Annotated in this window: 52 protein-coding genes, 2 tRNA genes and 2 riboswitches (2 of these 56 only partly in view); of the genes, 24 read left to right on the plus strand and 30 right to left on the minus strand. The window is 67.6% G+C overall.

What is annotated here, in order from left to right; all coding sequences use genetic code 11:
- The 6 genes from C996_RS0107495 to C996_RS0107520 form a co-directional block, all read left to right on the plus strand.
- On the plus strand, window positions 1-136 hold the final stretch of the coding sequence (locus C996_RS0107495) for a hypothetical protein (RefSeq protein ID WP_018866837.1). It extends 356 nt beyond the left edge of the window; only the last 136 of its 492 coding nucleotides appear in the window; its start codon lies off the left edge, out of view; it ends in the stop codon at window positions 134-136.
- Between the two features lie 159 nt (window positions 137-295).
- On the plus strand, window positions 296-4,111 hold the full coding sequence (locus tag C996_RS0107500) for an AAA family ATPase (protein WP_018866838.1): 3,816 nt from the start codon (window positions 296-298) through the stop codon (window positions 4,109-4,111).
- Window positions 4,112-4,237: 126 nt separating this feature from the next.
- Window positions 4,238-5,320, plus strand: coding sequence for an ABC transporter ATP-binding protein (locus tag C996_RS0107505; protein WP_018866839.1), 1,083 nt, complete (start codon window positions 4,238-4,240; stop codon window positions 5,318-5,320).
- Window positions 5,320-6,363 (plus strand): extracellular solute-binding protein, encoded by a 1,044-nt coding sequence (locus tag C996_RS0107510; RefSeq protein WP_026279238.1) that lies wholly within the window; start codon window positions 5,320-5,322, stop codon window positions 6,361-6,363. The genes C996_RS0107505 and C996_RS0107510 overlap by 1 nt, the downstream gene beginning before the upstream one ends.
- Window positions 6,360-8,063: an iron ABC transporter permease gene (locus C996_RS0107515; RefSeq protein WP_018866840.1), complete on the plus strand. Its 1,704-nt coding sequence runs from the start codon at window positions 6,360-6,362 to the stop codon at window positions 8,061-8,063. Before C996_RS0107510 ends, C996_RS0107515 begins: the two co-directional genes overlap by 4 nt.
- 85 nt (window positions 8,064-8,148) lie before the next feature.
- Complete coding sequence (locus C996_RS0107520; RefSeq protein WP_018866841.1) at window positions 8,149-9,597, plus strand: OprO/OprP family phosphate-selective porin; 1,449 nt, start codon at window positions 8,149-8,151, stop codon at window positions 9,595-9,597.
- Window positions 9,598-9,706: 109 nt separating this feature from the next.
- Here C996_RS0107520 and C996_RS0107525 read toward each other — a convergent pair.
- The 4 genes from C996_RS0107525 to gltX all read right to left on the minus strand — a co-directional run bounded on the left by C996_RS0107525 (window position 9,707) and on the right by gltX (window position 11,576).
- Window positions 9,707-9,782 (minus strand) — tRNA-Glu (locus C996_RS0107525).
- A 20-nt stretch (window positions 9,783-9,802) separates the two neighbouring features.
- The gene (locus C996_RS0107530; protein ID WP_026279239.1) at window positions 9,803-10,027 is read right to left on the minus strand and encodes a hypothetical protein; all 225 of its coding nucleotides are present in this window, start codon (window positions 10,025-10,027) and stop codon (window positions 9,803-9,805) included.
- Between the two features lie 24 nt (window positions 10,028-10,051).
- Window positions 10,052-10,127 (minus strand) — tRNA-Ala (locus C996_RS0107535).
- 42 nt (window positions 10,128-10,169) lie between these two features.
- Entirely contained in the window at window positions 10,170-11,576 is a 1,407-nt protein-coding gene (gltX, locus tag C996_RS0107540) for a glutamate--tRNA ligase (protein WP_018866842.1), read from the minus strand.
- 138 nt (window positions 11,577-11,714) lie between these two features.
- On the opposite strand from gltX, the gene C996_RS0107545 reads away from it, so the two are divergent.
- Window positions 11,715-12,158: a DUF4399 domain-containing protein gene (locus C996_RS0107545; RefSeq protein ID WP_026279240.1), complete on the plus strand. Its 444-nt coding sequence runs from the start codon at window positions 11,715-11,717 to the stop codon at window positions 12,156-12,158.
- 75 nt (window positions 12,159-12,233) lie between these two features.
- Here the strand turns inward: C996_RS0107545 and C996_RS0107550 are convergent, their stop codons facing one another.
- A complete protein-coding gene (locus C996_RS0107550; RefSeq protein ID WP_018866844.1) occupies window positions 12,234-13,238 on the minus strand; it encodes a cytochrome-c peroxidase in 1,005 nt (334 codons plus the stop codon).
- Window positions 13,239-13,430: 192 nt separating this feature from the next.
- Window positions 13,431-13,653, plus strand: a riboswitch (cobalamin riboswitch).
- Window positions 13,654-13,763: 110 nt separating this feature from the next.
- On the opposite strand from C996_RS0107550, the gene C996_RS0107555 reads away from it, so the two are divergent.
- Window positions 13,764-14,894: a porin gene (locus C996_RS0107555; protein ID WP_018880466.1), complete on the plus strand. Its 1,131-nt coding sequence runs from the start codon at window positions 13,764-13,766 to the stop codon at window positions 14,892-14,894.
- Between the two features lie 20 nt (window positions 14,895-14,914).
- A complete protein-coding gene (locus tag C996_RS0107560) occupies window positions 14,915-15,472 on the plus strand; it encodes a cytochrome c (RefSeq protein WP_018866846.1) in 558 nt (185 codons plus the stop codon).
- A 194-nt stretch (window positions 15,473-15,666) separates the two neighbouring features.
- Here the strand turns inward: C996_RS0107560 and cobM are convergent, their stop codons facing one another.
- The 3 genes from cobM to C996_RS0107575 are packed head-to-tail and all read right to left on the minus strand — an operon-like array spanning window position 15,667 to window position 18,103.
- Entirely contained in the window at window positions 15,667-16,431 is a 765-nt protein-coding gene (gene cobM / locus C996_RS0107565) for a precorrin-4 C(11)-methyltransferase (RefSeq protein ID WP_018866847.1), read from the minus strand.
- Window positions 16,428-16,889: a cobalamin biosynthesis protein gene (locus C996_RS0107570; protein ID WP_018866848.1), complete on the minus strand. Its 462-nt coding sequence runs from the start codon at window positions 16,887-16,889 to the stop codon at window positions 16,428-16,430. The genes cobM and C996_RS0107570 overlap by 4 nt, the downstream gene beginning before the upstream one ends.
- A complete protein-coding gene (locus C996_RS0107575; RefSeq protein WP_018866849.1) occupies window positions 16,868-18,103 on the minus strand; it encodes a bifunctional cobalt-precorrin-7 (C(5))-methyltransferase/cobalt-precorrin-6B (C(15))-methyltransferase in 1,236 nt (411 codons plus the stop codon). The genes C996_RS0107570 and C996_RS0107575 overlap by 22 nt, the downstream gene beginning before the upstream one ends.
- A 4-nt stretch (window positions 18,104-18,107) precedes the next feature.
- On the opposite strand from C996_RS0107575, the gene C996_RS0107580 reads away from it, so the two are divergent.
- On the plus strand, window positions 18,108-18,926 hold the full coding sequence (locus C996_RS0107580; RefSeq protein ID WP_018866850.1) for a cobalt-precorrin-6A reductase: 819 nt from the start codon (window positions 18,108-18,110) through the stop codon (window positions 18,924-18,926).
- On the opposite strand, the gene cobJ is transcribed toward C996_RS0107580, so the two are convergent.
- From cobJ to C996_RS0107670, 18 genes are all read right to left on the minus strand, one after another.
- A complete protein-coding gene (gene cobJ, locus C996_RS0107585) occupies window positions 18,899-19,690 on the minus strand; it encodes a precorrin-3B C(17)-methyltransferase (protein WP_018866851.1) in 792 nt (263 codons plus the stop codon). The two genes, C996_RS0107580 and cobJ, sit on opposite strands and share 28 nt — an antisense overlap.
- Window positions 19,687-20,442 (minus strand): precorrin-2 C(20)-methyltransferase, encoded by a 756-nt coding sequence (locus tag C996_RS0107590; protein ID WP_018866852.1) that lies wholly within the window; start codon window positions 20,440-20,442, stop codon window positions 19,687-19,689. Before C996_RS0107590 ends, cobJ begins: the two co-directional genes overlap by 4 nt.
- Entirely contained in the window at window positions 20,439-21,092 is a 654-nt protein-coding gene (locus C996_RS0107595) for a precorrin-8X methylmutase (protein ID WP_018866853.1), read from the minus strand. The genes C996_RS0107590 and C996_RS0107595 overlap by 4 nt, the downstream gene beginning before the upstream one ends.
- Entirely contained in the window at window positions 21,089-22,483 is a 1,395-nt protein-coding gene (cobG, locus tag C996_RS0107600) for a precorrin-3B synthase (RefSeq protein WP_026279243.1), read from the minus strand. The genes C996_RS0107595 and cobG overlap by 4 nt, the downstream gene beginning before the upstream one ends.
- A gap of 19 nt (window positions 22,484-22,502) precedes the next feature.
- Window positions 22,503-23,276 (minus strand): ABC transporter permease, encoded by a 774-nt coding sequence (locus tag C996_RS0107605; protein ID WP_081623691.1) that lies wholly within the window; start codon window positions 23,274-23,276, stop codon window positions 22,503-22,505.
- The gene (locus C996_RS0107610; RefSeq protein WP_018866856.1) at window positions 23,273-24,217 is read right to left on the minus strand and encodes an ABC transporter ATP-binding protein; all 945 of its coding nucleotides are present in this window, start codon (window positions 24,215-24,217) and stop codon (window positions 23,273-23,275) included. The genes C996_RS0107605 and C996_RS0107610 overlap by 4 nt, the downstream gene beginning before the upstream one ends.
- Window positions 24,214-25,323 carry a cobalt-precorrin-5B (C(1))-methyltransferase gene (locus C996_RS0107615; RefSeq protein ID WP_018866857.1) on the minus strand — a complete coding sequence of 370 codons (1,110 nt, stop codon included), beginning with the start codon at window positions 25,321-25,323 and terminating at the stop codon, window positions 24,214-24,216. The genes C996_RS0107610 and C996_RS0107615 overlap by 4 nt, the downstream gene beginning before the upstream one ends.
- A gap of 22 nt (window positions 25,324-25,345) precedes the next feature.
- A complete protein-coding gene (gene cobA, locus C996_RS0107620; protein WP_026279244.1) occupies window positions 25,346-26,200 on the minus strand; it encodes a uroporphyrinogen-III C-methyltransferase in 855 nt (284 codons plus the stop codon).
- Window positions 26,197-27,489, minus strand: a complete 1,293-nt coding sequence (locus C996_RS0107625; protein ID WP_018866859.1) for a cobyrinate a,c-diamide synthase — start codon at window positions 27,487-27,489, stop codon at window positions 26,197-26,199. The genes cobA and C996_RS0107625 overlap by 4 nt, the downstream gene beginning before the upstream one ends.
- Window positions 27,486-28,100: a cob(I)yrinic acid a,c-diamide adenosyltransferase gene (gene cobO / locus C996_RS0107630; RefSeq protein ID WP_018866860.1), complete on the minus strand. Its 615-nt coding sequence runs from the start codon at window positions 28,098-28,100 to the stop codon at window positions 27,486-27,488. Before cobO ends, C996_RS0107625 begins: the two co-directional genes overlap by 4 nt.
- 57 nt (window positions 28,101-28,157) lie before the next feature.
- On the minus strand, window positions 28,158-29,030 hold the full coding sequence (locus C996_RS0107635; RefSeq protein WP_026279245.1) for an ABC transporter substrate-binding protein: 873 nt from the start codon (window positions 29,028-29,030) through the stop codon (window positions 28,158-28,160).
- A gap of 52 nt (window positions 29,031-29,082) precedes the next feature.
- Complete coding sequence (locus tag C996_RS0107640; protein WP_018866862.1) at window positions 29,083-29,373, minus strand: DUF2149 domain-containing protein; 291 nt, start codon at window positions 29,371-29,373, stop codon at window positions 29,083-29,085.
- Window positions 29,370-29,813, minus strand: a complete 444-nt coding sequence (locus tag C996_RS0107645) for a MotA/TolQ/ExbB proton channel family protein (protein WP_018866863.1) — start codon at window positions 29,811-29,813, stop codon at window positions 29,370-29,372. The genes C996_RS0107640 and C996_RS0107645 overlap by 4 nt, the downstream gene beginning before the upstream one ends.
- A 137-nt stretch (window positions 29,814-29,950) precedes the next feature.
- Window positions 29,951-34,672 (minus strand): cobaltochelatase subunit CobN, encoded by a 4,722-nt coding sequence (locus C996_RS0107650; protein WP_018866864.1) that lies wholly within the window; start codon window positions 34,670-34,672, stop codon window positions 29,951-29,953.
- 111 nt (window positions 34,673-34,783) lie between these two features.
- A complete protein-coding gene (locus C996_RS0107655; RefSeq protein WP_018866865.1) occupies window positions 34,784-35,338 on the minus strand; it encodes a cob(I)yrinic acid a,c-diamide adenosyltransferase in 555 nt (184 codons plus the stop codon).
- 3 nt (window positions 35,339-35,341) lie between these two features.
- Window positions 35,342-37,213: a TonB-dependent receptor domain-containing protein gene (locus C996_RS0107660; RefSeq protein ID WP_018866866.1), complete on the minus strand. Its 1,872-nt coding sequence runs from the start codon at window positions 37,211-37,213 to the stop codon at window positions 35,342-35,344.
- A gap of 142 nt (window positions 37,214-37,355) precedes the next feature.
- A riboswitch (cobalamin riboswitch) is annotated at window positions 37,356-37,602 on the minus strand.
- A gap of 87 nt (window positions 37,603-37,689) precedes the next feature.
- Window positions 37,690-39,588, minus strand: a complete 1,899-nt coding sequence (locus C996_RS0107665; protein WP_018866867.1) for a hypothetical protein — start codon at window positions 39,586-39,588, stop codon at window positions 37,690-37,692.
- A 131-nt stretch (window positions 39,589-39,719) separates the two neighbouring features.
- On the minus strand, window positions 39,720-40,958 hold the full coding sequence (locus C996_RS0107670) for a cyclopropane-fatty-acyl-phospholipid synthase family protein (RefSeq protein ID WP_018866868.1): 1,239 nt from the start codon (window positions 40,956-40,958) through the stop codon (window positions 39,720-39,722).
- Between the two features lie 279 nt (window positions 40,959-41,237).
- On the opposite strand from C996_RS0107670, the gene fnr reads away from it, so the two are divergent.
- The 3 genes from fnr to C996_RS0107685 all read left to right on the plus strand — a co-directional run bounded on the left by fnr (window position 41,238) and on the right by C996_RS0107685 (window position 43,123).
- Complete coding sequence (gene fnr / locus C996_RS0107675) at window positions 41,238-41,972, plus strand: fumarate/nitrate reduction transcriptional regulator Fnr (protein WP_018866869.1); 735 nt, start codon at window positions 41,238-41,240, stop codon at window positions 41,970-41,972.
- Window positions 41,965-42,456, plus strand: a complete 492-nt coding sequence (locus C996_RS0107680; protein WP_018866870.1) for a DUF2390 domain-containing protein — start codon at window positions 41,965-41,967, stop codon at window positions 42,454-42,456. The genes fnr and C996_RS0107680 overlap by 8 nt, the downstream gene beginning before the upstream one ends.
- A 97-nt stretch (window positions 42,457-42,553) precedes the next feature.
- Window positions 42,554-43,123 carry a DUF2058 domain-containing protein gene (locus C996_RS0107685; RefSeq protein WP_018866871.1) on the plus strand — a complete coding sequence of 190 codons (570 nt, stop codon included), beginning with the start codon at window positions 42,554-42,556 and terminating at the stop codon, window positions 43,121-43,123.
- A 40-nt stretch (window positions 43,124-43,163) separates the two neighbouring features.
- Here C996_RS0107685 and C996_RS0107690 read toward each other — a convergent pair whose 3' ends face one another.
- From C996_RS0107690 to apbC, 4 genes are all read right to left on the minus strand, one after another.
- Window positions 43,164-43,385, minus strand: coding sequence for a hypothetical protein (locus tag C996_RS0107690; RefSeq protein WP_018866872.1), 222 nt, complete (start codon window positions 43,383-43,385; stop codon window positions 43,164-43,166).
- 124 nt (window positions 43,386-43,509) lie between these two features.
- Complete coding sequence (locus tag C996_RS0107695; RefSeq protein WP_018866873.1) at window positions 43,510-44,415, minus strand: carbamate kinase; 906 nt, start codon at window positions 44,413-44,415, stop codon at window positions 43,510-43,512.
- A 28-nt stretch (window positions 44,416-44,443) separates the two neighbouring features.
- Window positions 44,444-45,010 (minus strand): dCTP deaminase, encoded by a 567-nt coding sequence (gene dcd / locus C996_RS0107700; protein WP_018866874.1) that lies wholly within the window; start codon window positions 45,008-45,010, stop codon window positions 44,444-44,446.
- A 31-nt stretch (window positions 45,011-45,041) separates the two neighbouring features.
- Complete coding sequence (gene apbC / locus C996_RS0107705; RefSeq protein ID WP_018866875.1) at window positions 45,042-46,133, minus strand: iron-sulfur cluster carrier protein ApbC; 1,092 nt, start codon at window positions 46,131-46,133, stop codon at window positions 45,042-45,044.
- 459 nt (window positions 46,134-46,592) lie between these two features.
- On the opposite strand from apbC, the gene metG reads away from it, so the two are divergent.
- From metG to nth, 11 genes are all read left to right on the plus strand, one after another.
- Window positions 46,593-48,641, plus strand: a complete 2,049-nt coding sequence (metG, locus tag C996_RS0107710) for a methionine--tRNA ligase (protein ID WP_018866876.1) — start codon at window positions 46,593-46,595, stop codon at window positions 48,639-48,641.
- A 103-nt stretch (window positions 48,642-48,744) separates the two neighbouring features.
- Window positions 48,745-49,365, plus strand: a complete 621-nt coding sequence (mtnB, locus tag C996_RS0107715) for a methylthioribulose 1-phosphate dehydratase (RefSeq protein ID WP_018866877.1) — start codon at window positions 48,745-48,747, stop codon at window positions 49,363-49,365.
- Window positions 49,362-50,069 (plus strand): hypothetical protein, encoded by a 708-nt coding sequence (locus C996_RS0107720; RefSeq protein WP_018866878.1) that lies wholly within the window; start codon window positions 49,362-49,364, stop codon window positions 50,067-50,069. Before mtnB ends, C996_RS0107720 begins: the two co-directional genes overlap by 4 nt.
- Window positions 50,070-50,513: 444 nt before the next feature.
- Complete coding sequence (rsxA, locus tag C996_RS0107725) at window positions 50,514-51,092, plus strand: electron transport complex subunit RsxA (RefSeq protein WP_018866879.1); 579 nt, start codon at window positions 50,514-50,516, stop codon at window positions 51,090-51,092.
- Window positions 51,089-51,685 carry an electron transport complex subunit RsxB gene (rsxB, locus tag C996_RS0107730; protein ID WP_018866880.1) on the plus strand — a complete coding sequence of 199 codons (597 nt, stop codon included), beginning with the start codon at window positions 51,089-51,091 and terminating at the stop codon, window positions 51,683-51,685. Before rsxA ends, rsxB begins: the two co-directional genes overlap by 4 nt.
- A 32-nt stretch (window positions 51,686-51,717) precedes the next feature.
- A complete protein-coding gene (gene rsxC / locus C996_RS0107735; protein ID WP_018866881.1) occupies window positions 51,718-53,367 on the plus strand; it encodes an electron transport complex subunit RsxC in 1,650 nt (549 codons plus the stop codon).
- A complete protein-coding gene (gene rsxD, locus C996_RS0107740; RefSeq protein WP_018866882.1) occupies window positions 53,367-54,428 on the plus strand; it encodes an electron transport complex subunit RsxD in 1,062 nt (353 codons plus the stop codon). The genes rsxC and rsxD overlap by 1 nt, the downstream gene beginning before the upstream one ends.
- Entirely contained in the window at window positions 54,421-55,116 is a 696-nt protein-coding gene (rsxG, locus tag C996_RS0107745) for an electron transport complex subunit RsxG (RefSeq protein ID WP_018866883.1), read from the plus strand. Before rsxD ends, rsxG begins: the two co-directional genes overlap by 8 nt.
- The gene (locus C996_RS0107750) at window positions 55,113-55,814 is read left to right on the plus strand and encodes an electron transport complex subunit E (protein WP_018866884.1); all 702 of its coding nucleotides are present in this window, start codon (window positions 55,113-55,115) and stop codon (window positions 55,812-55,814) included. The genes rsxG and C996_RS0107750 overlap by 4 nt, the downstream gene beginning before the upstream one ends.
- Before the next feature lie 108 nt (window positions 55,815-55,922).
- Window positions 55,923-56,360: a hypothetical protein gene (locus tag C996_RS0107755; protein ID WP_018866885.1), complete on the plus strand. Its 438-nt coding sequence runs from the start codon at window positions 55,923-55,925 to the stop codon at window positions 56,358-56,360.
- A gap of 66 nt (window positions 56,361-56,426) precedes the next feature.
- Window positions 56,427-56,870, plus strand: partial view of an endonuclease III gene (nth, locus tag C996_RS0107760; protein ID WP_018866886.1) — the 5' portion only. The gene runs 204 nt beyond the window's last position; the window shows 444 of its 648 coding nt (coding positions 1-444); the start codon lies at window positions 56,427-56,429; its stop codon lies off the right edge, out of view.

The following is a 56,870-nucleotide window of genomic DNA, read 5'->3' on the forward strand; positions in this document are numbered from 1 at the left end:
GGCCTGCAGCATTGCCACGCGGCGCTTCGACCTCGAACAGGACGACCTGCTGCCCGGGATTCACCTGGTCGGCAACACGTTCCTCTCGATCATGGGCTACGAAAACCAGGGCTATGCAACCATCCGCATTGACTGACCCCGGCCGCGGAATGCCGGTACAATCAACCCGGACGGAGATGGGGCCCGCCCCTGCACCGCAAATGCGGCGGCGGCCCGGTACACGAACGCCCTGACCGGATCGCGGAAGGCCACAAACGGCCGCTGACGAAGAAGACGGGAGACCTGCTTGGCGCATATGGAAATCACGACCTTCGGCACCGTCGGCGTGCGCGTGGAGGACCGTGACATACCCGCTCTCTCCGGGACGAAACTCGGCCTGCTCCTCACCTATGTGGCGGCCGAGAGCCCGCGGCGTATCCCGCGCGAGGAACTGGCCCGCCTGTTCTGGCCCGACCTGGACGCCGACAGCGCCCGGGTCAACCTGCGCCAGGGCCTGTTCCAGCTGCGTCGCCAGCTACCCGCCGGCGACCCGCCCCTGCTCGACACGACGCCCCGCTATGTGCGCTTCCAGCCGCAAGCGGACTCGCGCATCGACTTCCTCACCCTGCAGCGTGCGCGCTCCGAGCGCCGCACGACCGAGGGGCGGGAGACCACGGCACCCCCGCCGGACCTGGCCATTGTGTGCGAGTACCGCGGACACTTCCTCGAGGGCCTGCGCGCCCTGCAGGACCTGCCGGAACTATCCGCCTGGGCCCAGTCCCAGCGCGACCATCACTGGCAGAATCTTCTGGTCTTCATCGGCCACAATCTCCCCGAACTCGCCAAGCCCAACGAGGGCGAACCCCTGCTGGCCGAGCTCCACCGCCTGCTGGCCATGGAGCCCCACGACGAGACCCTGCACCACCTCCTGATGAAGGCCCTGGCGGCCAGCGGCCACCCCAAGCGCGCGCTCGAGCACTATGCCCACCTGGAGGCCGAGGCCGGCAAGCCCCCGGGCGAACTGCTGGCGCGCACGCGCGAGGAAATCCTGGGCGCCGAACGCGCCGAGGCCAGCCATCAGCACGCCAGCCCCGAGGATGCCGAGCCCGCCACCCTGCGCCCCGAACGCCGTCGGGTCACGGTCGTGGCCTGCCATGTACAGCCCGATGCCGACGCCGACATCGAGATCCAGCAGCAACAGGTCAACCGCACGCTGGAGCATGTCGACTTCGTCCTGTTGAGCCACCACGGCCATGTCGTGCCCTCGCCCGGCCATGGCCTGCTCGCCTATTTCGGCTATCCCGCCGGACGCGAAGAGGCGACGGTAGACGCCGTGCATGCCGCCTGGCAGGCGCTGGAGAGCGCCCCCGGTGACTGCCAACTGCGCCTCGCCGTGGATACCGACCTGATCGTCACCGGCGCCGACCCGGATCTGCCCGACCCCGCCGGCCAGCTCACCGCCCGCGTACACGAGTGCGCCCAGCGCGCCGACCCCGGCACCCTGCGCGTCAGCGCACCCACCCATGCCCGCGTGTCCGGCTACTTCAGCTTCCGCGAGGCGGAGGACGGCACGGGCGCCTACCGCGTCACCGGCGATCCCGGTCCGCTGGACCGCGTGGATGCCCAGACCCTGCGTGGCCTGACGCCGCTGACCGGCCGCAGCCCGGAACTGCAGGCACTGCGTAGCCACTGGGATCAGGTGCTCGACCGCGACGAGGTCCGCTTCGTGCTGGTTCAGGGCGAGGCCGGTCTGGGCAAGAGCCGCCTGGCCCGCGGGCTCGATCTCCAGGTCCGCGGCCAGGCCCGCTCACGCTACCTGCTCAAGTGCCGCGAAGACCGCGCCCGCCAGCTCCTGGCCCCGGTACGCCAGGCCTTCGCCACCTGGATGGGACACGACACCCTGCGCGATGCCCGGAAGCGCCGACTCGCCGGCGCCCTCAAGCATGCCGGGGTCGCCCCGGAGCTTGCGCCACGCCTGGCCCACTGGCTCACCCATCCGGACGCCGACGGTCCCGAAAGCCTCGCCCACGAAGGGCTGGACCGCGACCGCATCATCGACACCCTGGTCGAACTGGTGCAGCGGCGCGCCGCCCACGGTCCGACCCTCCTGATCTGCGACGATCTCCACTGGATGGACTCGGGCACGGCGGAGTTCCTGCGCCGGCTGTACCAGCGCCTGCAGCACCAGCCCCTGATGGCCATCCTGACCGCGCGCATGAGCTTCCGCTCCTCCTGGCGCGATCTCTCGCTGCAGCACATCCGCCTGCACGGCCTGGACGATGCCGCCGCCCGCGACCTGGTCGATCGCCTGGACCCCCACGGCCGCCTGGCCAGCGGCCTGCGCGACCAGCTGGTCGAACGCGGCGAAGGCGTGCCGCTGTTCCTCGAGGAACTCACGCGGTATGCCCTGGAGGCTGCCCGCAGCGGTCAGCTCCCGGACACCCTGCCACCCGGTCTCTCCAACCTGCTGGTCGCACGCCTGGAACAGCTGGGCAGCGCCCGGGAACTGGCCCACTCGGCCGCAGTCATCGGCCGCGACTTCGATACCCGCATCCTCAGCCGACTGCGTGGTCAACCCGCCGACACCATCCGGCGGCAGCTGACCCGGCTGACCGGAAAGGGATTCATCGAACCCGCCGGCATGGTGGATGGCGTGCGCTATCGCTTCCGCCACGCCCTGTTCCGTCAGGCGGCCTACGAGTCGATGCTGCTGAGTGAACGCACGCGCCTGCACGGCCAGCTGGCCGACCTGATGCAGGAAGACGGCGAGAACGGCATGCAGACCGCGGACTGGGGCCGCATCGCCAGCCACCTCTACCATGCCGCTCGCTACCCCGAGGCGGCCAGCGCCTGGCTGCATGCCGGCGAGGCGGCGTTCGCGCGCGGCCTCCTGCCCGAGGCCTCGCACTACTTCGAGGATGCCCTGGCCTGCCTGGAGCGCCATCCGGCAGCTCACAAGGAACATGAGCCGACGGATTTGGAACACAACACGCTGCGCGCCCTCGGCGGGCTCGGCGCGTCCAATCTGGCCCTGCTGGGCTATGGCTCACGCACGGTCAATGACATCTTCGAACGGGCCATGCACCTGACCGCGCCGGAGCAGGATCCGGTGCAGTACTTCCGCGTGCTGTGGGGTTTGTGGCACGGCGCCGGCTCCTGGCATGGCTTCACCGAGGCCCACCGTCTCGCCGGGGAGATGGAACAGCTCGCCGAGCGATCCGGCGACCGCCTGCTGCGGATCGCCGCCCATTACGTACAGGGCAACACCCACTTCTGGACCGGTCGCTTCGCCGAGGCCCTGGAACATCAGACCCGGGCGGTGGAGCTCTATCGCGAGGAAGACCACGCCGCCCTGGTAGCCCGGCACACCGAGAACCCGGCCATCAGCGCGCGCGGCTTCATGGCCTGGACGCTGCTCCACCTGGGGAACCACGCGCGCGCCTGGGCCGAGATGGACACCGCCTGCGAGCAGGCGGACGCACTCGGCCATCGGCCCACCGAGGCCTTCGTGCAGGCCTTCCGCGCCGTGCTCGGCTTCTACAGCGGGGATCCGGACTCCACCCTGCCGGCGGCACGCCGAACGCTCGCCATCGCGCGCGATTACGACTACCCGCTGTGGCGCGCCGCCGGCATCACCCTCGAGAGCTGGGCCCTCGCCCGCCAGGGACAAGCCGACGCCTGTCAGGCCATCGAGCAGCAGGTGGAGGCCATGCGTCACATCATGGACGGGGTCAACACCATCTTCCAGTACATCCTGCTGGACGCCCTGCAGGCCAGCGGCACCGCGGCCGACCAGCGCCTGAGCGTCGCCGACGTCGCCCTGGCCGGCTGCCGCAAGCGGGGCGACCTCGCGTTCGAAGCGCCGATCCGGCGCCTGCGCGCCGTGGCCCTGCTCGACCAGAGCCAGGGACGCGACGAAGAAGGCTGGCACGAACTCGAGCGCGCCCGCCGTATCGCCCACGAACAGGGCAACCCCAATATCGAGCGCCAGACCCTGCTGGATCATGCACGGTATGCGACGGATCCCCAGATAGAGTCCTGGGCCGAGCGCGAACTCCTGCGCATCAACCACTGCATCATCCCCCGCCCGCACCCGGACGAACCCCGCCAGCGCGACCCCCGCCTCGCCTGAACCGGTTCCGGTTCCACACTCGCGGGCAATGCAACGAAAGCTTCATTCGCGCGCAACAAAACCTCGATACCGCTGTAACGATACTGCCCTAGTCTGAGCGCTCGCTCTTTCCCCAAGGCATGTGTCATGCAAACGCCCAACAGCGACCCGCTGCTTGAGTGTCGGCAACTTCGCAAGACCTTCGGGTCGCATACCGCCCTTGATTCCATCGACCTTCAGGTTCATCCCGGCGAATGCCAGGTCCTGCTCGGGCCCTCCGGCTGCGGCAAGACCACACTCCTGAATCTGGTCGCGGGGTCGCTGGCGGCCGATGGCGGGACCCTCTCGATCGCGGGGACGGTCATGGATGACCCAGCGCGCTCTATTCACCAGCCGATGCAGACGCGCGGGCTGGCGATGGTCTTTCAGAATCACAGTCTGTGGCCGCACATGAATGTGGAACAGAACGTGGGCTTCGGCCTGAAACTGCGGGGGACCACATCCTCGCAGCGGCGCCGACAGGTCATGGAGATTCTCGAACGCCTCCAGATTGCCGAGTTTGCGGACCGGGCCATATCCACATTATCGGGCGGCCAGCAGCAGCGGGTGGCGATCGCCCGCGCGCTGGTCGTCCGTCCGCGCCTGCTGTTGATGGACGAACCTCTTTCGGCACTCGATGCCCGTCTGAAAGAAGAACTCAAGTCCGAGATCGCACTGCTCATCCGCGACACCGGACAGACCGTCGTGTATGTCACCCACGATCAGGGTGAGGCGTTCGCACTCGGCGACCGCATCGCCCTGATGGCGGATGGCCGCATCGCACAGAACAGTACCCCCGAGGCCATCTACCAGAGCCCCAGCAATCGCTTCGTCGCCGAGTTCATCGGCAGCGCGAACATCCTGGCATTCGAGCGTCGGGGTGACGAGATCGTCCTCGACAATGCCTTGCGCCTGGCGGCCACCAACGGGCTGCCCGCCAATGGGCACCTTGTGGTGCGCCGGGAGGATATTGATCTGTCGCCTGGCAAGGCACCCCCTCCGGATGCGCGCCCCAATGGGGTGCTGCCGGGTTCCGTACGCCACTCGCGCTTTCTCGGGGACCGCCACGAGATCCTCCTGGATCTGGACCAGGGCATGCGTCTGCGGGCCTTTCACCGTTCGGCACTCGCCTGCGGCGAAAGCGTCGGCATCGGCCTGGACCTCCAGCGCGCCCACGTCGTTCGCAGCTGATGGACATCCGCAGCCTCGTCTTGCTCGCCGGTCTGGCGGTCGCGCTCCCGAGTCTGACCGGGTGCGCGGGCCCATCCTCGAATGACGACACGCTGGTGGTCTATTCCGCGGGGCCCCGGCCCCTGATCGAACACATCGTGGAGGCGTTCGAAGCCCGCCACGACGTCCGCGTCGAACTCTTCGCCGCCACCACCGGACAGGTCATGGCGAAACTGGAGGCGGAACGCTATCGCAACCGCGCGGATGTGGTGATTTTCGCCTCGGAACTCGCGGCCGAGGCCCTGAAGCGAGACGGACGCCTGAGGCCCTACCGACCCGCTGGGGTCGAGCAAACTGACGCCGACTGGCACGACCCGGACGGCTATTTCCATGCGACGGCCGCCGCGCTTGTGGGCGTCGCCGTACGCAAGGATCGCCCGCTGGGCGATGCGGTATCGATCGACTGGCCGGATCTGATGCGGGCACCTCATGCCGAACGGACAGTCATGCCGTCGCCGTCACGATCGGGAGCCACCGGCGACTTCCTGGTGAATTTCGCCCAGGTCCAGGGAGACGAGCTGTGGCCCGCGTTCGTCGACGCCCGGACGGATGGACTCGACTTCGCGGCGGCCAACAGCCAGGCCATCGGCGGGCTCGTGACCGGCGCATACGACGCGATCCTGGGCGTGGTGGACTACCTTGTCCTGCGCCAACAGGTCCGCAATCCCGAAGTCGAGATGCGCTACCCGACCAGTGGCGCGGCCATGGTTCGGCGGCCGATCGTGATCCTCGACGAGGCGCACGCGCCCGGACTGGCCGAGGCATTTGTCGACTTTTACTTCTCCGAATTCGCCCAGGAGGCGGTGGCCGAACAGCACCTGATCCCGGCCCGGGAGGGTATCGGGAACAGTCCGGAACGGCAGGCAGCCTACGAAGGCATGCCTCCGATCCTGGCGCTGGACCGGAGCCAGGCACTCGCGGCTCAGAACCGACTGCTGCGCCAGTTTCAGCTCCGGGTTGAACGCGCGGAGATCCCGCGGGCGGTGCGGAGCCCGGCCCCATGATCACCGCGGCATCCGCGGCCACGCGCCCTTTCGTCCTGTCGTGGGCCAGCACCCGGCTCCCGGTGCTGCTGGTCGCGGCCCTCTTGCTGCTGGGAGCGGGCTATCCCCTGGCGCTGTTGTTCCTGACCAGCATCTTCCCCGAAATCATGGGAGGGCGCTTCGAGGGCTTTCTCGATGCCTATCGCCGGATCGGCGAAACCGAGGGCATCGGCTCCATGTTGTGGAACTCGTTTGCCTGGGCGGGCGCTACCACTGTTGTCAGCTGGATCCTCGGGGTGCCCTGCGGCTACCTGCTCGCACGGACCAATCTGCCCGGGAAACTGTGGGCCCGGCTTTCGCTGCTGGTTCCGATCATGACCCCGCCCTACATCGCGGCGCTGTCCTACATCCTGGTGATGCAGGACGGCGGGTTCTTCGACCAGCTACTGGGACCGATGCCCGAGGCGCTGCGCGCCTGGTTCTTTTCGTTCTGGGGCGTCACGCTCGTCATGGCGCTGGCCTCCTTTGGCTACGTCGCACTGGCCACCGAGGCCGCGCTGGCCTCCATACCGCGTCGCCTGGAAACCGCCGCGGCACAGCTGGGTGCCAGCTGGGGCCAGACCCTGCGCGCCATCATCATCCCGCTGATGCTGCCAGCGCTGTTCGACTCCGGTCTGCTGGTGTTCCTCGAGGCGCTGTCGAATTTTGGTGTTCCCGCGGTCCTGGGCACACGCGCCAACCTGCCGCTGTTGCCCGCCGAAATCTTCTACCTGGTGACCAGCTGGCCGCTCGACCTCGCGCTGGCCACCGCCCTGTCTTCCCTCCTGTGCCTGGTCGCCCTGATCGCGCTGTACGGGTCGCGCCTGCTGGCCAGCTTCATGGGCGGCGGCCGTTACGAACCCGAAACCCCGCATCAATTCCAGCTGGGGCCCGGGGCGCGCATCATCGGAGTGGCCTGGTTTGCGGGGCTGTTCGCTCTGTCCACGCTGCTGCCCTACTTCGCCATGCTGGTCACCAGCATCGCGGACCAGTGGCAAGGCGCACTCCCCAGCCTGACCCTCGACCATTACCGCGCCATCCTGATACCGGGTTCGCGGGGGTCGGAGGCGTTGTTCACCAGCCTGTGGCTGGCCTTCGCCGCCGCGACCATCAGCATCTTTCTCGGCGCGTGGATCGCCTATGTAATCTCGCGAACGCATGGCTGGCTGCGCCATGCGCTGGAGGGCCTGGCAACCCTGCCACGCGTCATCCCCAAGATTGTTCTGGCAGTCGGCCTGATCCTCGCCTGGAACGCATTCTGGGTGCCCGTCTCCCCCTACAACACGGTGTGGATGCTGCTGCTGGCCTATGTGGTGATCTACATCACCGACGCCCTGAACTACGCCAACAGCCGCCTGCAGTCGATGGATCCGGCGCTTGAACATGCGGCTTCGATCCTCGGCGCCAGCCGCTGGCGCGTGTTCTTCCAGGTCGTTCTGCCTCAGCTCAAGCCTGTGCTGCTGGCCGCCTGGCTGACCACATTCATCGTCACCATGCGCGAGCTCGTGGCCTCCATCTTGCTGCTTCCTCCGGGCGTAGACACCTCCGCCACCTTCATCTTCAACCAGTTCGAGCAGGGCGACCTCGCCGTCGCGATGGCCATGGCCAGCATCACCATCGCCTTGAGCTCGATCGTCCTGGTCGTGTTCCAGATTCGGAGCCGCCCCCGCGCTCCCACCTGATCACGCCTCAAGGCGTGTACCCATCACACCCGGTTCGCGGGACTCATGCCGGGTGTGCATACGCATACATTCACAGGAAAAGACCATGAAACCATTCAAGACTCCCGTACTCCTGGCCGCCCTGATCAGTGGTGGCATTCTGGCTGCACCGGCCCATGCCGAGAGCTCCACATCGGCCCTGATCGACAAATTGATCGAGCGCGGCGTGCTCACCGAACAGGATGTCCGCGACCTCCGCGAGGCGGAAGCCCGGGAATCCGAAGCCGTCGCCGACCAGATTAAGGCCGAGGATCGCTATCAGGGACTGGAGTACGAACCGACCCTTCCATTGCAAACCGTCGATGACCGCATCCAGGCACGCAAATTCCGTGTCGAAAGCCAGGACGGCAAGAACCGATTCGGGCTGCGCGGACGACTGATGGTGGACGCTGCGGCCGCCAACTGGGACGACAATCTTTCCGAAGCCGCCAATGAGGCCGATCCGATTCCCGAGTATGGAACGTTCCTGCGGCGCGCCCGACTGGGCGCCATCGGCGTCTATGACAACCTTTGGGAATGGCAGCTGGAGGTCGACTTCCGGGACAGCGAAGTCCGCTTTGCAAACGCCTACGTCGCTCGGCTCTTTGACAGCGGGCGACTTGCAGTCGGCAACTTCAAGGAGCCTTTCTCGCTGGAAAGCTCGACCAGCTCGCGGCGCCTGACCTTCATGGAACGTGCCACGCCCGTAGACGCCTATCGCCCCAGCCGACAGATCGGCCTGATGTACGAGACGCTGGTACCGGATTGGTATTTTGCAGCGGGTGTCTTTGGCGGGGACGGCACGGATCGCGACCGGGATGTTGAAGAAGGGTACAGCCTGGCAACCCGTGCATCGTTCGCCCCGTATATGTCCGAAGATACGTTCACCCACCTGGGTGCGTCCTTCAACCACCGGGTCAACGCGACGGACGAGGGCACGCTCGAAGATGTTCGCCTGCGCTCGCGTGAAGGCGCTCGAGCCATCGACGTCCGGCTGATTGGCCGCAATGACCTCGAGGGTGTGGACTCATACAGCCGATATGCTCTCGAAGCCGCTTGGGGCAAAGGGCCCTTTTCTCTGCAGGGTGAGTATCTGCGAGTGGACCTGGATCTCGACCGTGAACAAGTCCTGGATGCCCATGGAAGTAACGCCACGGACAAAAGCAGCCTCACGCTGGACGGCTACTATGTCCAGGCGAGCTACTTCCTGACCGGGGAACAACGCAATTATCGCGCCTTCAGCGGCGATTTTGGCGCCGTACGCCCGAATTCCGCCTTTGGTAACGGAGGCACGGGTGCGTGGGAGATCGCGGCTCGCTACGCCCATGCCGACTCGCTGGAACACACCCGTGTGGGGCGCGGCAACAAGATGGACCACTACACCCTTGGTCTGAACTGGTACCCGAACCAGGACATGGTGTTCAAGCTGAACTACATGTACTTCGACTACGAGGGCCGCGGTGGCGTGGCGAACGGCAACCACGTGCTGGCTGCCCGAGCACAGTTCGAATTCTAGTTTCGAACGCCAGGCGAGCACATGGACGTGCTCGTCAACTCGAGGGTTTCAAGCGAACGTTTGCATACAAAAAAGCCCGAACCATGAGGTTCGGGCTTTTTATTTGATATGGCGTCCCCACGGGGATTCGAACCCCGGTCGCCGCCGTGAAAGGGCGGTGTCCTAGGCCTCTAGACGATGGGGACGTAGAGGCAACGTCTTGTTGCTATTCCGGTGGGCCTTTGGGCCGGTCTTCTTCGCTACCCGGTGGCCGATGCAGAAGCGTCGTCACCAGACCGTTGAATACCAGCAAAAACCCGATCGGTACCAGCGCGATGAGGGGCTTGGACCAGGTCTGTTCCCCGGTGAGCATCAGCCCGAATCCGCCGATCAATCCGACTACTGCCAGCACCAATCCAACGTAGAGTGATATGACCCCGAAACGATGCATTGATGAACTCGCAAATCACCTGAGTGGTGGAGCCAGGCGGGATCGAACCGCCGACCTCCTGCATGCCATGCAGGCGCTCTCCCAGCTGAGCTATGGCCCCGTGTCAGGCGAGCGCGTACTGTAGCCAGCACCCCGAAATGTGTCAACCCGCTTCGGCGGAAATTTTCGCCAGCGCGCGGTCGATGCGGGCCAGGGCGCGCTCGCGCCCGATGAGCACCAGCGTATCATCGATGGGCGGGGAGACCGTACCCCCGGTGAGGGCCACGCGCAGCGGCTGCGCGACCTTGCCGAGCTTCAGCTCCAGGCGCTCGCCGGTATGCACCACCACCTCGTGCAGCGGCTCCTTCTCCCAGGCGCCCAGGGCACTAAACCCGTCGTGCAGGGTCTGCAGCACGGGCTTTGCCTCGGCGGTCAGCTGCTTGCGTGCGGCCTTCTCGTCGTAGTCCTCGAACTCGCGATAGAAGTACACGCTGTTCTCGGCCATCTCGCGCAACGTGCGCGCGCGTTCGCGCTGGGCGATCACCACATCGCGCATCGCCGGACCATTGGCCGGATCGATGCCCAGCTGGCCCAGGTGCCAGCCGAACTCCAGCGCCACATGATCCGGGTCCAGCGTCTTGATGTAGTGTTGGTTCAGCCACAGGAGCTTGTCGGGGTTGATCGCCGAGGCGGACTGGTTGACGTCCTCGATATCGAACAGACGCACCAGTTCGTCCACCGAGAAGATCTCCTGGTCGCCGTGGGCCCAGCCCAGGCGCACCAGGTAGTTCAGCAGCGCCTCCGGCAGATAGCCCTCGTCACGGTACTGCATCACCGAGACCGCCCCGTGGCGCTTGGACAGCTTGGCACCGTCCGGGCCCATGATCATCGGCAGGTGGCCGTAGCGCGGCGGTTCCACGCCCAGCGCTTTCAGGATGTTGATCTGGCGCGGGGTATTGTTCAGGTGGTCATCGCCACGGACCACATGGGTGATCCCCATGTCCATGTCGTCGACCACCACCGTCAGGTTGTAGGTCGGCGAGCCGTCGGAGCGGGCGATGATCAGGTCGTCGAGCTCGCTGTTCTGGAACGCGACCTTGCCGCGCACCATGTCATCGACGACGGTCACGCCCTCGTCCGGCGTGCGAAAGCGGATGACCGGCTCCACGCCCTCGCGCGGCTCGGTGCGCGCACGGCAGCGACCGTCGTAGCGCGGCTTTTCCTTGCGCGCCTTCTGCTCCTCGCGCATCGCATCCAGCTCTTCCTTGGTGCAGTAGCAGCGATAGGCGTGGCCTGCGGCCATCAACTGGTCGATCACTTCCTTGTACCGGTCGAAGCGTTCCGTCTGGTAGAACGGCCCGTGATCGTAGGTCAGCCCCAGCCAGTTCATGCCCTCGAGGATCGCGTTCACCGACTCCGCGGTGCTGCGCTCCAGATCGGTGTCCTCGATCCGCAGTACGAACTCGCCACCGTGGTGGCGGGCGTACAGCCAGGAGAACAGCGCGGTGCGGGCACCGCCGATATGCAGATAGCCGGTCGGACTGGGGGCAAATCGGGTGCGAAAACTCATGCGGGCTACTCGTCTCGATCGGGAGGTGGAAAACGAAGGCGCATAGGGTAGCAGAACGCCACTGCACTGCCGCGCGGACCGCCGACTATACTCGAAATGAGTACACAGACCGGCCGAACCCGGGCCCAAGGAGTACCCATGAAACCCGCTCTTACTCGGCTCTCCACACTGCTCGTGCTGACGGGAGGCCTCGCGCTGGCCGGAAGTGCCATGGGCAGCGACCGCATCGCGCCGCCGGATGGCGCGAAGGTCTATTTCATCAGCCCGCAGGATGGCGAAACGCTCGAAAGCCCCGTGCGCATCCAGATGGGCCTGCGCGGCATGGGTGTCGCCCCGGCCGGGGTGGAGATGGACAACACCGGACACCACCACCTCCTGGTGAACAAGCCGCTCGAGGAGGTGGACCTCGACGCCTCCCTGCCCTTCTCGGACCACAAACGCCACTTCGGTGGCGGCCAGACCGAGGGCGAGCTGGAACTCGAACCCGGCGAATACGCCCTGCAACTGCTGTTCATGGACTACCGTCACATCAGCTTCGACCCGCCCGTTGTCTCCGAGAAGATCACGATTACCGTGGAATAGATCTGTACCACCCCATCAAAAAGCCCCCCTCCGTTTCCGGAGGGGGGCTGGCGCATTCGATTCCGATGCGGCCGGTTACGGCAGCGCAGGAATCTCGAACTGCGGCATTTCGCCGGTCAGCGCGTGCATGAAGGCCTCGATATCCGCGACCTCGTCATCACTGAAGTCCTGCCCCAGCATTTCCTCGCCCATGATGCGGATCGCCTCTTCCAGCGTGGCGGTCTCCCCGTTGTTCATGTAGGGATAGGTCAGGGCTACGTTGCGCAGGGTCGGGGTCTTGAACGCAAACCGGTCGCTCTCCTCACCCGTGACCAGGTAGCGGCCCTCGTCCTCCGAACCCGGCACCTGGATGCGGTGGAAGTTGCTGTCGGTCAGCGCCGGCCCACGGTGACAGGCCACGCAGCCGTTGTCGGCGAACAGTTTCATCCCGCGCATCTGCTGCTCGCTCATCGCGCCCTCATCCCCGGCCAGCCAGCGATCCAGCGGCGAGTTCGGGGTGTTCAGCGTACGCTGGAACGTCGCCAGCGCCTTGGCCACGTGGTCGGTATTGATCACGTTGTCGCCGTCATAGTCGGGATAGGCGGCCTCGAATTTTTCCTGGTACTCATTGAACTCCTCCAGGCGGGCGATCGCATCCTCCAGCGGCATCGCCATCTCGATCGCGTCCTGGATCGGACCCAGGGCCTGGCCTTCCAGGTCGTCCTCGCGGCCATCCCAGAACTGCGCAGTGAAGAACCCGGAGTTCAGCACGGTCGGGGTGTTGCGCTCGCCGACCTGACCATCGTGGCCCACCGCGCGCGGGATACGGTCCGCCCATCCCAGCGCCGGGTTGTGGCAGGTCGCGCAGGAGATCACACCGGAGCTGGAGATGCGCGGCTCGAAGAACAGCATCTTGCCCAGCTCGATCTTCTCCTTGGTCATCGAGTTGTCCGCCGGGATCGGCGGCAGCGCCGGCAGCGGCTCGAACACGTCGCGATACTGCGAGTAATCAGTATCCGCCACGGCGGGCGCGGCCACGCCCAGCGCCAGGGCGGTGCAGGCCGAAAAGATGGCGCTGCGAAGATAAGAACCTCGGATCATGGCAAAGTCTCCCTGAGATTGGATCGGTGTCGGCGAAGACCGATATAGACTCGGTCCAAATCACCTGAATCCCACCCTATCGACCCGGTATTCGATCGACCAGCGAAATCAGCGCTCCCGTTGATCCAGATCAATCACTGCGGTTGGTCGCTCATCAAACGCTCTTCTTGCCAGCCTGTTTGCACCCCAGTACCCTTCGCCCCGCCTCCAGGTGCCCTGGCGTTCCATCGCCGGGGATAATCGGGAAGCCGGTGCGCGAACTGCCGTTCGCAATGCCGGCACTGCCCCCGCAACGGTAGGTGAAGACAACGGATCAACAACCACTGCGCCGCAATTCGGTGTGGGAAGGCGATCCGCCCGGGCACCCCCGCCCGCTTCACGAGTCCGGAGACCGGCCAGGAGGAAACCTGACGCTGCGGCGGGCAAGCGGTCGGGTCGGGCTTGCTGTGTCTATAGTCCCCGACCTCCCCTGGCCCACCCAGCGTCGTTCCATCCACGGCGCACGGGGTGTGCGTCCCAGGGAGAATGACCTTGAACAAACCGACCCGACGACCCGGCCGGCCGCCACTCCTGGCTCCGGCCCCGACCCTTCTCGGCCTGTTGATCGCCAGTGGCGGGGCTTCCCCCCTCCAGGCACAGTTCGAGTTCGGCAGCGAAGCCGACGGCTTCGCCATCACCCTGGACCCGCTCATCCAGGGCCGCTACGCCATCGAGCGGGGCGACGAGGGAACCACCACCGAATTCGACTTTCGCCGCGCCTGGCTGGATACGACGGGCACCCTCTTCCACCCCGATCTTAGTTTTCGCCTGCAGCCCGACTTCAGCAGCGGCGAGCTCTCGATGCGCGATGTCTGGCTCCAATACGCACTGACCGAGTCCCTCGACCTGCGCGCCGGCCAGTTCACCGTACCCTTCGGCCTGCCGCGGGACATCGGTGGCCCCAACCGGCTGTTCACCGAATTGAGCATCGCGGGGAATCAGTTCGAGGTCCCGGCTGGACGCGATACCGGCGTCACCCTACTGGGGGGCGACAGCGACGACCGGGCCTGGGCCATCGGCGTGTTTGATGGTCGCGGCCGCCTTGACCAGCGGGATGACCGACCGTCCACCTCCGGCCACCTGTTCAGCGCTCGGGGGGCCTGGGCACCGGTAGGCACCCTTCCACGCGACAACACGACCGTCGGCAAGCCGGTCGAGCATACAGTGGCCCACGGCGTCGGCCTGCAGGCGGCGAACCGCAATCACCTGCGCGACTGGACTCGCGGGCGGGAGAACCAGGTAAATCAGCAACGCGCCGACTGGGTCACCGCAACGGCCGACAGCGTCGTCAAGTTTGCCCGCACCGCCATTTCATTCGCCGCCTTCCGCCGCGACGTATCGCCCGATCACGGCCCCTCCTACCACGACTTGGGCGCCGAACTCGAGCTGGCTCAGGCACTGCCCTGGGAGGGGCTCGAGGTTGCCGCGCGCCACGCTGTGCTGCGCCACGACGCCGGCAACGACCTCGGCACCGACGAGCGCTGGCAGCGCGAGCGGGGCGCCGGCCTCAACTGGTACCACCGCGGCCAGCGACAAAAAACCCAATTGATGTGGCTGGACCGCGACGCCGGCACTTCGGACTGGGAGCTGCACTTGCAGCACCAATTCCGCTTCTGACACTGGAAAGGAGATCCGACATGACTCGACCCCCCTTTACACCGGCCCTCCGGATCGCCGGCCTTGTCCTGTTCCTGCTTGCCGCCACCGGCGCCCATGGCGACGAGGTGACGCTCCCCATGCCCGGCCCCTGGGGCAAAGACTACAGCGAGACGATGGACAACCCGGCCACAGTGGACGCCACCGAGGCCTTCCAGCGCTTCCGCCAGCAAAGCATGCAGGGCACCTCAGCCACCTACCGCAGCATCGAGCAGATCCTGCGCTACGACGCACCGTTCGCCGAGCGCCTGCCCGACCTCGCCGAGGAACTGGCGCGCCGCGCCGACGACATCGAAACCTGGTTCGCACGCGAGACACCGGCGCGGGACGGCGAACCCGGGGCCCTGCCCGCGGCCTGGGAGGACCCGGACTTCGCCGAATACAAGGCAGCCTACCGCGAGGCCGCCGAACGACTGCAGCGCAAGGTGGAGTCGGCCGAGGACCTGGAGAACGAAGACTTCCAGCTTCGCGCCACCGAGGCCCTGAACGGCGTGCGCCACCATTGCTTGGCCTGCCACGACAACTACCGCCGCCGCTAAACCGGCCGGAACCAGGGGGCCGCCGCATGGCGGCCCCTTTCCGTGATCCTGATCGGGAAGAAACCGCCTTCGCCTGCAAGCAGACTCCTACAGGTTCCTGGCGATGTGGGAGCCTGCTTGCAGGCGAAAAGCCCAGTGCCCCACAACACCCGCCGGAGTCACCCCTGCCTGCGGAAGATCGGGGGCGCCGCCGCTTAGTCCCCGTCCATGCCGCGGTAACGGCGCACATGCGCCGGGTCGTACAGCGCACTGTCGCGGAAATCGCCCGGGTCCAGCGCCGGGCCCACCAGGATCAGCGCCGAGCGCCGCGTGGTCAGGGCCGGCGCCCGTTCCGCGATATTCCCCAGCGAACCGCGCACCACGGTCTCGTCCGGCCAGCTGGCACGGAAGACGATGGCCACCGGGCAGTCGCAGCCGTAGTGCGGCCGCAGGTCCTCGACCACGGTCTCGATATTGTGCAGCGAAAGATGGATCGCCAGGGTCGCCCCGGTGGCGGCAAAACTTGCCAGCCGTTCGCGCTCCGGCATGGAGGACGCCCGTCCCGGCGTGCGCGTCAGCACCACCGACTGCGCCACCTCCGGCACCGTCAGTTCCCGCCCCAGGGTCGCCGCGGCGGCGGAGAATGCCGGCACGCCGGGCGTGATGCTGTAGTCAATCCCGGCCGCCTCCAGCCGGCGGATCTGCTCGCCCAGCGCGCTGTAGACCGACAGGTCGCCGGAGTGCAGGCGCGCCACGTCCTGGCCCGCCGCGTGGGCGCGTTCGATCTCCTCCATGATCGCGTCCAGCGTCAGCGGCGCGGTGTTGACCACGCGCGCCCCCTCCGGGGCATGTTCCAGCACGGCCTCCGGCACCAGTGAACCCGCGTACAGGCACACCGGACAGGCCGCAATACGATCCCGGCCGCGCAGGGTCAGCAGATCCGCGGCACCCGGGCCTGCACCGACAAAATGAACCGTCATGATGACTCCTCGAAAAGATGTTGGCGGTCGACCCAGGCCACCGCGCAGCTGGCCTGCGGTGACAGACGCCGCGGCAACAGCAGACGCGCGCCCTCGCCGGCCGCTGCCAGCGCCGCTGCCTCGGCCACGGAACCGACCCCGGCCGTTGCACGCACCCGTGGCGACTCCGTCAGCACTCCCCCCTGGCAGTCCGCAAGGGCGGCCATGGACGGGAATACGAGTTCCAGTTCCAGCTCCCGCGCGACCGTCGCCAGCATGCGACTGTCACTCTTATGCACCGGTGCCGCCAGCTGCCGGGCCCCGAGCACTCCGGCACGCTCCACTCCCAGCACGGCGCGAGCCTCGGCCAGTACCTCGCGCATCAGACCCTCCAGCTCCCGGGCCGTACAGGCGGAGGCGAAGCCGACGCCCGGCACGACCAAGCCCCCCTCCTGGTTCAGATCCGGCGCAGGGCCCACAGGGTCACCGGCCGCAGCGGTTTCCAGCCGGACATCGCGCCCAGCGGTTCCGAGCGACTCACATTGATGCGTGTCAGCTCGCCACCATGGCGCTCGCGAGCCGCCGCCAACACCGCATCGCCCTCCACCGTCACGCTGCTGGCGACCAGGCGCCCCCCCGGGCACAGACGCTCCACGCAGTGTTCCACCAGCCCGGGCGTCGTCAGCCCACCACCGATGAAGATCGCGTCGGGGGCAAACAGGTCATCCAGCGCCTCCGGCGCGCGCCCGTGGATGCGGCGCAGTGCCGGCACTCCCAGTGCGCTCGCGTTGCGCGCGATGCGTTCCAGGCGCTCCGCGCGCGGCTCGATGGCCACGGCGGTGTTGGCCGGATCCGCCAGCATCCACTCGATGCCGATGGCACCGGAGCCGGCGCCCACGTCCCACAGCCGCTCGCCGCGACCGGGCGCCAGCAGGGCCAGCGCCACCGCCCGCACCTCGCGCTTGGTGATCTGACCGTCCTGCTCGAACTGCGCCTCCGGCCGGCCGGCACTGGCGGCCAGCACCTGCGCCGCCGGATCGGCCCGGCATTCCAGCGCCACGGTGTTCAGCGCCTCGATCGCGACCTCCGGCCAGGCCCCGGCGCGCGCGCGGACGACCGCCTCGCGGTCCGCACCGAGGGACTGCAGCACGGTCAGGGTGGAATCGCCGAAGCCGAGCCCGGTCAGCCAGTGCGCCAGTTCCGCCGGGGTATCCCCGTCGCGGCTCAGGATCAGCAGTCGCGCGCCGTCATGCAGCCAGGGCCGCAGCGCCTCCATCGGCCGGCCGTGCACCGACAGGCAGCGGGTCTGCTGCAGCGGCCAGCCCATGCGCGCGGCGGCCAGGCTGAACGCCGAGGGCGCCGGCCAGACGGCGGTCTGCGCGACCGGAAAGCGCCGCATCAGGGTCGCCCCCACCCCGAACCAGAAGGGGTCACCGCTGGCGAGCACGCACAGCGGCTGTCCGGCGCGCGCCTCGATCCAGTCCAGCGCGGTCTCCAGCGGCGACGGCCACACCAGGCGCTCCTGCCCCGGCCGCTCCGGCAGCATCTCCAGATGCCGTGCGCCGCCGATCACCGTCGCCGCTGTGTCCAGCGCCATGCGGGCATCCGGGGTCAGCCCGGCGAGCCCCTCCGCGCCCACGCCGACGATGTTCAGCCATGGCGCTCGTTCGTCATTGGTGGCTAGACTGGTCATCCTCATGAGCTCCCGTTCATCCTCCGAAACCGGCCCCCGGGCTGCGCGCCCGCGGCAGATCCTGCTGCTGGGCGGCACCACCGAGGCCGCAGCCCTGGAACCGCTGCTGGACGGCCACCCGCGGCTGCACGCCACCGTGTCGCTGGCCGGACGCACGCGCAGGCCGGCACCCTCGCGACTGCCGCGGCGCACCGGCGGGTTCGGCGGCGCCGAGGGCCTCGCCGCCTTGCTGCGCGACCACGCGATCGACGCCGTGGTCGACGCCACCCACCCGTTCGCGCGGCAGATCTCGGCCAATGCCGTCGCCGCCACGCGCCGCGCCGGCGTACCCCTGGCCCGGCTGACCCGGCCGCCGTGGCAGGCGACCCCCGGGGATCACTGGCTGCGCGTGCCCGACCTGGAGGCCGCCGCCCGCGCGCTCCCCGGCCTCGGCCGGCGCGTGCTCATCACCACCGGGCGCCAGCACCTGGAGGCCTTCGCGGCCGCGCCCGAGCTGGACTACGTGATCCGCACCATCGACCCGCCGGAACCGCCGCCGGCGCTGCCCCGGGTCACCTGGCTGCGGGCCCGCGGCCCGTTCAGCCTAGCCGACGAGCACCGGCTGCTGGAGACCCACGCCATCGACGTGCTGGTCACCAAGGACAGCGGCGGCGAGGCCACCGCCCCCAAGCTGCAGGCCGCACGCGAACGCGGCATCCCGGTGGTGATGGTGGACCGGCCGCCGGACGCCCCCGGGGTGCCCCGCTTCCACGCCCCGCAGGCAGCCCTGGAGTGGCTGGAAGGCCTCCCGCGCGTTCACCGCGACTCCGCCGACTCGACATAGCGCGGGGTGTACACGTGGCGCCGGCCGGAGGGGCGCTCCAGCACCCGGGTGGAGGCGGCGCCCACGATCACCAGCGTGCTCATGTTGGCCGCCGTCGGGTCCACCTCGCCGAGGGTGGAGATCTGCACGTCTTCGCGTTTGCCGCGTCCCACCGCGGTGGCCAGCACGACCAGTGTCTCCGACCCCTGCACCTCGCGCACGATGCCCAGTGCCTCCCCCAGCTGCCAGGGACGTGCGCGCGAGATCGGGTTGTAGAAGGCCATGGCGAAGTCGGCCTCGGCCGCCAGCCGCACCCGCCGCCGGATCAGCGACCAGGGCTTGAGGTTGTCCGACAGCGAAATCACGCAGAAATCGTTCCCCAGCGGCGCACCCAGCCGCGCCGCGGCGGCCTGCATCGCCGACACCCCGGGCAGCACCTCCACCGTCACCGCGTCCCAGCGACCCGGCTCCGAGCCTTCCAGGGCCTCGAAGACCGCGGCCGCCATCGCGAACACACCCGGGTCGCCGCCCGAAACCACCGCTACGTCCCGCCCCTCGGCGGCCAAATCCAGGGCGTGGGTTGCGCGCGCCAGTTCCTCGCGGTTGTCCGAGGCGTGCACACGGTGGTGGGCGGCCGCAATCCGTTCCAGGTACGGCCCGTATCCCACCAGGTCGGTCGCCGCTTCGAGACGGGCAGCGACCTCCGGCGTGATCCATTCCGGCCCCGCCGGACCCACCCCGACCACACTCAACCGACCGACCACCGGACCACCATCCCCGCTCATCGCCGAACCCCGCGCCCGGGGATCACGATCATCGAGAAATAGGGCACCCGCTCCGGGATCTCGGACACTGGCAGGACCCGCTCCTCGGCGGTGCTGGCGCGTTCCACGTACCAGGCGCGCTCGTCCAGCCCCAGCTCCTGAAGGACACCCACCACCGCATCGCGATGGGTTCCGACCTTCATGATGACCGCCGCATCGGTCCCCTGCAGGGCCTGGCGCAGATCGTCGATCGGCATCGTGCCGGGGATCACCGTCAGCAGGTCATCGCGCATGGTCAGCGGCGTCGACAATTGCGCAGCCGAGGCCATCATCGAGGTCACGCCAGGGACCACGTGGGTGGGAAACCGATCCTTCAGCCGCAGGTAGACGTGCATGAACGATCCGTAGAAGAACGGATCGCCCTCGTTCAACACCACCACCGAACGCCCGGCTGCCAGTTCGGCAGCCAGTTGCTCGGCGGCGGCGTCGAAGAACTGCTCGATGCGGCGGCGATACTCGTCAGAGCCGTGCGGGATCTCGTTGGTCACCGGATACTCCAGCGGCATCTCCTGCTGCCCCGTGCCCAGGTGGGCGTCCACGATGGCGCGCGCCTGGCCACGGCCACCCCGGCGACAGAAATAGGCCACTACCGGGCTCTCTGCAATCAGGCGCGCGGCCTTCAGCGTCAGCAACTCGGGATCACCCGGCCCGGTGCCCACGCCGTACAGACAACCCGCGGCCGCGGGTTCATGCAGCTTGGGGGATGTCGTCATATCCGGTCACTCGCAAAGGCGTTGATGGCCGCCGCGGCCATGGCGCTGCCACCGCGGCGTCCGAAGATGGTCAGGTACTCGAGGTCCAGCGGGCTGGTGGCCAGCGCCTCCTTGCTCTCCACCGCACCCACAAACCCCACCGGGATACCAAGCACGGCGGCGGGCCGCGGCGCGCCCTGGTGCAGCATCTCCAGCAGGTGAAACAGTGCGGTGGGTGCATTACCGATGGCCACAACCGCACCCTCCAGATGCGGTCGCCACCATTCCAGCGCCGCCGCCGAACGCGTGGTCCCCAGGCGCTCGGCGGCCGCCGCCACACCCGCCTCCCGCAGGCTGCAGATCACCGGGTTGTCCGCCGGTAACCGGGCCCGGGTGATCCCGTGCGCCACCATGTTGCTGTCGCACAGGATCGGCGCGCCGGCGGCCAGCGCATCAGTGGCCGCCCGGGCCACGCCGGCCGAAAACCCGACGTCCCGTGGCAGATCGGTCATGCCGCAGGCGTGGATCATGCGCACCACCGCGGGCACCAGCTCCTGCGGAAAGCGGTCCAGGTCCGCCTCGGACCGGATAATCGAAAACGACTCCCGGTAGATGGCCGCCCCGTCGCGGATATAGTCGGGTACGGCCCCGGCCGGATCGCTCTGCGTCATGCTGGATCTCCGTTGTTCATCATCGCGTTCATACGTCTCGTCAGCGCTGTTCCCTCCAGCCGTTGCAAGGCCTCGATCGTCGACTCATGCCCGCCACCCTCTTCGCGGGCGATGGCATCGAGGGCCGCCAGCGCCGGCTCGACCTGCCCCGGCTCCAGCCTCGTCAGCACGGCCTCCCATCGCGCGGGGGCGCGTTGCAGCGAGAGCTCATAGCGGCCTTCCCACGCAGTGAGCAGGACCTGCGCATTCGCGGGACGCCCACAGTGCTTGTCGCAGCCACTCACATGCACCTGCCCGCCCCCCGCAAGCAACCCGCCGGCAGCGGCGACGGCTGCCTCGGCATCCGCCCGCGTGGCGGTACTGCCCGCGGAGCAACCCGTCTGCCCGATACAGGCACTCATCGCCCGGCGCGGGTCGTCCGGATCGGTCACGCCACCCCACTCGGTGACGCGGTCCGGCTCCACAGGAGGTACCCCGGTCAGAAGCAGGCTGCGCCACGGCGTCAGGCGCAGGCGTCCGTCGTGCGCCCGGATATGCTCGGCCAGCCCCTGCAGCGTCTCGGCGCGCAGGGCCCCGAACGGAAACGCGATCCCGAAGGCGCGCCCGTTCAGGCACGTCCCCATCCCGGCATCCGCGTATCCGGGGATCCGCGCCGCGACCCAGTCCCCGCCCGGGAGCACCCGCTCCAGCCCCGGCGGCGTCAACGCCTCCGGGCCCCATCGGGCCACGGCACCCGCGAGCCGTCCCGGCGGATCCATATCGCCCTCGCGCAATGCAACGAAGCATTCGAGCACCGCGAGGGCGACGTCCACCACGTTCTCCGCGCATGTCCAGCCCAGCACCGTGGCCGTGCAACTGGACGCCCCCACGGCCACGCGAAACCACACCCCGCCCAACGCCGTACAGGCCTCCAGTCGCAAGTCCGCCGGCACCTCATCCAGCGGCAAACCGCCGCCCGCGTCCACCAGCACCCCCACCTTCGGGGGCAATGCCCGCAGGCGCGGGTGCTCCCCCAGTGCTCGCACGAGATCCCGCGCGACCGGCTGCACATCCATGGCCGCCTCCGGGTCGATATCCGTCACCGGGGCCGCCAGGACATTGCGCACCGCTTCCGCCGCAGGGTCGCGATCTGCCAACCCCGCCCCCTCCAGCTCGGCGCGCGCCAGCTCCAGCGCCGCCGCGTCCAAACCACGCAGCTGCAGATTGCCGCGGCTGGTCAGCTCCAGGACACCAGAACCAAAACGCCGCGCCACCGCGGCGATGGTCTGCGCCTGCCCCGCATCCAGCCCCCCGATCGGGTGACGCACCCGCATCAACAGACCGTCGCCGGTACTCATGGGCGCGCCTACCCCCGGACAGGCCCGGCGCACCCGCGAATGATCGGCACTCATCGCTGCACCTCACCCACACTCATGTCCGGATCCGCACGCCGCGGGCCACCAGAGACCAGGCCAGCACGCCAACGACAAGGGTTGCCCCTGCGAGGACCCAGAAGGTCGCGGCCCAGGCAAAGGAGCCGGTCCCCAGCAGGCCGTAGCGAAAGCCCTCGATCATGTAGTAAAGCGGGTTCAGTACGGCCAGGGACTGCCAGGGCTCGGGCATCCGTTCTACCGGGTAGAACAGGCCGCCCAGGTAGATCAGCGGGGTCAGCACGAACGTGGCCACCACGGAGGTATGATCGAAGCTGCGCGCATACAGGCCGTTCAGGAGCCCGGCCAGGGCGAACAGCAAGGCGCTGATCAGCGCGATCCCCAGCGTGGCCGCCAGGTGGTGCAACTGGAGATTGGTAAACGGAATCGCAACCAGCGCGACCAGCGCCCCGGCCAGCAGGCCCCGGATCACACCACCGGTGGCGAAGCCCGCCACAATCAGCCAGGCGGGCAGCGGCGCAACCAGTAGCTCCTCGATATGTCGCTGCAGCCGCGCCCCATAGAACGCCAGTGTCACATTGCTGTAGGCATTGGTGGCCACCGCCAGGATGATCAGGCCGGGCAGGATAAAATCAGCGTAATCGACACCCCGCATGGTGCCGAGCTCGCGCCCGATCAGGTGACCGAAGATCACCAGGAACAGGACCGTCGTCACCACCGATGGCAGGAGATTCTGCACCCAGGCGCGCAGGAAACGCCGCACCTGTTTGACCACCATCCCGCGATAGGCAAATCCGTACGCCGCGAGCCTCATGTCTTCCTCCCCAGCGGTGCGGCGGCGCGTTCGGCGATGCGCTGCAGGAACAACGACTCGAGCCGGTTGCGCTTGTTGCGGACTCCCGCGACACGCACCCCGCTTGCGTCCAGGCGGTCGAACAGGTCATTCACCTCCATGCCCTGCGGCAGGTCGACCTCCAGGGTCCAGCGATCACTCAAACGAATCGCCAGCCCGTCCAGCGCCGGGGCCGCGTCCAGCGGCATGTTCAGTTCCAATACCAGGGTCTGCACGTTCAGCCCGTGCAGCAGTTCGCCCGTATCACCGCGCGCGACGATCTCGCCCTGATCCAGGATCGCCAGGGTGTCGCACAGGGTCTCCGCCTCCTCCAGGTAGTGGGTGGTCAGCAGGATCGTTACGCCGTCCGCGTTCAAGCCACGCAACAGCTCCCAGGTGGCATGGCGCCCCTCCAGGTCCACCCCCGCCGTCGGCTCGTCCAGGAGCAGGACGCGGGGGCGGTGCACCAGGGCCCGGGCAATCATCAGCCGCCGCTTCATGCCACCCGACAGGCCCCAGGCCGACTGTTCGCGCCGGTCCAGCAACCCCGCCTGTTCCAGCACCTCGCCGGTTCGCTCGCGCGCCCGCCTTGGGGACAGCCCGTAGTAAGCCGCCTGGGCCTCGACGATCTCGCCCACCGGTTCGAAGCTGTTGAAGTTGACCTCCTGCGGTACCACGCCCATGCACGCCTTCGCCGCAACCGCCTGCGTGGCCACGTCGTACCCGCAGACGCGGATCGAGCCCCGATCCGCCCGCACCAGCGTGGTCAACAACCCCACCAGCGTGGTCTTGCCAGCCCCGTTCGGCCCCAGCAGGCCGAAAAAGCTGCCCGCCGGCACCTCCAGATCCACGTTCGCCAGCCCAACCCGGCCACCGGCGTAGCGCTTGGCCACCGACTGCAGGGCAATCGCGGCGGCCGTCATGGCGCGAGCCCCCCGGCACCATCGGCAAACCCCACGATACGGCCCCCCCGATCCACCGCGCAGACCTCCAGCGCCGTGGTCTCCGGCAGCATCCCGCGGGCCCGCTGCCAGGCGCGTGCGCTGATCCGGTCGGCCAGCGCCACGCCTTGTTCCAGGCAGTCCGTTAGGGCCTGGGCACTGGTGTTGGCCGCGCGGATGCGCCCCACCAGGGCCGGGCCGGCACCCAGATCCGCGGCTTCCTCGGCCAAAGCGTCGAGATCGATGCGCGACTTGCGGCTATGGGCATCCAGATGCCCGGCCGCAAACTTGCTGAGTTTGCCGAAGCCCGCGGCCAGCACCACCGCGGGCAAGGGGTTGCGCCGCAGGTATTTCAGCGCCGCCCCGAACAGATCCCCCATCTCGATCAGCCCCATGTCGTCCAGGCCGTAGCGTTCGCGCACCGCCGCCTCGCTGGTGCCGCCGGTACAGCAGGCCACACGCGGACACGCGTTGGCGCGGGCCACGTCGATGGCCTGATGGATGGATGCGATATAGGCAGCACAGGAAAACGGCCGCACGATCCCGGTCGTGCCCAGAATCGAAAGACCCCCGAGGATACCCAGGCGGGCGTTCATGGTCCGCTCGGCAATCCGTTCGCCGCCGTCCACGCCAACCGTGACGCGAAAGCCCCCGCTGTATCCGCTCGCCTCGGCGAGCGCCTCCAGGTGGCCCTGCATCATGCGTCGCGGGACCGGGTTGATTGCCGGTTCGCCCGGCGCCAGCACCAGACCCGGGCGCGTGACCGTACCCACCCCCGCGCCCGCCATGAACTGGACGCCGGGTTCACCGCACAGGGTGACCTCAACCCAGACCCGCGCCCCGTGGGTCGCATCCGGGTCGTCACCGGCATCCTTGATGACCCCGGCCACCGCACCACCCGAGGTCGGTTCCAGATCGTTCAGTGCCAGGCTCACGACCTGCCCCCTGGGCAGGGTGACGTCGACCGTCTGGAGTCGCTGCCCCTGCAGTAGCCAGCGGACCCCGGCAATGACAGCCGCGCTCGCGCAGACACCGGTGGTCAGACCGGTGCGCAGGCGCCCAGTGGTCTCGGGCGTCTCCGGGCGCATGGCACCCTGCGGACGGTTCGAGTCAGCCGATTTCATGCGTTCCCGGGACGGACTGGGCATCTTGCGCGGCAATCGTCTCGCGCAGCCGCACCACTTCGCCCACGATCAGCAGCGCCGGCGACTGAATGGCCAGATCCGCCACCCGCGCCGGAAGGTCGGCCAGCGTGCCCTCAATAACGCGTTGCGTCGGGCGGGTGCCCTGCTCCACCAGCGCGGCCGGCATCGCGCCATCCGCGCCCGCCGCCATCATCTCGCCGCAGACCTCGGCCAGGGTGTGCAGCCCCATGTAGACGACCAGGGTCTGCTGCGGATGGACCAGCGAGGCCCAGTCCAGATCGGTCTCGCCGGCGCGACGATGGGCGGTCACGAACTGGCAGCGATAGGCATGATCGCGATGGGTCAGCGGGATCCCGGCATACGCCGCGCAGCCACCCGCTGCGGTAATCCCCGGCACGATGCTAACGGGGATCCCGGCGGCGGCAATGGCCGCCGCCTCCTCGCCGCCGCGACCATAGACGAACGGATCTCCACCCTTCAGGCGAACCACGTAGTGGCCCTCCCGGGCCAGCGCGATCATGCGCTCGTTCAGGTCCCCCTGATCGCAGCTGTGCCGTGAGCGGGCCTTGCCCACATACAGGCGATGCGCCTCCGGGTTGGCCAGCTCGAGGATCGCCTCCGGGATCAGGCGGTCGTGCAGCAGGACATCGGCGTGCTGCATCGCGGCCACGGCGTCCAGTGTCAGCAGGCCCGGATCGCCCGGCCCCGCGCCGACCAGATCCACGCAGCCGGGCTTTCGCTCGCCGCGCAACGGGAGGCGGGCCCCGGCGGGTGCCCCGGGCCCGATCCGCGTCACATTGTCCCACGGTCGATCACTCATGCTCGAAACAGCTGGGCCGTGGCCTCCGGGTTGGAAGGGAACCAGGCATGCAGATAGGTCGCGGTCAGGCGACCATCGCGATAGATCGCCTCGCCCTGCGACCCCGTCCCGCGCGCACGCCAGCAATGACCATAGGGCTCGAGCCCGACCTCGGAATGGGTGTGATGGAAGGTGTGCCCGCGCAGCTCGCCCTCCGGCAGCGGGGCCGCCTGGAGCCCCAGACCCTGCAGGCGGTCTGCCAGCTGGGCCTTGCCCGGCACCAGCCCGGCCATGGCCGCGGCATGACCCTCGCGATTGGCCAGTTCATCCAGCAGGTAGAGAAAGCCCCCGCACTCCGCCAGGATGGGGCGACCCGCCGCATGATGGGCCTCAAGGTCCGACTTCAGGACAGCATTGGCGGACAGCTGATCCAGATACAACTCGGGGTAGCCACCCGGCAGCCAGACGGCATCGGCCTCTGGTAACCCGTCCCCCGCAAGCGGGGAAAAGAACCGCAGTTCGGCGCCCATCTTCTCCAGCAGGCGCAGGTTGGCCGGATACATGAAAGCAAAAGCCGCATCCCGCGCGATCGCAATGCGCACGCCGGACAGCGCCGCCTCGATCGGCGCAATTGTTTCCGGATCAAAGCGCACCGGCTCCGGGAGCCCTGTCACCCCAGCCTCTTCAATCGCGGCCGCTGCCGCCTCCAGCCGCGCATCCAGATCGGCGATCTCGCCGGCCTGCACCAGCCCCAGGTGACGATCCGGGACACTCAGCGTTTCGTTACGCTGCACGGCACCAAAGAAGCGGATCGCCTCCGGGGTGCAATCCTCCAGCATCCGCGCATGGCCCGGACTGCCCACCCGGTTGGCAATCACGCCCGCGAAGGACAGACCCGGGCGGTAGGTCGACAGGCCATGCACCAGCGCCCCGAATGTCTGGCCCATGCCGCTGGCGTCCACCATGGCCAGGATCGGCAAACCGAAGGCCTGCGCCAGATCCGCCCCGGAGGGATCGCCATCGAACAGCCCCATCGAGCCCTCGACCAGGATCAGATCGGCATCCTGTGCGGCCTCGTACAGCATCGCTCGACAGGCTTCTTCCCCGACCATCCACAGATGCAGGGCGTCGACCGGATGCCCGGATGCCTGTTCCAGGATCATCGGGTCGAGGAAGTCGGGGCCGGTCTTGAACACGCGCACGCGCAAACCCTGGTTGCGGTGGTAACGGGCGATGGCGGCGGTGATCGTGGTCTTGCCCTGCCCCGAGGCCGGGGCCGCCACGAACGCCGCGGGGCAGCTCACACTCACAGCTCGATCCCCTTCTGCGCCTTGATGCCGGCCTGAAAGGCATGCTTGACCACGCCGATCTCGCTCACGGTGTCGGCCGCCTCGATCAGTGCCTTCGGCGCGGCGCGGCCGGTGGTAATCACGTGCTGCATCGGCGGGCGATTGGCGAGATCCTCCAGCACCTCGTCCACATCCAGGTACTGATATTTCAGCGCGATGTGCAGCTCGTCGAGCAGCACCAGATCGACGTTCGGGTCGCGCAGCATGTCGCGGGCATGCGCCCAGGCCTCGCGGGCCGCGGCCACGTCCTTCTCGCGGTCCTGGGTCTCCCAAGTGTAGCCCTCGCCCATCACGTGGTACTGCACGTGGTCCTGACCACGGAAGAAGGCCTCCTCGCCGGTGGCGAACTGCCCCTTGATGAACTGGACGATGCCGACCTGCATGCCGTGCCCCAAGGCACGTGCCACCATGCCGAAGCCGGAGGAGCTCTTGCCCTTGCCGTTGCCGGTCAGGATCAGGAACACGCCCTTTTCTTCCTGCGCCTCGGCGATCTTGCGGTCCACCACTTCCTTCTTGCGCGCCATACGCTGCGCGTGGCGTTCGGCCTTAGCTGTGTCGGTATCGTTGGTCATGTCGCTCTCTCCTGCAGTTCGTAATGGAAAAACGCGGTGCGGGTGCGGCCGGACAAGCTACTGGGCCGCCGCCCACTCGGTGTGCCGCGTTTCAAGCTCGGCCAGTCCATCCAGGATCACCGGTGCCGGGTGCGAGAAATACCCGCTTGGCAGATTCACCACCCTCACCGGGCTCGATGCGACCACCGCTCGGCAGCTGCGAGCCTCGGACCCAGAGAAGGTGAACACCACGTCGGCGTCATACTGGTTGATCAGATCGGCCAGTTCGTCGGTGTCCTCCGACAGTCTCAGGTGATGCACACCTGGCTGGTTCGCAACGACGTCGAATCCCGCGCGGGTGAAGGCATCATGCAGCCAGGTCTTCGGGCCGTACACGTAGGCTTGCGCGCTGCACGAGGACATCAGGACCGCACGCTCGCCGGAGGCCCCCACGGCATCGGCCGCCTCCTTCCACGCATCGTCGAATGCGGCGGCGCGCACCGCACCGTCGTCCAGGCCCGCAGCATCCGCAATGCGTTCGAGATTTTCGCGCACGGCATCCATCCCTTCGAAGCCGCCCAGCACGATGGCCCGGGTCCTGGCCGGCACGGTATCGGCCCAGTCATCGCGCTCGACCCAGCTCGAGGTGAACGCCAGATCCGGTTCGACGCGGCCGATCGCCTGCTCGTCCGGGTCCAGAATGCCGCCGGTATCCTCCACGTCGAGATCGTCGTAGCGGCTCGCCCCCACGATGCAGGGGGTCAGGCCCAGGTACTCCAGCGAGTGCGTGATGTACGGTGACTGGCTGACAATCCGCGGGCACTCGCCCGCTGTCGCCGTTACCGGAAACACCAACCCCGCGGTCAGGACAAGGGCCAGAAACCCGGTCCCCGGGGTCCATGGCAAGCTGCAACCGAAAGCGCGCGTGTATCGGCAGACCTGAGTGATCATCGGAAACTCCCCTTGTTAGTTGCCCGCGGGCCAACACGGTACGCAACGGCGTTCACTCGCCGATCAGGATCATGCGACCGGTGTCCGGGTCGCGGTACACCTGCCCCATGGATTCGAAGCCCGAGCCAGCCTCGCCGGCACCTTCGGGCGGGTCCGGGATCTCGCGCCCGGGTTCGATCTCGGCACCGCCACTGGCCGGCTCCAGTCCGCTCCCCGAGGCGGCCATCACCACCATCAGGCCGACGGCGAACACCAGCATGATGTCGGCCAGATTGGCCAGTGGGCCCATCGGCTCCTCGTCGGGGGCGTCGAAGCGCGAGGCGCGGTAGTGCGGGACCCTCATGCCGCTGCCTCCAGGCGCTCCATCGCAGCGTCATACCAGCGCCGCCGGAGGCGTCCGAGCAGGAAGCCGAGGATGCCGACCAGCAGCCCCAGCACCGTGGTGTTGAACGCCACCGTAACGGCCTGGGCGAGGATTTCCAGTTCGCCCCGGCCCATCGCGGCCAGCCCAGGCCCCAGCGGGATCAGCGTGCCCATCAGCCCGAGCATCGGGCCGATGCGTGCCAGCAGATCCGCCCGGTCGATGCGGCGCCGCGCGCGATAGGCCAGGCGCTCGGCGTCACCGGTGGCCTCCAGCCGCCGCACCCCCCCGGAGCGTTCGCCCAGGGCCAGCCCGAACTCCCAGACCGCCACCGCGACCAGCACCAGCAGGCCGACGATCACCGGCTCCAGCAGCCAGCGCACCACGGTGTCCATCAACTCCATCGTGATCGAGAACGACATTCGCGTTTACCTCATTAACCTTTGTTCAGCGCTTCCCACGTTCTTATGTAGGAGGCCAGCCCTCTGGCCGATGGGCCGCCGGACATACCCCATCGGCCAGAGGGCTGGCCTCCTACAGGAGACATTTCCAGCGGCGGTTATCGCCGCCGGCCTGCCGCGATACCGCCGATCAGCAGCAGGAACAGCGCGGCGGCGACCAGCCAGGGAATCCAGGGCATGCCGGCCGCGTCGTCGCCGGTTTCCTGGCCGCCCTCGGCCGCGGCCGCTTCCGGCAGCTCCTGCATCTCCCGGGCGTCCGGGTCCTCCAGCGGCTGGATCTCGGTGACACGGCTGGGGTCGGCCTCCGCCTGTGCGCGATCGATCTGCGCGGACGCGCGCACGGCCTCGAAGGCCTCGCGCAGTTCGGGGTCCTCCAAGCGCTCGGCCACCTCGTCCAGCATCGGGTGGTCGGGGCGCGTGTGCCCGCTGCCCGGCAGGCCGTGTTCCGCAACCAGTTCGGCAAAACGTTCGGACAGGGCCTCCAAGACCTCCGGCTCGGCGTCCCAGAACCCGCGACTGGCGGCCACCAGGTGCACGGCCTGCAGGTGGGTCTTCACATGCACGTTGTGGCCATCGGCGAGGAACGCCTCCAGGCCCAGCCCGTGGCGGTCCTGCAGATACACGTCATGCACCTCGTCCCAGACCCAGGAGCGGATGATTTCGGGATTGGTGGCCTGCCAGCCCCACAGGTTGTCGACGAAGTCACGGGCCATGGTGCGGGCCCCGGCATAGCCGTGATCCATCAGCGGCTCGATCCACTGCGGGTTCAGGTTCTGCCCCTGCAGCTCGCGCATCAGCGCGCGTCCCAGCGTCTCCACCTGCGGGTTGTCCGGATCGGCATGCTGCAGCACGCGGTTGTCCGGCGCCTCGCCGCGGATGCTCTCGACCGCGGTCGAGAGCCCGCCCTGGAAATCGAAACCGTCGTCGTTGTCCAGCAGGCCGTAGAGGTGCGAGGCGCGCCCGAGATAGGTGCGCCCGACCTGGCCCAGCCGGGCCTCGAAGGCCTCGTGCGCGGAGCCACCGGATTCGTCCGCCCCGTAGGCGTGGCCCATCCGGCGCATATAGGCCGCGCCCAGTTCGGCACGATCCTCCCAGGCGCCGGAACGGTCCGCGAGACGATTGACCCCGGCCCCATAGGCCCCGGGGGCGGTACCGAACACCCGCAGCGCGGCCTGTTGCCCCGCCTCGAGGCCATTGAGGCCTGCGGCGCGCAGGGCCTGGGTGTCCTCCACCCATTGTGCGGCCACGTCGTTGCGCGACAGGGGCTCGGCGCCCGGATCGCGCAGGTCCTGCCCCAGCGGGGCCAGGGCCGCCTCCAGTGCCTCTTCCAGCTCGGGGTACTCGGCAAGAATGGTCTCGAACGAGCCGTCCAGTGCGAGGCGGGCGGCTCGATCCAGCCACACCAGCTGGTCCTCGTAGAGGTCGCGGAACAGACCGGAGGTGGTAAAAAGGGCATCGCGACGGCGATCGCGCGCGGCCTCGTCGAGGTCCATGCGCTCCAGCCCCTGGACGATCCCGCGACTGTTCCAGGCCGGACGAATGCCCAGCATGTCCATGCCGAAGGCGATCATCACGCCCTCGTCGCGCACGGTATCCGATGCCCAGAGGATGATCGCCTCACTGCCATCCGCCTCGGGATCGCCGTGTTTACGGGCATCCGCGGCCAGTTCCTGACCAATGCCCCAGGCGATGCGCGTGGGCACGAGATCCGCCGCCAGCGCGTGGAAGTTGCGCCCGGTCGGCAACACCTCCGGCGTGCGGATCGGATCGTTGCCCTGCCCTGGCGGCACGAAACGTCCCTCCAGCGCTGCCAGCAGATGCGCGCGCTCGCTGGCCGGGGATCCACGCAGCTTGGCGTCCCAGTCGTCGCCGACCGCGTCGTCACCCGCCATCGACTCGAGCATCGTGTCCACGGCCTCGTCGCTCCAGTCACGCCCGAACACATGCAGCCCCAGCGGCATCTGGTCTTCCTGCATGTCCGTCAGGTAGTGGCCGATCTCGTGGACCAGCAACTCCTCGTCCATCTCCGCCAGCGGGGTATCCCCGTGATCGTGATCATGGCCATGGTGGTCGTGATGATCGCCCGAATGCCCGTGATCATCGTCGCCATGACGCGCATGAGCCTCCTGATGACCGTGTTCGTTGGCATGTTCGTGCGCTTCATCCCCGTGTTCGCGGTGATGGTCCGCGTGGCGATGTTCGTCGCCGTGTTCGTCCGCATGCACTTCGCCATGCCCGGAGTCGGATTCGTCGTGGTGCCTCTCGTGGTGCCTCTCGTGGTTCCCCTCGTGATGACCCTCGTGATGACCCTCGTGGTGACCCTCGTGGTGACCCTCGTGGTGACCCTCGTGGTGACCCTCGTGGTGACCCTCGTGATGACCCTCGTGGTGATCGCCGTGGTGATCGTCGTGGTGATGCCCGTGATCGTGATGATGACCCCGCGCCAGTTCACGCTCGATGGTCTCGGTCAGGCCGAGATCGTCGATGCGCTCGCGCAGAGTCTGGGCGGCCCGCGAGCGCGTCGCGGCATCCGGCTGCGCGGCGGCCTCGTAGGTCTCCACCAGCTGGCGCAGTTCCAGCAGGCTGTCGTACAGCTCGGTGGCCGCCAGCGGCGGGGTCAGGTGACTGATCATCACGCCCATGGCGCGGCGCTTGGCCTGGATGCCCTCGCCCACGCCATCGACGATGTAGGGATAGATAATCGGCAGGGCGCCGCCGAGGATCTCGGGATAGTCGTCCGGTGCCAGCCCCGCACGCCGGCGCGGCAGGAATTCGCGGGTCGAGTGACGCCCGACGTAGACCAGCGCATCGGCCTCGAAGTGATCGCGGATCCAGTGGTAAAAGCCGACATACTGGTGGGTCGGCGGGAACGTGGTATTCGCGTGCAGCAGGCGCTCGCTGACCTCCCAGCCGCGCGGCGGCTGCGGCCCGATGAACACGTTGCCGAACTCGATCCCCGGGAACAGCATCTCGCCATCGCGGGTCATCGCCTCGCCCGGCGGGTCGCCCCAGCCGGTCAGGCCGGGGATGCCCGTGCGCACCAGCGCCTTGCGCAACTGCTCGGTGGTCGCGTGCGCGTCCTCCCCCGCCAGCGTGGCCTCCCAGGCCTCCTCGTACTGGGCCAGCAGGTCCAGTGCACGCTCCTGCGCCGCGTGCGGATAACTCTCGAGCATGTGGCGCAGATCACCGACACCGCTTTCCAGCCCAGCTTGCGCGATCTCGACCTTGTCGGCGGCCCTGGCGGCCTCCAGGCGTGCCTGCAGATAGCCGATCGGGCCGTCGACCAGTTCGGCCCGGACGGGTTCCGGCAGGCTATCGAAATACGCCTGATACTGGTCGCGGTCCAGCGAGGCGACCCGGCCGGCGATCGCGTCCAGCGCATCCGCCTGTTCCGGCAGGTTCACGGCTCGATCCTGGATCATGTCCAGCAGGGCCTCGGCGTCCTCCGGCACCGCGTCGCCCAGGTCGTACCCGGCGGCTTCGAGTCGTTGCAGGATCTCCAGCAGCGACTCGGGGACATCCAGCTTGTCCGCGCCGATGTTCTGGCGACCGGGCGGATGGTTGTAGTAGACCACCGCCACCCGCTTGTCCGTGTTGTCCAGGCGGCGCAGCCGCTGCCAGCTCGCCACCCGGTCGCCCAGGGCCTCGACCCGTTCGCCGACCGGCTCGGTCAGTGTGAGGCGTACGCCCGTGCGGGCGTCCTGTTTCGGCTCGCCGGCGGTCGCCAGCACCATCGGCTGGCTCATGCCCTGCAACTCGGGCATGGCCACGTGGTAGTGGACCTTGTCCCAGGGGATGCCCTCGTGCGAGAGCCGCCACTGGGTCGCGCTCACGTCCGCCAGGCGGATCCCCTTGATCACCGGGACATCCAGCGCGCCGAAGGCCTCGGCCACCGCCTCGCGGTTGCCACCCCCGCCCACCACGAAGTCCTGCAGGCTGACGATCCCTGCCAGATCCGCCGACCCGGCCACCTTGGCCAACGTCTCGACCGCCTCGCGGCTGGCCCCGCCCCAGCGCGCGAGTACCGCGAAGCACTGGATATCCCGGGCCTCCAGGGCCTTGCAGGCGGCGTCAAGCAGCGCCCGGTCGCCCGGCCGGTCACCGGTATCCAGATCTAGCAACGCCACGGCGGGCCCGTCGTCCAGCTCGAGAGCGTCCGGATTCGGGCTGGAGCTGCCATGCCGGTAATAGCGGACGGTCTCGCGCGGATCCGGCTCCGGCACCTCGATCTCGTGCCCGCCACGCGCGGCCAGCCAGCGCATCAGCCCCTCCATATTCTCCGGCGTGCGTCCCTGGTAAAACGCGCGACCCGTCAGCCAGTCCGCCTGCTCGGGGAAACGCGCCTGCTGTTGGGCCAGGTGCACGCGCGGGTCTTTACCCGGGTCGGGGTTGGCCGCCAGTTCGGTGCGCATCTCGTCATCGAGGCCCGCAAGCACGGCCTCGCCGCCGATCCGCGACAGGGCCGTCAGGTGACGCACGCTGTTGATCGCCAGAATCGGGGCCGCCTCGGGCGGCGGGGCCTCCCGCAACAGACGGTCGAGGCGCGCGGCCTGGTCCCCGAAAACAGCCGCGACGAGTATGGCGTCGACCTCCCGCCACAGCGCCGATACCGCCTCGTCCGACTTGTCCGCGAGTTGCTCCGGTGTCCGCAGGATCACCTCCGCCTGCGGATGGGCCTCCAGGAAGCGATGCGCGCCAGCGGCCACCTCCGCCGCCGAGCGATCGGAGACCACACCCACCACGAGCGGACCCGCATGGGCCGGTACCATTCCGAAAAGAAAAAGCGCGAAGATGCTCAGGATCGTGCAACGAAAACGCATGGAAACTTCCCGATAAACAGGTGCAATAGGGCGCGAGGCGTGTACTCGACACGCCTCGACCGTTGCAATGGGAATGGGACGCCGCCACCGCGGCGCCCCCACGAAGACCCGTCAGCCGCGCTGGTTCGCCGGTTGCCAGAGGACCTCGGTACCGTTTTCGTGACGAGCCAGCACACGGCAGAGCACGAACAGGAGATCCGACAACCGGTTGACATAGGCCAGCGACGCCGGACGCAATGCCTCGTGGTGATTGAGCGCCACCAGACGCCGTTCCGCACGCCGGCAGACGGTACGCGCAATGTGACAGTCGGCCGTAGCGGGACCCCCACCCGGAAGGATGAACTCCTTCAGGGCGGGCAGATCCGCGTTGAAGGACTCCAGCTCCACGTCCAGACGCTCCACGGAAGCCTCCGGGAGGGCCTGATGCCCCGGCACGGCCAGTTCCGCTCCGAGATCAAACAACTCGTGCTGCACCAGAGCCAGCGAGCGACGGACCTCTTCGGGCAGGTCGTGGACCAGCACCCGGCCCACGACACTGTTCAGCTCGTCCACGTCGCCAAAGGCCTCGACGCGGTGGCTGTCCTTGTCCACCCGCGAGCCATCGCCCAGCCCGGTCCGGCCTTCGTCACCCGTACGGGTCGCAATCTTCGACAGTCGATTACCCATGAATCACCTCTGCTGGTAGCGCAGCTTCACGAACGCGGCCCGGCCGGGGTTGTTATAGCCGCCCTGGGTCTCATAATCCCGATCGAAGACGTTGGTCAAGGAGCCCTCGACCGTCCATTCGGGGTTGAGGGCATACGCCGCGCGCAGGTTCATCGTGCCGTAGCCCGAGAGCCGGTTTGGCTCGCCCGAGAAGTCGTATTCATAGGTCCGACTCCGAGCGAGGACCGTACCACCTACGGAGAAATCGCCGATCTGACGATCTAGATCGAAACGGGCCGAAACCGGCGCCCGCCGCGCGAGTTCATCTCCGGAATCCCGGTCCTCCGCGTCCAACAGGGTCAGCGCAACCCGCGAATTCCACGGCCCGAGGGCATGGCCACCCTCGATTTCCAGCCCGCGAATTCGGGCCTCATCAACGTTTTCGCGCATTGGAAAACCCGTTATAAGGCCATCCACACGCGTTTCGAACACTGCCACATCCACATAGGCAAGGCTGGCTGAATACCTGACCCCAAACTCGAAGGTCTCCGACTCTTCCGGATCGAGGTCGGGGTTCCCGCGGAAACTCATCGGGCCGGAAGAAGGCCAGTAAAGATCATTGAAGGTCGGCGCCTTGAAGGCGGTGCCGTAGCTGGCCCGCAGGCGCAGGGCATCGGTGGCCTGCATGCCCCAGGCGATCTGCCCCGTGGTCTTTGCGCCGAACTGCTCGTTGTCGTCGTAACGCAGCGAAGCTTCCAGGTCGTGGTTGCCAAGTTCGGTGCGCAAGACCGAATACACGCCAACGTTGTAACGCGAGTCCTCGTCATAATCGGTGGTGCCATCAACCTGGTCCTCGTAGGCATCCACTCCGGCCACTAGGTCGGTGCGATCCCCAAGTCGGAGATCGTTGCGCCAGGTCAGCTGATTCCGACGCGTATCGAATCGATCGATGCTTCCACCAAGCACGCCGCCTTCCGTCACATCGTCACTCTCATCCCGTGACTGCCCAAGCGTGACTTCCGAGTCCCAGCGGTCGGTTACCGGAATACGAATACCGGCCCGCAGGGCGGCATGAACAAAATCTGTGTAGGCTCGATCGTACGGTCCGAGGATAAGGGAAGTGGCAGGGTCGAACTCGTCTGCGTCATACTCCGAACGACCTTCCGAGTACAAGAAATTCCCGAAAAGTTCGATTCCGCTGTCCAAACGATGACTTACCTTCCCGGACAGCGAGGTGTTTTTGTAACCGTCAGGGTCATCGTCGCCGACGTCGTCCTGCACGTTGATCCCATCGGTCTCGAAGTGGCTAACCGAGAAACTGTAGTTCGTGTTTTCGGTGCCGCCGGCAACGCCGACTCCGGTCTCCCACGTGTCAAAACTTCCGCCTCCGACAAATGCGTTGACCTTCGGCGGTCCTTCTCGACCTTCTCGGGTAAAGATCTGGGTCACGCCGCCAATGGCATCGGACCCATAAATGGAGGTTCGAGGGCCCCGCACGATCTCCACTCGTTCGATCTCCTCCGGCGGCAGGAACCGCCAACTCGCCCCGCCGGTGGTCGCAGAGCCCATGCGAACTCCATCGATCAAAAGCAGGTGGTGATCAGATTCGGTACCCCTCACGCGCACACTCGACTGTTTACCAAATGGGCCGGCACCACTCACCGATACGCCAGCGCGCCCATCTAAAAGATCGGTGAACTGCTGGGGCTGCAGGCGCTCGATCTCTTCGCGGTCGATGATGGTGACCGAAGCAAGCGTCTCGTCGACGGTCTGCGCGATGCGAGAGGCGGTGACCTGGACGGTTTCCAGGGTCTGCGCGTCGTTGGTATTCGGCGTATCCGCCAGAGCGGGACTGGTGGCCAGCAGGATGGCCGTGGAAAGTGCTGTGCGTTTCATGTCGTCTGTGTCTCCCGGCGAGCCGCCCGCACGCCGTTGATTCGTCGGGATCGCCCGAACAGGGGGAGACAGACACGAGGGGGGATCGGCCACAACCGGCAAGCGGCCAGGCTCGATCATCCGCCTCGCATGCCCGCCGCATGCCGCGCGATCATTCCCTGGCCGGTCTCCGGGCTGACGAGCGTTCCGATGCGGCGCCTTCCCGAACGCATGTTCAGTGGCACTGGCCGCGACCATCAGGGACCGTCGGGCGGTCCCTCGCTCGATCACCGTTGCGGGGGCAGCGTCGGAATCGTCCGCGGGCCTCGAAGACCCGCCCGGACTCACCGAACTTCCCGTTTAACCCGCCAGGTCGAGCCTGGCCGGGCACCGGGGAACGCGGCGAACACTACACAATTGGGCGCAAAATTACCAGCCGGGGGAGATTCGATCTCGCACAACCGGAACCGTCGAACCAGGCCCGTCGCGACGGATCATCAGCGGCGGCGCCGCTCCTCGGCGTGGAGATAGCGGGTCCCGCGCTTGAGCAGCAGGCCCCAGGTCTTGTCCTGCAGCATGGCGTCGAACTCCGGCGACCGCTCGGCGCGCAGTGCCACGGGATGCGACTCGTCCGCGGCATGCGTTGCCAGCATGTCCAGGCGCTCGCGGTTGGCGCCGTACTGCTCGACCAGGAAATCGCGCATCGAATCGCTCAAAGGCAGGTGATAGATACGCGTGAGGCGCATCGCCAGCCATTCGGCCATGCGCCCGAGATCCTGGCGGACCTTGCGCACCATGGCCGAGCCCAGACCCGCCTTGGCATCGGCGCTCATGCCCACATACAGCCCCCCAAGATACGCGGCCGGGTTGGCGTAGATGGCGCGCTGGATGCTCGGGTTGGTGAGGTCCACCAGCGGCTCCAGGACCAGGGCCAGCTGGATGCCGATGCGCTTGGCCGTCTCGGCGTCCAGCGCCGCCCCCCCGAAGTAGAACAGGTCGCCTTCGCGCTGGATTTTCAGCTCCCTGAGGAAGTTGCAGAAGTCGTTGGCCAGCTTCAGCTTCTGGTCATCGGTCAGCTCGATCAGCTCCTCGCTGACCCGGATACCGCGCACACTGCGCTTGAACCAGCGCTTCTCGCCCCGCTTCTCCACCTGGGCGCGGCGAAGGGCCTCCCAGCGCTCCACCGCATTGGCGTAACGGCTCTGCGCCTGCATCAGCTGGTCGCGCGCCTCGCGCAGGTCCTCGACCCGCCGCAGTGCCAGCCCCAGGAGCTGGCCTTCCGGCGAATGTTCCCCCGGTTCCCGATCCTCCAGAGTGCGCAGTGCCTCCAGGACCTGGCGCCCCAGGTCGGTTACGGGCTCGCGCAGAGCCTGCGGATCCAGCCCCGAGGCATCGCTCTGGGACAGCAGAATACCGAGCGAGCGCAGGCGGCTGACCACCCCGGCCTGCGCCACGCGAAAGCGGTTGCCCTGGGATTCCAGTCGGTCCAGGGCGGCCCCGAGCTGCCAGCCACCGGACCATTCGAAGCTCAGGCGCTTGATCTGGCGCCCGTTCACGAGCTCGAACGCGAGCACGAAGATCGCCTGCACATCGTCGAGGGTGCACCGGGCCAGGTCGTCGGCATCGGCGGCGGAAAACAGGCGGTCCAGGAACTGGTCCACCCGGCGCACGCCATCCTCCTGGGTCGGCGCCACGCCGCGCAACCGATCGCGCAGCAGGTCGGCGACCTCCGGGGCCTCGTGGTGCAGCTTCTCCAGGGCCGCGAGCCGCGAATCCTCGGTCGCGCCCACCAGATCGCCCACGCGCGAGCGCAGGCCCAGGCGGCGATAGATCTCGATCTGCTCCGCGGCAGCCGCCAGGCTGGTATCGCCGGTCATCTCGCGCACCGCGACGGCCACCCCCTCGGGCGAGATATCCACCTCGTGGAGCAGCACCTCGGCCGCCTTGCGCCGGCGCATGTCCGGTGCGAGCTCGCTCATGGCCAGATCACGGGTCACGAACAGCAGGTCCGGCAGCAGGTCGATCGTGTTGCGCAGCTGGTCGCGCGACTGTTCCTGGCGTTTTCCGCGGGTGGCATCGGCAACAAAGCGCGCCACCAGGCCGATCACCCCGAACAGCAGGGTGTAGACGGCAAAGAAGATGAAGTTCTGTGCCGGGGCGGCATGCCCGAAACCGAGAAAGTACCCGCCCTGCATGGCCAGGAACGTGACCGGTCCCGCCGCCCACAGCAGCTGGAGGAAATTGAGCGACCAGGGGACGCGCCGCGCGGTGGCCGCCACCTCGGTGATGCGGCTGCGGCCGGCCGCCTCGATCAGGACGTTCTCCTGCGACGGCCCGACGGCCTGCGGGTCTTCCTGACCCGGTGCCTCCCTGCGTTTACGAAAGCGACCGAACACGCGCCCCTGCTCCGGAATGGATGGTCACCGCCGGCATGGCCGCAACGTCCCCGTTAGTGTAGGGAAAGTACGTTCGGTTCGCGCGCTCCGGGCCCCGTTTTCGAGCCGTTCCCGGCGCATTCGGCCACCCCTCAGGCCGCGTTGCTGCGCCGTGCCTGGGCCTCGCCGGGCGGGATCGAGACCACCTCGGAGGCATCGTCGCGATAGAGGTAGTCGCGCGTCAGCGGCACCGCGTCCTGCTGCTTGGCCATCTGCACGTGGAAGACCACCTGTCCCCACCAGCGGAAGGTCCCCTCGCAACTGGCCAGATAGAACTCCCACATGCGGCAGAAGCGCTCGTCGAAGCGCGTCACGGCCTCGGCCCGGACCTTCTGGAATCGGCGGTACCACTCGGCCAGTGTCTCGGCATAGTGCAGCCGCCAGAACTCGATATCCGTGGTGTACAGCGGGGTGGGTTCCAGCGCACTCATCACCTCGGACAGCGCCGGGGTGTACCCGCCCGGAAAGATGTACTTGCTGAGCCACGGGTTGGAGGTGCCCGGCGGCTCCTGCCGCCCGATGGTATGCAGCACGGCGATGCCGTCGGGCGTCAGGAGGTCGTGTACCCGCTGGAAGAACGTACCGTAGTTGGGTGTGCCGACATGCTCGAACATGCCGACGCTGACAATCCGGTCGTACTGGTCCTCGTGCTCGCGGTAGTCCTGGTAGAGAAACCGCACCCGGTCCTCCAGCCCGCGTCGCCCGGCCTCCTCCCGGGCCACCCGCAGCTGCTCCCGGGACAGTGTCACGCCGTCGACCTGCACGTCCGCGTGCTCGGCCAGATGGAAGGCCAGGCCGCCCCAGCCGCAACCGATATCAAGGACCCGCATGCCGGGTTCCAGGCGCAGCTTCCTGCGCAGCATCGCGCACTTGGCCTGCTGCGCTTCCTCCAGCGTCATATCGGGCCGCTCGAAGTAGGCACAACTGTAGAACATGCCCTCGTCCAGGAACTGGCGATAAAGCCACTCGTCGACATCATAATGATGGGCGATGTTCTGATAGCAGCGCGCCACCTTGTTGCCCTGCTCGATCAGCGCCCTGAGCATACGCACCGCCGGATTGACACGCTGCTGGAACATCGGCGCGAAGTTGCGCATAGCCACATCCAGGAACACCTGCAGGCCCTCGGGGCCAGGCGACCACATGCCGTTCATGTAGGTCTCGCCCAGCTGGAACCCCGGATCGCGACCGATCTTGCGCAGCGCCGCCCGGTCATGCAGCTGCATCGTGATCTCCGGCGTACCGCTACCGAAACGCTGCTCGCGGCCATCCGGGTGCCGCAGCACAAAGGTCCCGTAGCGCATGTATTGCTCGAGTAACCGCTCGATCATCTTGACCCCTGTCCTTGTCTCGGCGGCCCGTGCGCAACGCGTGGGTTCCAGGCCGTTGCCGCGCCACCCAATGTAAACTGAGTCTAAATATTGTTATCTCGCGTTGTCCATGCCTGATGCCGCGCGCGGTGAAGTGGGCGGCCGGCGCCGCTTCGAGACCCGTAATAACCCCGACCCGAATCACCTGCATTCCACAGGGACAGTAGCGCATTCCCGAGCGTGATGGCAGACCCCGAAAATCCCTTTCCCCAATTCCGAAAAAACGGCTACCCTGCACTCATGACGCTACGACCCACCCAAGCCTGTCAGCACTGCACCCTGCGCCAGCTCTGCCTGCCGGTCGGCCTGCCGCAGGACGAGCTCTGGCAGCTCGACGAGATCGTCCAGCAGCGCCGGCCGATCGCCAAGGGCGCGGCCCTGTTCACCATGGGGGCCAAGTTCGACGCGCTGTATGCGGTCCGCACGGGGGCGCTGAAGACGGTGCTGATCTCCGATGACGGCACTGAACAGATCACGGGCTTTGCCCTGGCCGGCGACCTCCTGGGACTGGACGCGATCCATTCGGGCAAGCACCCGGTGAGTGCCGTGGCCCTGGAATCCACCAGCGTCTGTGCCGTGCCCTACGGGCATGTCGACGACCTCGCCGGGCGCCTGCCCACGTTCCGCCAGCACATGATGAGCGTGATGAGCCAGGAGCTCGCGCAGGACGAAAGCCTGCATGCGCTGCTTGCCCAGCGCACGGCCGAGCAACGCCTGGCGACATTCCTCGTGGGGCTGTCGGAACGCCAGCGCACTCGCGGCCTGTCCCCCGAGCGGTTCTACCTGCCGATGTCGCGCGCCGACATCGCCAACCACCTGGGCCTGACCCAGGAGACCATCAGCCGACTGTTCACCCAGCTGCGCAACCAGGGCGTAATCAGCCTGCACACCCGCGACCTCGAGATCCTGGAGCCCGAGAGTCTGCGGAACACCGCCGGGGTGACGTTCACCTCCTCCGCCGCGAGCAGTGCCTGAATCCGGAGGCACCCCGGAGGAGCCGTCGACGGACTTCGAGGCCTTCTGGAGCTTCGCCGGAACCCTCTGGGCCGACCCCGATGCACGCGCGCGTCTGATGCGCTGGCAGGAGGACTTCGGGGTGGATGTGATGCTGGCGCTGTTTGCCCTGTGGTACCCCCGACCGCTGACGACCTCTCAGTGGCAACGGCTCGCGCAAACCGCCCGCCGCTGGCAGACCTCAGCCACCGGACGCATCCGCGCCCTGCGCCGCCAGTTGCACACCCCCGAGCGCGACACGCTCTACCGCGCGGTACTCGCGCTCGAACTCCAGAGCGAGCGCCTGGCGGGCCTGCAACTGCTCGCGCAGGCCCGCCAGCTCTCGACGCCGGATAGCCGGTCCCACGCCGTGAACCACCGGCGCCGACTGCACACGCTGTTCCCCGCATTGCCGGAGGCCGAGATCCGCGACGCGCCACACACTCCGGATCGGTGTTCTCAATAGCGTGTCCACGCAGGGACGTACGTAGCGGCATGCCGGCTGCATGCGCTGGCGGTTCCGGCTATCCTCCCCGGCATACAGACCCTACACGGCAGGATTCATGTCCGACGATCTGCGCACCCAGCTCCTGAAGACGGGGCTGGTGGACGAAAAACAGGTTCGCAAGGCCAAGGCGCAAAAGCATCAGGCGCAAAAGGGCAACGCGAAAAAGAAGAAGGACCGCAAGACCGGCCCCGAGCCCGGCGTGGCCGAGGCGCGCAAGGCCGAGCAGGCCGAACGCTCGCGGCAGAAGAACCGCGAACAGCAGGAGCGTGCCGAACGCCGCGCCCGCCACGCACAGATCCGCGAGCTGGTCAGTACCCATCTGGCGCCGATCCCCACGGGCGATGCCGCGCTGGACTATCATTTTCAGCAGGGGGGGCAGATCCGCCACCTACCGGTGACAGCGGATCTGCAAAAGCGCCTGGCCGACGGGCGCGCCGCGATTGCGGGGCTGGATATCCGGCCGGAAAAGGGTTTCCGGGTCATCCCGCGGGAGACAGCGGACCGCATCCGCGAGCGCGATCCGGAATGGCCGCTGGTGATTCCGGCCGAGGATGATGCGTCGTCCGAGCCCGACCCGGACGACCCCTACAAGGATTACGTCGTCCCCGATGACCTGATGTGGTGAGGGCAAGGGGCACGCACGGACCGGCGGCCCCGCGGGTCCGTCAGTCCGTGGTGCGCTTCACGTCCGCGGCCGGCATGCCGGACTGCTGCGGACGCCGGGCCTCGTCACTGGACATATCCTGAGGGGTTAGTCCCCCCTCCCCCAGACTCTGGGGTGCACCCACCGACTCCTCCTCCGGCGCGCCGTTGCCACAGCCCAGGGCCAGCAGGCCCACGGCGGTCAGTCCGATCACCAGGGGGGTCGCTCGCTGAATCTCTCGCATCGCTATCGCTCTCGGGTGTTTTCAGGTCAAAGCGTGCAAGCCCACGGCCCGTCGCGCAAGCGCCGGCGTGAAGATCACGGGCTTGGCACACGCCCTTGAGACCCGCCTGGCTGCGGATTCGCTGTCAGACGGCCCCGACCGGCAGGATGCGGGTCCCGGCCTGGCCGTCCAGGATATCAGCGGCATGCCCCAGCGCACCGATCCCGACCCGGATGCCGCCTTGCGCCGCGCGCCGCGCCGCCTCCATCTTCGGGCCCATGGAACCCGCGGGGTAGGCCGCCGGCTCCACGGCCGTGACCAGCAGGGCCTTCAAGCGCCGAGCGTCCGGCGTGCCCCAGTCCATATAGACGCCGTCGACATCGGTCAGCATCAGCAGCCAGTCGGCCTCGACATGCGCGGCCAGACGGGCGGCCGTCAGGTCCTTGTCGACCACAGCCTCGATGCCCTGCAGGCGCCCGGCCGCGTCGCGCACGACTGGCACACCCCCGCCACCGGCGCAGATCGCGACAGCGCCACTATCCACCAGGGAGCGTACCGCCTCCATGCCCAGCAGGCGCTGCGGCTCGGGCGAGGCTACCACGCGCCGCCAACCCTCGCCGTCGGGCGCGATATCCCAACCGCGCTCGTCGGCCAGCGCACGAGCACGGGCTTCATCCCAGGTGGGGCCGATGAATTTCTCCGGATGGCCAAAGGCCGGATCGTTGGGGTCGACCTCGGTCTGCGTCAGCAGGCTCGCCACCCGGTCATGCCCCAGTGCGTTGTGCAGCTCGCGCGCCAGGATGTAGCCGATCATGCCGTGGCTCTCGGCGCCGACAACGTCCAGCGGCCAGGCGATGCGATCGCACTCCGCCTGATTGGCCAGCAGGCCAACCTGCGGCCCGTTCCCGTGGGTGACGACCACCTCGTGCTCGCGCGCCACGGCGGCGATCGCCTCGGCGGCCTGTTGCGCGTTGCGCTGCTGGGCCTCGGCCGAGGGCGTCTCGCCGCGTTGCAACAGGGCGTTGCCGCCCAGCGCGATCACGATGCGCATGGCGGTCCTCCGGGGGATTTGGTGGGTGTCAGGTCCGCGGCAGGGTGACGCCGCGCTGCCCCTGGTACTTGCCGCCCCGGTCCTTGTAGGACGTCTCGCAGACCTCGTCGGACTGCAGGAACAGCATCTGCGCCACACCCTCGTTGGCGTAGATCTTGGCCGGCAACGGCGTGGTGTTGGAGAACTCCAGCGTCACGTGGCCCTCCCACTCGGGCTCCAGCGGGGTCACGTTCACGATGATGCCGCAGCGGGCATAGGTGGACTTGCCCAGGCAGATGGTCAGTACATCGCGCGGGATACGGAAGTACTCCACCGTGTGCGCCAGGGCAAAGGAGTTGGGCGGGATGATGCAGACATCCGACTGCACATCCACGAAGCTGCCCTCGTCGAAGCCCTTGGGATCGACGATGCTGGAATTGATGTTCGTGAAGATCTTGAAATGATCCGAACAGCGCACGTCGTAGCCGTAGCTGGAGGTGCCGTAGGACACGATCCGCTCCTCGTCGCGGTAGCGGATCTGGCCGGGCTCGAAGGGCTCGATCATGCCCTGCGTCTCGGCCATCTCCCGGATCCAGCGGTCCGACTTGATGCTCATTGGCCCTGTCCCTGGTCGGCGGTTCGCCGGATCAGTTGTTCTGAATCACGATATTGGGGAACTTGCTGCTGTAGTCCTTGGACTGCTCCGCCAGCTTGGCGCCGGTGCGCCGCGCGATTTCGCGATAGATCTCGGTAATGCGGCCATCCGGGTCGGCGATCACGGTGGGCTCGCCGCCATCGGCCTGTTCGCGGATGCGGATGTCCAGCGGCAGGGCGCCCAGCATATCCACCCCGTACTCCTCGGCCATGTTCTCCGCCCCGCCCTGGCCGAAGATGTACTCTTCGTTGCCGCACTTCGAGCAGATGTGGATGCTCATATTCTCGATGATGCCCAGCACTGGCACCTCGACCTTCTCGAACATGCGCAGGCCCTTGCGGGCGTCCAGCAGCGCGATGTCCTGCGGCGTGGTCACGATCACCGCGCCGGACACCGGAATCTTCTGCGACAGCGTCAGCTGGATGTCGCCGGTGCCCGGCGGCAGGTCGATGATCAGGTAGTCCAGATCCTTCCAGTTAGTCTCGTTCAGGAGCTGCTCCAGCGCCTGGGTCACCATCGGGCCACGCCAGATCATCGGCGTGTCCTCCTCGATCAGGAAGCCGATGGACATCGCCTGTACGCCGTGGCGCTCCAGCGGCTCCATGCTCTTGCCATCCTTGGACTCCGGGTTGCCCTTGATGCCCAGCATGCGCGGCTGGCTGGGGCCGTAGATGTCCGCATCCAGGATGCCGACCTGCGCGCCCTCGGCCGCCAGGCCCAGCGCCAGATTCACCGCGGTAGTGGACTTGCCCACCCCGCCCTTGCCGGAGGCCACGGCGATGATGTTCTTGATCCCCGCCATCGGCTTGAGGCTCTTTTGCACCGCGTGCGTCGTGACCTTGGTGTTGATGGTCACTTCCGAGGATTCCAGCCCGGCGACACCGGCCAGCGCCCCCTGGATGGCTGCGCGGAGCTCGTCGTGATAGCCGTTCGAGGAGTAGCCCATCTCGATGGCAATGGAGGCGCGCGCGCCCTCCACCTGAATGTCCTTGACCGCGCCGGCGGCCACCAAATCCTGCTCCAGGTACTTGTCCTGAACAGTCTTCAGGGCGTTTTCGATCTGCTCGCGCGAGAGTTCGGCCATGGTGTTCGTTCCATCCAGCAATTGAAGGGTGACCGCGCGATTCTACTGGCACCGGTACGGCACGCCAATGGCAACACGCAGTGCCAGTCCTTTCCCGGGGCCCAAACATGCTCATCCGGCCGGGTGTCAAGCCTTTCGCATCGGTTTTATGCACAAACATGGCGCATACGGGGAAGACAGGCCTAGATAGCCGCACAAACGTCCAAACCGCTGCACAATAGTTTTCCAACTTGCTGTTTTATTAGATTTCTTTTGGGTTGGTCGATTTTTAACCAATTTGTCATGCACCCTTGTGTGGCAAGGGGTAGCGACCGATTCCACCGGGTTTCCCACAGACTTATCCACAGGTTCTGTGGACAAGCGGGCCCAGCCCGCGCTGCGCCTCGACAAGCCGCTGGACACACCGGACAATAGCGCCCCTGCACCCGCGGCCCGGCGCCGCCCATCACGAGCCAAGCAATGACCGATACCCCGCGCAAGATCCTCGTCACCAGCGCCCTGCCCTACGCGAACGGCCCGATCCATCTCGGGCACCTGGTGGAATACATCCAGACCGACATCTGGGTGCGGTTCCAGCGTGCGCGGGGCCACGAGGTGATCTATGTCTGCGCGGACGACGCCCACGGCACGCCGATCATGCTCAAGGCCCGTGCCGAGGGCATCGAACCCGAGGAACTGATCGCGCGGGTGCGCCAGGAACACGAGGCCGACTTCAGCGAATTCCTGATCGGCTTTGATCACTACCACTCGACGCACTCCGACGAGAACCGCGAGCTGGCCGGCCAGATCTACAAGGCCCTGCGCGACGCCGGGCACATCGAGATCCGCACCATCGACCAGGCCTATGACCCCGAGGCCGGGATGTTCCTGCCGGATCGCTTCATCAAGGGCACCTGCCCCAAATGCGGCGCGCAGGAGCAGTACGGCGACTCCTGCGAGGCCTGCGGCGCGACCTACAGCCCGATGGACCTGAAAGACGCGGTATCGGCCATCAGCGGCGCGCGCCCGGAGTCGCGCGCCTCGGAGCACCACTTCTTCAAGCTGGGCGACTTCGAGGCCTTCCTGCGCGACTGGACCCGCTCCGGCCGTCTGCAGGACGCGATCCGCAACAAGCTGGACGAATGGTTCGAGACCGGCCTGAGCGACTGGGACATCTCCCGTGACAAGCCCTACTTCGGCTTCGAGATCCCCGACGCCCCGGGCAAGTACTTCTACGTGTGGCTGGACGCCCCGATCGGCTACATGGCGAGCTTTCGCGCCTTCGCCGAGCAGCAGGGCCTGGACTTCAACGCCTGGTGGGGCGCGGACTCCGACGCCGAGCTGTACCACTTCATCGGCAAGGACATCGCCTACTTCCACACCCTGTTCTGGCCGGCCATGCTGCATGGCGCGGGCTTTCGCACCCCGTCGGCGGTCTTCTGCCACGGCTTTCTGACGGTCAACGGCCAGAAGATGTCCAAGTCGCGCGGGACCTTCATCCGCGCCCGCGACTACCTGGACCACCTGAACCCCGAATCGCTGCGCTACTACCTGGCCGCCAAACTGGGGGACGGGGTCGACGACCTGGATCTGAATCTGGACGACTTCGTGCAGCGCGTGAACTCGGACCTGGTCGGCAAGGTGGTCAACATCGCCAGCCGCTGCGCCGGCTTCATCCACAAGCGCTTCGACGGCCAGCTGGCCGCGGAACTCCCGCGCCCGGACCTGCACGACGCCTTCGTCGCCGAGGGCGAGGCGATCGCGGCGGCATTCGAGCGGCGCGAGTTCGCCCAGGCGATGCGCCGCATCATGGCGCTGGCGGATCAGGCCAACCAGTACATCGACGAGGCCCAGCCCTGGGTGCTGGCCAAGCAGGAAGGTCGCGAGGCCGAGGTGCAGGCCATCAACACCCAGGGGCTGGACCTGTTCCGCATCCTGATTGTCTATCTCACCCCGGTGCTGCCGAAGCTGGCGGCCGACGCCGCCGCGTTCCTGAACCTGGACGACACCCGCTGGGCGAACCGCGAACCCCTGATCGGACGTTCCATCCAGAAGTTCAAGCCGCTGATGACGCGCATCGAGCCGGAGACCATCGAAAAGCTGCTGGAGGCCTCGAAGGCCACTCTGGCCGCCCGCGAGACCGCCAGCCCCGACAACGCGGCCCCTGAACAGGCCACGGAGGCGAACGTGGACCCGATTGCCGAGACCATCGACTTCGATACCTTTGCCCGGGTCGATCTGCGTATCGCCCGCATCGCCAATGCCGAGCACGTGGACGGCGCCGACAAACTCCTGAAACTCACCCTGGATATCGGTTCCGAGACGCGCCAGGTATTCGCCGGCATCAAGTCCGCCTACGCCCCGGAGGACCTGATCGGCCGGTATACCGTGATGGTCGCCAACCTGGCCCCGCGCAAGATGCGCTTCGGCGTCTCCGAGGGCATGGTGCTGGCCGCCGGCCCGGGTGGGTCGGAGCTCTACATCCTGAACCCGGATGACGGGGCCCGCCCCGGCATGCGCGTCAAGTGATGCCCACCGCAACCGACGAGAACGGCATGGAACGCGCGCGGCCCATGGATTTGCACCCGAGCCTCGCGTAAGCTGCCGCTCTTTTTTGTCGACACCCGGACGCATGGAACAAAGCCCCGAATTCAAAGCGCAGGTTCGCCTGCTGGCCGAAGCCGGACGCGAACTCGCGGACCGCGGCTGGCTCCCCGCGCGCACCGGGCACTTCTCCGCGCGTCTGGACGACCGGCATATCGTGATTACCGCCCCGGGGCGCAGCAAGGACCTGCTGGACGCCCACGACTTCATGGTGGTGGATCTCGAAGGGCATCGGGTCACCGGCAGCGGCGAACCCGGCCCCGAGACCTTCCTGCACATCATCATGTACCGCCGCGACGCGCAGCTCGGCGCCGTCCTGCATACGCACAGCGTGCAGGGTACCGTGCTGTCGCGGCAGGTCACGGGCTCACTGCTGCTGCGCGACTACGAGGCCCTGCGCGAACTCCCCGGCTGCGAACACCCCGCGCGCGGCATCCGCATCCCGGTGTTCGCCAACGAGCCGGACATGCAGCAGCTGGCCGCCCGGGTCGACGCCGCCATGGACCGCGACCCGGCACTTGCCGGTTACCTGATCGGCGGCCACGGGCTCTACACCTGGGGCGAGACGGTGGAACGGGCCATGCAGCGCACCGAGGCCTTCGAGTTCATGTTCGAATGCGAAACGCTGGCCCGCCAGCTACCCCTATGACCTCAACCTCCGCTCACCCCGCCCCCCAGGCCGTCATCCTGGCCTTCGAGGGAGTCCTCGCCCCGTCCGGCGTGCTGCGCGATACGCTGGAACCGCACGCCCTCGAGGCGCTGCCCGACTTCCTCGAGCGTCACGCCGAGTCCACCGCGGTTCAGCGGACGCTGACGGACATCCTCGCCTACTCCGGGCGCGAGCTGGACGTGGACGGGCTGCTGTCCCAGATCCGCGCGTGGATCCGGGGCGGGCAGGACATCACGCCGGTGCGCCAGCTCCAGGGGATGGTCTGGGCCGATGCGCTGGAGGCCGGGGCCCTGCAGCCACAACTCTCCCGGGAAACCGCCGCGACGCTGGACCGGCTGCACCGCAGCGGAGTGGCCCTGTACAGCTTCGGCGCGACCCCGGCACCGGTACAGCGCGACTGGCTGCGCCACGGCCCGCACCCGGAGGTCGAACAACACCTGACCGGACTGTTCGACACCCGCATCGGTGGCCGCCGCGATGCCGGCAGCTACCGTCGTCTCGCGGAGGAGATCGGCCTGACGCCGGAGACCGTGCTGGTGCTGTCCACCCGCCGTGACGAGCTGGACGCCGCCCACCAGGCCTGGCTGCTGACCGCTCGCCCGGCCGCGGACCCCCAGGCCGAGGACGACCATCCGGTGCGGCCCTTGACCTCGCTCATCTCCGACACCGCCGACGGGCGCTAATCTGACTCGACATTCCCGGCCTCTGCCACGCGCCGGACTAGGGAGACGCTGATTGAATCGCACGTCCGCGTTGGTGCCCCCTGTTTTCCGAGACAAGGCGCGTCGTGTAGCGGGTAGTGGTTCTACCCGCAAGAGGCGCAACGCAGGATCGGGGAACAGGGTGCACCAACCCCACAAGCTATTGAAAGCAGGGGCCCGGCCGCCCGTTTTTATGATCAACAACGGGCGCGGGAACGGCGTTGCGGCTCCTTTGTGCAGAATGACTGCACGGCAGTCACCGCGCCTTGTTCGCACGCAAAAGCGACTCGAGCGCGGACGTGCGATTCAATCAGCGTCTCCCTAGGTTTCGCGCCGGGAAAGAGCAATCGCCCCGCCGCGGGCAGGGTTGAGCGGGCACCGCCCGTCGCCGATACTGTGTTGTTGACCTGACGACTCGGATTTTTCGTGGAATACGTCCTGATCCTCATCAGTACGATCCTCGTGAACAACTTCGTACTGGTGAAGTTTCTGGGCCTGTGCCCGTTCATGGGGGTCTCGCGCAAGGTCGAGACGGCCACCGGCATGGGCCTGGCCACGACCTTCGTCCTGACGTTGTCCGCCGTCAGCTCCTACGTGATCAATGAATACCTGCTGACCCCGCTCGGGCTGGAGTACCTGCGCACCATCGCCTTCATCCTGGTGATCGCGGCGGTGGTGCAGTTCACCGAGCTGGTGGTGCGCAAGACCTCGCCCCTGCTCTACAACGTGCTGGGGATCTTCCTGCCGCTGATCACCACCAACTGCGCGGTGCTGGGCGTCGCCCTGCTCAACGTCCAGGAGGCACACAATTTTGTCGAGTCGGCCCTCTACGGTTTCGGCGCCGCGGTCGGTTTTTCGCTGGTGCTGATCCTGTTCTCCGCGATCCGCGAGCGCATCGCCGTGGCCGATGTGCCGGTGATGTTCCGCGGCAGCGCCATCGCCATGGTCACCGCCGGGCTGATGTCGCTGGCGTTCATGGGCTTTTCCGGGCTGGTGCGGCTGTGAGCGTGCTCTACGCCATCCTCGCGATCGGCGGCCTGGCCGCTGCATTCGGGCTGATCCTGGGGTTCGCCGCGCAGCGCTTCCGGGTCGAGTCCGATCCGGTGGTGGACCAGATCGACGCCCTGCTGCCGCAGACCCAGTGCGGCCAGTGCTCCTACCCCGGCTGCCGGCCGTATGCCGAGGCCATCGCCGCCGGCGAGGCGGACATCAACCGCTGTCCCCCCGGCGGTCAGGCGACGGTCCAGGCCCTGGCCGACCTGCTCGACCGCGAGCCCACCCCGCTGGAGGAAGAAGAGCAGGAGAAGGCCGTCGCGATCATCGACGAGAACATCTGCATCGGCTGCACCCTGTGCATTCAGGCCTGCCCGGTGGATGCCATCCTCGGGGCCGCCAAGCAGATGCACACCGTGATCGAGGAGGAATGCACCGGATGCGAGCTGTGCATCGAGCCCTGTCCGGTCGACTGCATCACCATGGTTCCGGTCGGCACCGACATCACCGAATGGCGCTGGTCGGAACCGGAACCCTCACCCATCGAGCGGCCCATCGAGCGGCCCATCCACGCCATCGCGGACGGTTCGCGGGCTTCCGACTGAGTCGGATGTCCGCGAACCGTTAGAATACGCTTATGCAGCTGCATCGCTTCCACGGGGGCCTGAAACTGGCCGACGAGACCGAAGCCAGCACCCGCGATCCGGTGCTGGTGATGGGCGTGCCGTCGCAGCTGATCGTCCCGCTGGGCCAGCACATCGGCGAGGCCGCGGAGCCGTCCGTGGGGGTCGGCGACTACGTGACCAAGGGTCAGCGCATCGGTCAGTCCAAGGGGTATATCGCGGCCCACGTGCACGCCCCCAGCTCCGGGGAGGTGATCGAGATCGCCCCGCACGCGGTGCCCCATCCTTCCGGTCTGAACGCCCCCTGTGTGGTCATCCAGACCGACGGTCGCGACGACTGGGGCGACACCCGCATGGAACCCTGGCTGGACTGGGATACCCGCGATCCGCGCAAGCTGCGCCAGCGCATCCGTGAGGCCGGCATCGTCGGGCTGGGCGGGGCCGCCTTTCCCACCGCGGTCAAGCTCAACCCGCGCGCCGGTCAGCGCATCCATACATTGATCGTGAACGGGGCCGAGTGCGAGCCCTACATCAGCGCCGATGACATGCTGCTGCGCACCGCCCCGGAGGCGGTGTTCGAGGGCATTCGCATCGTCGCCCACCTGCTGGACGTCGAACGGGTGCTGTTCGCGGTGGAAGACAACATGCCCGAGGCGATGCGGGCCCTCACCGAAAACCTGCCGGGCGAACTGCGCGAGCTGATCCAGCTGGTCTCGGTCCCCTCCCTCTACCCCACCGGCGGCGAACGCCAGCTGATCAAGGTGCTGACCGGCCAGGAGGTCCCCAGCGGCGGTCTTCCGGCCGATATCGGGATGGTCTGCAACAATCCCGGCACCTTCAAGGCGGTCTGCGACGCGATCATCCAGGGGCGCCCCCTGCTGTCGCGCATCGTCACCGTTACCGGGCCGGGCGTGCGGCACCCGCGCAATGTCGAGGCCCTGCTGGGGACCCCGTTCGCCGACGTCATCGCCGCGACCGGCGGTTACGCGGATGGCGTGGATCGCCTGGTGATGGGCGGCCCGATGATGGGGTTCGCGGTCCACGACGACGCCATACCCGTGATCAAGGGCACCAACTGCCTGCTCGCCACTCGCCCCCAGGACACCCCGCCCCCGGGGCCGGTGATGCCCTGCATCCGCTGCGGCGAGTGTGCGGCCGCCTGCCCCGCCCAGTTGCTGCCGCAGCAGCTCTACTGGCAGGCCAAGGCCAAGGACTTCGACGCGATCCAGGACTACGGCCTGTTCGACTGCATCGAGTGCGGCTGCTGCGCGCATGTCTGCCCCAGCAATATCCCGCTGGTGCAGTACTACCGCTACGCCAAGAACGAGATCTGGGCGCGCGAGAAGGAACGGCAGAAGTCCGACATCGCCCGCGAACGCTATGAGTTCCGCCAGGAGCGCATCGAGCGCGAGGAACGCGAGAAGGCCGAGCGCATGGCCAGGAAGAAGGCGGCGGTGAAGAAGAAAGAGGGCGAGGAAGGCGCCGACGACGACAAGCAGGCCGCCATCCAGGCCGCGCTGGAACGCGCCCGCGCGCGCAAGGCCGCCAAGGCCGCACAACCCGCCGAGACCCCGGGGGACGGACAGGACAACGCCGGCACCGCGGAGGCCGGCACATCCAGCGAATCCGGCCCGCGCGATTCCACGGACTCGGGCAGCCGCTGATGCGCTTTCGCACCGAATCCTCGCCGCACATGATCCCGGCCCACTCGGTGGGCGGGGTCATGCAGCAGGTCCAGATGGCCCTGGTACCCGGCACCCTGGCCATGGCCTGGTTCTTCGGCTGGGGCGTCCTGGTCAATGTGGTCCTGGCGGTACTGTTCGCCGTGGCCTTCGAGGCTGCGATCGTGGCGGCCCGCAAGCGCCCGGTCATGGCCACCCTGAGCGACAACTCGGCCATCGTGACCGGCTGGCTGTTCGCCCTGGCCGTACCGCCGCTGACGCCGATCTGGGTCACCCTGATCGGTATCGCCTTCGCGATCGTGGTGGCCAAGCACCTGTATGGCGGGCTCGGCTACAACCCGTTCAACCCCGCGATGGTCGGCTACGTGGTCGTGCTGGTCTCGTTCCCGCGGGAGATGGCCCTGTGGCCCGCGCCGGACACCCTCTCCGACCTGTCGCTGGGCCTGGGCCAGACGCTGCAGACCGTGCTCACCGGCAGCCTACCGGCCGCACTCGAGTGGGACACGATCACCCGCGCCACGCCCCTGGACGCAATGCGCGAGGGCCTGGGGGCCGGGCGGACCGTCAGCGAGGTCACCGCGAGCCCGCTGTTCGGCAGCTTCAGCGAGACCAGCTGGGAGTGGATCGGCAACTTCTTCCTCCTCGGCGGGCTGTACCTGCTGTTCCGGCGCATCATCCACTGGCATATCCCGCTGGCGGTGATCCTGGGCGTGGCCATCCCGGCCGGCTTCTTCTGGATGCTGGACCCGGATTCCTTTGCCTCGCCGGCATTCCACGTCTTCAGTGGCGCGGTCATCATCGGCGCCTTCTTCATCGCCACCGATCCGGTCTCCGCCTCCACCACGCCGCTGGGTCGCATCCTCTACGGCGCCGGCATCGGCGTACTGATCTTCATTATCCGCACCTGGGGCGGCTACCCGGATGCGGTCGCCTTCGCCGTGCTGCTGATGAACATGGTCGCCCCGACCCTGGACCACCTGACGCGGCCGCGCATCTTCGGGCGCTCGCGCCGCGGACCGCCGCCGGGGGACGGGCATGCTTGACCTGAAGCCCCGCGACATCCTGCTGGCCACCGCCCTGCTCGCCGGCTTTGCGGCCGCCGGGGCGGGGATCGTCGCCCTCGTCCAGGGCACGACCGAGGCCCGCATCGAGGAGAACCGCATGGCGGTCAACCGCAACCGCATCGCGGAGCTGACCGGCGACCTGGATTACCGGAACGACCCCGTGCACGACACCATCGATCTCGGCCATGACCTCCTGGGCGGTGACCACCTGCCGGCCTGGTTCGCCCGCGATGCCGATGACGAAGTGGTCGGCATCGTGTTTTCCGCGATCGCGCGCGATGGCTACAGTGGCGACATCCACCTGCTGATCGGCGTAGATCGCGACGGCGAGCTCCAGGGGGTGCGCGTCTCCGCGCATCGCGAGACCCCGGGTCTGGGAGACGCCATCGAGGCCGAGCGCTCCGACTGGATCCACGACTTCGACGGCCGCTCGCTGGGGAACCCCCCGGCCGAGGACTGGCACGTGCGCAAGGACGGCGGCGTGTTCGACCAGTTCACCGGCGCCACCATCACCCCGCGTGCGGTGGTTCGCGCCGTTTATCGCACGCTGCAATACTTCGACGAACACCGCGAGGAGCTGCTGGCGACCCGGCCCGACGACGCCCGCTCCATGGCGGAACCGCTCCCGCAGCCCGAGGACCACGGGGACGACGAGGCAAGCCGATGAACCCGACCCTGACCGACATCATTCGCGACGGCCTGTGGCACAACAACCCCGGGCTGGTGCAGCTGCTGGGGCTGTGCCCCCTGCTGGCGATCTCCGGCACCATGGTCAACGCGATCGGCCTCGGCATCGCGACCACCCTGACCCTGCTGCTGTCCAATGTGCTGGTCTCGCTGATCCGCAACCACGCGCGCCCGGAGATCCGCATCCCGGTGTACGTGCTGATCATTGCCTCCATCGTCACCGCGATCGAGCTGGCGATGAATGCCTGGTTCCACGGGCTGTACCTGATCCTCGGGATCTTTATCCCGCTGATCGTCACCAACTGCGCCATCATCGGTCGCGCCGAGGCCTTCGCCTCGCGCAACTCGGTGCCGCGCGCCGCCCTGGACGGCCTGATGATGGGACTGGGCTTCACCGGCGTGCTGATCGCCCTGGGTGCGCTGCGCGAGGTCCTTGGCCAGGGCACGCTGATGGCCAATGCCCACCTGCTGTTCGGCGAGTGGGGGCACGGGATGACCCTGCAGCTCTATCCCTCCGAGCACGGCTTCCTGCTGGCCCTGCTGCCCCCGGGCGCCTTCATGGCCATGGGCCTGCTGATCGCCGCGAAGAACTGGATCGACAGCCAGTTCGAGCCGGAGCCGACCGCCAGCCGCGACGAGAGCGCCACCGAATCCGAAGCCGCACCCGACAACGCCTGAACCGAACCGGCCTTGATTCCTGGCCGTCAGCCGGTAAACTTCCGGCGCCACGAATCCGTTCTACCGGGGCCGCGCGCCCCGGACACTCAAACGTCCCAGGAGATTGGCATGGCTGGACATTTCCCGTTTGCTGGCAAGCGCGGCACGCGCTACGGCCTCGCCCCGCGCGGCACGATCGCCGCCTTTTTCGAGAACCACGGGTTCAACGACGACCTGCAGGAGAAGTACTACAAGTGGTGGTACGACTGGGCCAAGGACTTCGTCGAGAAGGACAGCGACCTGTCCTACACCATGATCCGCAAGTTCGACAGCTACCCGATGGGCACCCACGCCCACCACTCGTTCCACCTGAACGACAAGTACTGGCCGAGCTGCCTGGACGAACTGGGTTCGTTCATCCGCGACGTCATCTTCCCGAAGCTGGACGAGAAGGCGATGCATGATCTGGAAGAGAAGCACGCCAAGCTGATCAAGGATCTGGAGAAGGAAGCCGAATCCAACCCGCGCGACGCCGCGCCGGATGTCGGCATGTTCCGCCACGTCTGAGCAACGCCACTACGCGAGTTGCCGGCCCCGCGAAGCGGGGCCGGTTTGTTTGGAGCCTCCGCATCCATGAACGCCGCAAAGCGAGAAGCCATCTTCGAGCGCCTGAAGGCGGCGAATCCCGAGCCGACCACCGAGCTCGAGTACGACACACCGTTCGAACTGCTGATCGCGGTCATCCTGTCGGCCCAGGCCACGGATGTCGGCGTCAACAAGGCCACCCGCCGCCTCTACCCCGTCGCCAACACCCCCGAGGGCATCCTCGAACTGGGCCTGGACGGGCTGAAGGAACACATCAAGACCATCGGCCTGTACAACGCCAAGGCCGAGAACGTAATCAAGACCTGCCGCATCCTGGCCGAACGCCATGGTGGCGAGGTGCCGCGGGATCGCGAATCGCTGGAGGCCCTGCCGGGTGTGGGCCGCAAGACCGCCAACGTCATCCTCAACACCGCCTTCGGCGTCCCCACCATCGCGGTGGACACCCATATCTTCCGGGTCGCCAACCGTACC

The sequence above is a fragment of the Thioalkalivibrio sp. ALE25 genome (assembly GCF_000377285.1).
Lineage (GTDB): Bacteria > Pseudomonadota > Gammaproteobacteria > Ectothiorhodospirales > Ectothiorhodospiraceae > Thioalkalivibrio.

What these genes read in the sequence shown, in the direction of transcription:
- cobA (WP_026279244.1), bottom strand. Translation starts at nt 26,200, where the DNA reads ATGAGTGATCGACCGTGGGACAATGTGACGCGGATCGGGCCCGGGGCA.
- metG (WP_018866876.1), top strand. Translation starts at nt 46,593, where the DNA reads ATGACCGATACCCCGCGCAAGATCCTCGTCACCAGCGCCCTGCCCTAC.
- C996_RS0107545 (WP_026279240.1), top strand. Translation starts at nt 11,715, where the DNA reads ATGAAACCCGCTCTTACTCGGCTCTCCACACTGCTCGTGCTGACGGGA.
- C996_RS0107660 (WP_018866866.1), bottom strand. Translation starts at nt 37,213, where the DNA reads ATGAAACGCACAGCACTTTCCACGGCCATCCTGCTGGCCACCAGTCCC.
- C996_RS0107560 (WP_018866846.1), top strand. Translation starts at nt 14,915, where the DNA reads ATGACTCGACCCCCCTTTACACCGGCCCTCCGGATCGCCGGCCTTGTC.
- C996_RS0107635 (WP_026279245.1), bottom strand. Translation starts at nt 29,030, where the DNA reads ATGATCACTCAGGTCTGCCGATACACGCGCGCTTTCGGTTGCAGCTTG.
- fnr (WP_018866869.1), top strand. Translation starts at nt 41,238, where the DNA reads ATGACGCTACGACCCACCCAAGCCTGTCAGCACTGCACCCTGCGCCAG.
- C996_RS0107515 (WP_018866840.1), top strand. Translation starts at nt 6,360, where the DNA reads ATGATCACCGCGGCATCCGCGGCCACGCGCCCTTTCGTCCTGTCGTGG.
- gltX (WP_018866842.1), bottom strand. Translation starts at nt 11,576, where the DNA reads ATGAGTTTTCGCACCCGATTTGCCCCCAGTCCGACCGGCTATCTGCAT.
- C996_RS0107640 (WP_018866862.1), bottom strand. Translation starts at nt 29,373, where the DNA reads ATGAGGGTCCCGCACTACCGCGCCTCGCGCTTCGACGCCCCCGACGAG.
- cobM (WP_018866847.1), bottom strand. Translation starts at nt 16,431, where the DNA reads ATGACGGTTCATTTTGTCGGTGCAGGCCCGGGTGCCGCGGATCTGCTG.
- C996_RS0107595 (WP_018866853.1), bottom strand. Translation starts at nt 21,092, where the DNA reads ATGACGCAGAGCGATCCGGCCGGGGCCGTACCCGACTATATCCGCGAC.
- rsxG (WP_018866883.1), top strand. Translation starts at nt 54,421, where the DNA reads ATGCTTGACCTGAAGCCCCGCGACATCCTGCTGGCCACCGCCCTGCTC.
- C996_RS0107750 (WP_018866884.1), top strand. Translation starts at nt 55,113, where the DNA reads ATGAACCCGACCCTGACCGACATCATTCGCGACGGCCTGTGGCACAAC.
- C996_RS0107690 (WP_018866872.1), bottom strand. Translation starts at nt 43,385, where the DNA reads ATGCGAGAGATTCAGCGAGCGACCCCCCTGGTGATCGGACTGACCGCC.
- C996_RS0107520 (WP_018866841.1), top strand. Translation starts at nt 8,149, where the DNA reads ATGAAACCATTCAAGACTCCCGTACTCCTGGCCGCCCTGATCAGTGGT.
- C996_RS0107500 (WP_018866838.1), top strand. Translation starts at nt 296, where the DNA reads ATGGAAATCACGACCTTCGGCACCGTCGGCGTGCGCGTGGAGGACCGT.
- C996_RS0107720 (WP_018866878.1), top strand. Translation starts at nt 49,362, where the DNA reads ATGACCTCAACCTCCGCTCACCCCGCCCCCCAGGCCGTCATCCTGGCC.
- rsxD (WP_018866882.1), top strand. Translation starts at nt 53,367, where the DNA reads ATGCGCTTTCGCACCGAATCCTCGCCGCACATGATCCCGGCCCACTCG.
- cobG (WP_026279243.1), bottom strand. Translation starts at nt 22,483, where the DNA reads ATGAGTGCCGATCATTCGCGGGTGCGCCGGGCCTGTCCGGGGGTAGGC.
- C996_RS0107550 (WP_018866844.1), bottom strand. Translation starts at nt 13,238, where the DNA reads ATGATCCGAGGTTCTTATCTTCGCAGCGCCATCTTTTCGGCCTGCACC.
- C996_RS0107655 (WP_018866865.1), bottom strand. Translation starts at nt 35,338, where the DNA reads ATGGGTAATCGACTGTCGAAGATTGCGACCCGTACGGGTGACGAAGGC.
- C996_RS0107615 (WP_018866857.1), bottom strand. Translation starts at nt 25,323, where the DNA reads ATGCGCCCGGAGACGCCCGAGACCACTGGGCGCCTGCGCACCGGTCTG.
- C996_RS0107590 (WP_018866852.1), bottom strand. Translation starts at nt 20,442, where the DNA reads ATGACGACATCCCCCAAGCTGCATGAACCCGCGGCCGCGGGTTGTCTG.
- cobO (WP_018866860.1), bottom strand. Translation starts at nt 28,100, where the DNA reads ATGACCAACGATACCGACACAGCTAAGGCCGAACGCCACGCGCAGCGT.
- C996_RS0107695 (WP_018866873.1), bottom strand. Translation starts at nt 44,415, where the DNA reads ATGCGCATCGTGATCGCGCTGGGCGGCAACGCCCTGTTGCAACGCGGC.
- apbC (WP_018866875.1), bottom strand. Translation starts at nt 46,133, where the DNA reads ATGGCCGAACTCTCGCGCGAGCAGATCGAAAACGCCCTGAAGACTGTT.
- C996_RS0107510 (WP_026279238.1), top strand. Translation starts at nt 5,320, where the DNA reads ATGGACATCCGCAGCCTCGTCTTGCTCGCCGGTCTGGCGGTCGCGCTC.
- C996_RS0107580 (WP_018866850.1), top strand. Translation starts at nt 18,108, where the DNA reads ATGAGCTCCCGTTCATCCTCCGAAACCGGCCCCCGGGCTGCGCGCCCG.
- C996_RS0107755 (WP_018866885.1), top strand. Translation starts at nt 55,923, where the DNA reads ATGGCTGGACATTTCCCGTTTGCTGGCAAGCGCGGCACGCGCTACGGC.
- C996_RS0107605 (WP_081623691.1), bottom strand. Translation starts at nt 23,276, where the DNA reads ATGAGGCTCGCGGCGTACGGATTTGCCTATCGCGGGATGGTGGTCAAA.
- C996_RS0107530 (WP_026279239.1), bottom strand. Translation starts at nt 10,027, where the DNA reads ATGCATCGTTTCGGGGTCATATCACTCTACGTTGGATTGGTGCTGGCA.
- rsxC (WP_018866881.1), top strand. Translation starts at nt 51,718, where the DNA reads ATGCAGCTGCATCGCTTCCACGGGGGCCTGAAACTGGCCGACGAGACC.
- C996_RS0107645 (WP_018866863.1), bottom strand. Translation starts at nt 29,813, where the DNA reads ATGTCGTTCTCGATCACGATGGAGTTGATGGACACCGTGGTGCGCTGG.
- C996_RS0107685 (WP_018866871.1), top strand. Translation starts at nt 42,554, where the DNA reads ATGTCCGACGATCTGCGCACCCAGCTCCTGAAGACGGGGCTGGTGGAC.
- C996_RS0107650 (WP_018866864.1), bottom strand. Translation starts at nt 34,672, where the DNA reads ATGCGTTTTCGTTGCACGATCCTGAGCATCTTCGCGCTTTTTCTTTTC.
- C996_RS0107575 (WP_018866849.1), bottom strand. Translation starts at nt 18,103, where the DNA reads ATGACCAGTCTAGCCACCAATGACGAACGAGCGCCATGGCTGAACATC.
- C996_RS0107670 (WP_018866868.1), bottom strand. Translation starts at nt 40,958, where the DNA reads ATGATCGAGCGGTTACTCGAGCAATACATGCGCTACGGGACCTTTGTG.
- cobJ (WP_018866851.1), bottom strand. Translation starts at nt 19,690, where the DNA reads ATGAGCGGGGATGGTGGTCCGGTGGTCGGTCGGTTGAGTGTGGTCGGG.
- C996_RS0107555 (WP_018880466.1), top strand. Translation starts at nt 13,764, where the DNA reads ATGACCTTGAACAAACCGACCCGACGACCCGGCCGGCCGCCACTCCTG.
- dcd (WP_018866874.1), bottom strand. Translation starts at nt 45,010, where the DNA reads ATGAGCATCAAGTCGGACCGCTGGATCCGGGAGATGGCCGAGACGCAG.
- C996_RS0107610 (WP_018866856.1), bottom strand. Translation starts at nt 24,217, where the DNA reads ATGACGGCCGCCGCGATTGCCCTGCAGTCGGTGGCCAAGCGCTACGCC.
- C996_RS0107505 (WP_018866839.1), top strand. Translation starts at nt 4,238, where the DNA reads ATGCAAACGCCCAACAGCGACCCGCTGCTTGAGTGTCGGCAACTTCGC.
- mtnB (WP_018866877.1), top strand. Translation starts at nt 48,745, where the DNA reads ATGGAACAAAGCCCCGAATTCAAAGCGCAGGTTCGCCTGCTGGCCGAA.